Source organism: Streptomyces sp. NPDC091280 (assembly GCF_044768565.1).
In the GTDB taxonomy this organism is placed as follows: domain Bacteria; phylum Actinomycetota; class Actinomycetes; order Streptomycetales; family Streptomycetaceae; genus Streptomyces.
The window spans coordinates 511,816-568,554 of the sequence record NZ_JBIVUZ010000003.1 but is presented as its reverse complement, the minus strand read 5'-3'; the positions used below and the strand labels follow the sequence as shown (position 1 = coordinate 568,554).

Below are 56,739 nucleotides of genomic sequence, written 5' to 3'. Positions count from 1 at the left end.
CGAGCGCGGCGCGCAGGGAGCACGTCCTGACCACCGACTCGCAGGTCCCGGAGTCGGAGCAGATCTCGAAGAAGACGCCCGGCGGACTCCGCAAGGAATTCGACGAAGAGCGGTCGCGGATCTGGAAGAACAATCCTCCGAAAGTCTCCGACCCGCAGTACGCGGCAAAGAACGACTATTCGAAATTCGCACAGATCGTCACCGAACCGCCGGCCGTCACGGAAACCGGAATCGTCCTGCACTGTCAGATCCTGTGCAATCCGGAACACATGGCGAAACCACACGACCTCGTCCCGGTGACTCTGGAGATCCAGGACAACACGGTGCTCGACCGCATCGCGCTGCTCGAACCCGGAAAGGGCACCAACGGCAACGTCTGCGACTTCGAGGTGGCCTACACCTACGAGCAGTTGGCGCAGCTGCTGAAGGCGACCGTCCCGTCCGGCCTCACCGGCGGGGAGCTGCGGGACTGGTTCGTCAGGGAGTACCCGCAGCTCGGCGTGAAGGCGGAGTGGCTGACCGCGCAGACCGCGGGCGGCACCAACGCCCCGAACCACTTCAGCGGGGGCATCAAGGGCAAGGGCGGCTCCGGCAAGGTCAAGCTGCGTCCGCTGACCGAGGACGAGCTCAAGGCGGCCGAGCGGGTCCGGCTCAGTGACTGGAACGCCGGCGAACGGCTGCGCTCGGACCGCGCGGTCTATGTGAAGTACCGCGATGTCCTGCGGCCCGGCGAGGAGATGGCGACCGGCATCGAGGCGGAGGCCGAGTACGACGTCGGCAAGGACGCGCACGCCGCCGCCCTGGCCGCGATGGCCCGGCTGCTGGGCGACCAGGACGCCCGCGACGACATGGGCATCCTGGAGATGAAGCGGCTCGACGACAAGATCACCACCGACACCTACTACGACACCGCGGCCAAGGACCTGCTGAGCCGGGGCATCGGGCTGCGCCGCCGGCACTGCGAGGGCGACGCGGAGGGCACGTTCCTGTTCTCGGTGAAGGGTCGCAGCACGGAGCACGAGCACGAGCGGTTCCGGCTGGCGGCGCAGACCCAGCTGCTGCTGGACCCGGTGTCCCCGGTGCAGGGGCCCAGGGTGTGGGAGCTGTGCCGGGACACCATGACGGACAATCCGTTCGCCCGCGTGGTGGACGACGCGCTGACGCGCTCGACGCGGCCGACCTCGTGGCGCGAGAACTGGCGGCTGGAGGTGGCGCTGGTCGTCAGCTCCACCCGGATCAAGTACAGCGTCGAGCTGCGCAACGGCACGACGGTCGAGTTCAGCGCCGACACCGCCACCGCGACCTGGGGGCAGCGCTCCAGCACGCGCTACTGCGTCGAACTCGGCGTCGGCCACCCGGGACTGGTCGCCGCGGACTCGGCCGGCAGCGGCTCGTCGACCGGCACCATGATGCGCTACACCCGTCCGTACCACGTGCCCGAGGACCTGGACAATCCCGCCTTCGTCCGCAAGTCCGACTTCGTGCAGTTCGCCACGCTGCGCGGTCTGCTGGTGCCGTATCTCTTCGGCCGCAAGCCGGACGAACTGACGCTGGGCGGCAACAAGGCGATCACCCTCGCCAAGGATCTCGGGCTGCTGACCTGAGACGTCCCGCGCACACCACGTACGACGGGCGGGGTGCCGTGCCGCGGCACCCCGCCCGCTCCTGTGTACGACCGCCCGGTCAGAGCCGGGTGACGTCCAGGTCGCCGTCGGCGTAGCGCCTGCGCAGGACCTTCTTGTCGAACTTGCCGACGCTCGTCTTCGGGACCGATTCGACGATCGTCCAGCGTTCGGGGAGCTGCCACTTGGCGATCTTCCCCGCGTCGGCGAGGAACGCGCGCAGCGACTCGAAGTCGGCGGTGGAGCCCTCCCGCAGGACGACGGTCGCCAGCGGACGCTCCCCCCACTTCTCGTCCGGTACGGCGACCACGGCGGCCTCGGTGACGTCCGGGTGGGACATCAGGGCGTTCTCCAGGTCGACGGAGGAGATCCACTCGCCGCCGGACTTGATGACGTCCTTGGCGCGGTCGGTGAGGGTGAGGAAGCCGTCGGGGGAGATGGTGCCGACATCGCCGGTCTTGAGCCAGCCGTCCTCGCTGAACTTGTCGGCGGGGCGCAGGGGTTCGGCGTCGGGTCCGTTGTAGTAGGCGCCGGCGACCCAGGGGCCGCGTACCTCCAGCTCGCCCGCGGACTCGCCGTCGAAGGGCAGCCGCTCGCCGCCGGGTCCGGTGAGGCGGGCCTCGACGCTGGCCGGGAAACGGCCCTGGGTCAGCCGGTACGCGAACTCGCGCTCGGTGCCGACCGCCTCGGCCGGTGGGCGCGAGACGGTGCCCAGCGGGGACGTCTCCGTCATGCCCCAGGCGTGGCAGACCCGCATGCCGAGCCGGTCGAACGCCTCCATCAGCGCGGGCGGGCAGGCCGAGCCGCCGATGGTGACCTGGGTGAGGGAGGAGACATCGCGCGGCCTGGCGGTCAGTTCGGCGAGCAGGCCCTGCCAGATGGTGGGCACGGCCGCCGCGTGCGTGGGGCGTAGGCTCTCGATCATCTCGGCGAGCGGGGCGGGCTGGAGGAAGCGGTCCGGCATCAGCATGTTCACGCCGGTCATGAAGGTGGCGTGCGGCAGACCCCAGGCGTTGACATGGAACTGGGGCACGACGACCAGGGAGGTGTCCTGGTCGGTGAGGCCCATCGACTGGGTCATGTTGACCTGCATGGAGTGCAGGTAGATCGAACGGTGGCTGAACACCACGCCCTTGGGGTCGCCCGTGGTCCCGGAGGTGTAGCACATGGCGGCGGCCTGGCGTTCGTCCAGCTCGGGCCAGTCGTACGTGGTCGGCTTGCCGGCGATCAGGTCCTCGTACTCGTGCACGCGTACGTGGGTGCCGTCGAGGGGGGTGCGGTCGCCGGGTCCGGAGACGACGATGTGCTCGACCGTCGGCAGCTTGGGCAGCAGCGGGGCGAGCAGCGGGATCAGCGAACCGTTGACGATCACGACCCGGTCGGCCGCGTGGTTGACGATCCACGCCAACTGGTCGGCGGGAAGACGGAGGTTGAGGGTGTGGAGCACCGCGCCCATGGCGGGGATCGCGAAGTACGCCTCGACATGGACGGCGTTGTTCCACATGAAGGTGGCGGTCCGCTCCCCGTCCACCACCCCCAGGTCCTCGTGCAGGGCGTGTGCCAACTGGGCCGCGCGGGCACCGATCTCCGCGAAGGAACGGCGTTCCGGCTCCCCCTCACCGGTCCAGCTGATCACCTGCGATGTTCCGTGGACCGTCGACCCGTGGGTCAGGATCCTGGAGATCAACAGCGGTACGTCCTGCATGGTGCTCAGCACGGCGTCCTCCCGGGGCGACATTGCCTACGCGGTAGTAAGGGTTGCGCTGATTCTGCGCACATACCGCACGGTATGTCACTAGGACCGGGTGATCGATCACGTCACGTTGCCACGGACTACCGGACCAGGACCAGTTCCGGGTCCTCCCGCAGCTTGCCCAGCGCCCGCGACACCGCCGACTTCACCGTGCCCACCGACACCCCGAGCACCTCGGCGGTCTGGACCTCGCTGAGATCCTCGTAGTACCTGAGGACGACCATCGCCCGCTGCCGGTCCGGCAGCTTCGCGATCGCCCGCCACATCGCGTCGTGCAACGCCTGCTGCTCGGCCGGGTCCTGCGCGCCACCGCACGGCTCCGGCTCGGGCAGCTCGTCGCACGCGAACTCGTCGACCTTGCGCTTGCGCCACTGCGAGGTCCGGGTGTTCAGCAGCGCCCGGCGCACATAGCCGTCCAGCGCCCGGTGGTCCTCGATCCGCTCCCAGGCGACGTACGTCTTCGTCAGCGCGGTCTGCAACAGGTCCTCGGCGTCGGACGGATTCGAGGTCAGCGACCGCGCGGTCCGCAGCAGCACCGGCTGCCGGGCCCTCATGTACGACGATAACGAGGGGTACGTGAGCGTGGCGGCGCGGGATGCGGCGCGGGCGGCGGGATGTACGGCGGGGCGGCTGCCGGGCCGGGTCGTGGTCCGAGCGTCGGCCCGTTCGGCGGCCTGTGCGACGGCGTTCGAAGCGCTGGTGCAGACGGCTGTGGTCATGGCTCCACGCTATGAGCGAGGGCCGCTCCGGCGGATCGGCCGCAGGTCCCGAAGGGGACTCCGCCTCAGGTTGTAGTGGTGGGGCTGTCTCCACCTCCTGAAGGTGGACGAGGGGCCGGGACGTACTGCGGGTTTACCCCTGGGGGCTCATCCCCGCGCGCCGGGAGCGGTGAGCACCAGCCCCGAGGTCGGCACCCCGGTCCCCGCCGTCACCAGCACCCGTCCCGCGTCCGTTATCTGGTTCACCGCCGTGCCGCGCAGCTGCCTGACCCCTTCCGCGATCCCGTTCATCCCGTGCAGATACGCCTCCCCGAGCTGACCCCCGTGCGTGTTCAGGGGCAGCCGCCCCTCGGCCACCAGGTCCCCCGCCTGCCCCCTTGCGCAGAACCCGAACTCCTCCAGCTGCATCAGCACGAACGGCGTGAAGTGGTCGTACAGGATCGCCACGTCCATGTCGTCCGGGCCGAGCCCCGCCGTCCGCCACAGCTGCCGCGCGACCACGCCCATCTCGGGGAGGCCGGTCAGGTCGTCGCGGTAGAAGCTGGTCATCTGCTCCTGCGCCCGCCCGGCGCCCTGGGCCGCCGCCGCGACGACCGCCGGCGGACGCGGCAGGTCACGGGCCCGCTCCACCGAGGTGACGACGATCGCCTGCGCGCCGTCCGTCTCCTGGCAGCAGTCCAGCAGCCGCAGCGGCTCCACTATCCAGCGCGAGGCCGCGTGCTCGGCGAGGGTGATCGGTCTGCCGTGGAAGTACGCGGCCGGGTTCGTCGCCGCGTACGCCCGGTCCACGACCGCGACCCGGCCGAACACCTCCGGCTCAAGCCCGTACGTGTGCAGATACCGCTGCGCCGCCATCGCCACCCACGACGCCGGTGTGAGCAGCCCGAACGGCAGCGACCAGCCGAGCGCCGCGCCCTCCGCCGAGGGCTCGCGATGGGTCACGCCGGAGCCGAACCTGCGGCCCGAACGCTCGTTGAAGGCGCGGTAGCAGACCACCACCTCGGCGACCCCCGCCGCGACCGCCAGCGCCGCCTGCTGGACGGTCGCGCAGGCCGCCCCGCCGCCGTAGTGGACCCGGGAGAAGAAGGACAGCTCACCGATCCCGCAGGCCTGGGCGACGGTGATCTCCGGGTTGGTGTCCATCGTGAACGTCACCATCCCGTCCACGTCCGCCGGCGTCAGCCCCGCGTCGTCCAGCGCCGCCCGCACCGCCTCCACGGCCAGCCGCAGCTCGCTGCGCCCCGAGTCCTTGGAGAACTCCGTCGCCCCGATACCGACGATCGCGGCCCGTCCGCCGAGCGAGTCGCGGCTGCGGGCGCTCATGCCCCGGCCTCCGTCGTCCCCGGTACGGCGACCGAGACCACGACCGTGCCGGTGACATGCCGGCCGATGCCGTTCGTCCCGAGCACCCGCACCGTCGCGGTGCCGCCGTCCGCCTCCTCGATCCGCCCCGTCAACACCATGGTGTCGCCCGGGTAGTTGGGGGCGCCCAGCCGTATGGCGACCTTGCGCAGGACGGCCCGCGGCCCGAAGTGGTCGGTGATGTAGCGGCCCACCAGGCCGTTCGTCGTCAGGATGTTCATGAAGATGTCGGGGGAACCCTTCAACCGCGCCAGCTCCGCGTCGTGGTGCACGTCCTGGTAGTCGCGGGAGGCGACGGCCCCGGCGACGATCAGCGTGCGGGTGATCTCGATCTCCAGCGGCGGCAACTCCTCACCCGCCCTCATGGCCGCACCTCCTCCTCACTCACGATCAACTCCCCCAGTTCCTGGAGCACTTCGGCCCCGCAGCCGAGATACGCGTCCAGCTGCCGGCCCCACAGGAAGTGCCGGTGGACCGGATGGTCGAGGTCGGCGCCCGCGCCGCCGTGCAGATGCTGGCCGGTGTCGACGACCCGCCGGCCCGCCTCGGACGCCCACCAGGCCGCGGTCAACGCGTGCGTGCCGTACGGCAGTCCCGCGTCGCGCCGCCAGGCCGCCTCGTACGCCGTCACACGGATCGCCTCGATGTCCATGTACGCGTCGGCGGCCCGGAGTTGGACCGCCTGCCGGGTGGCCAGCGGACGCCCGAACTGCTCCCGGGTGCCGGTGTGCGCCACGGCCCGCGCGAGCGAACCCGCGGCGACTCCGGCCTGGAGACCGGCGAAGGCGGTCCGGGCGGTGGCCAGGACGTCGGCATGGGCCTCCGGCCCGCCGAGCCGCTCCGCCGCCGCGCCGTCGAGGGTCAGACGCCCCGCCGCCCAGGGCGCCGTGAGCTCGACCGCCTCGATGTGCGGGGCATCGGCGACCGCCGTGAGCCACAACTCGCCCTGCCGGTCGGCGACAAGGACATGCGTGGCGTCGCGCAACCAGGGCACGACCGGGACCACACCGGTCAACTCGCCCTGCGCAGAGGCCCGTACGGCCCGCACATCGCGCGTTTTTCCTACGGCCCGCACACCCCCCTGCGCCGGAAGCGCCCCGCACACCACCACCGAACCGTCCCCGATGCCCGGCAGCAAGCGCTCCCGCTGCTCGGGCGTACCGTGCGCCGCCACCGCCAGCAGCCCGTACACGCACGTCGACGCGAAGGGCACCTGGGCCGTCGTCCGCCCCTGCTCCTCCAGGAGGAGGACGAGCCCGAGCAGCCCCAACTCCTCCACGGCGCCCACCAGTCCGGCGCCGCACAGGGCCTTCCAGAGCTCGGGGTCACTGCCCGTGCCGGCCGCGGTGAGCCGCTCGGGCGTCGCGAGGTCCCCGAAGATCCGGGCGGCCAGATCACGGGCCGCCGCCTGTTCCTCGGTCGGGGTGAAGTCCATGTCAGCCCACCCCGCCCTCTCGGCCTTCCAGCACCCGGAAGACGGGAAGCACCAGCGGATCGTCCCCTTCGTCGTCGTAGCGCCGGAACTCCAGCCGCACCGGCAGCCCGACGCGCACCTTGTCGTAGGGCACCCCGACCACATTGCTCACGATCCTTACGCCTTCGGCGAGTTCGATCAGACCGACCGCGTAGGGAGGGTCGAAGGCGGGGAAGGGCGGGTGGTGCATGACGACGTACGAGTAGACGGTCCCCTCGCCGCTCGCCTCGACGGTGTCCCAGTCCAGGCCTCCGCAGGCGTTGCAGCCGGGCAGCCAGGGGTGGCGCGGTGTCCCGCAGTCCGTGCAGCGCTGGATGAGGAGCTGGTGCCGCGCCACGCCTTCCCAGAAGCCGGCGTTGTCGCGGTTGACGACGGGACGGGGGCGTCGGGCGCGAGCCGTCCCCTCCCCTGATCGCCTGTTCTGCCTCTGTCGCGCGGGCGCGTACTTGAGGATGCGGAAACGATGGGTGCCGACGAGGTCCCGGCCCACCCGCACGTCCATCCGTGTGGTGACGAAGTACCCCGTGCCCAGCTTGGTCGTCTTGCGGTCGGAGACCGACTCGATCACCGCGTCGAACGTGACCTCGTCCCCCGGCCGCAGCGGCCGTAGGTACTCCTGCTCGCAGTCGGTGGCGACCACCGAGGTGCAGCCCGCCTCGTCGAGCAGGTCGAACAGTTCGTCGTAGGCCCCCGTACGGCCCGAGTGCCCGGAGAGGCCGCCCATCGTCCAGGCCTGGAGCATGGTGGGCGGGGCGACGGCGTCCGGGCCCGTGTACGCCGGATTCGTGTCCCCCATCGCCTCGCACCAGTGCCGGATCATCGGCTCGTTGACGGGGTCCTTGCCGGTGCCCGCGACAGCCGCGGGACGCCCTTCGTACGCCTTGAGCCGCGCGCCCAGCTCGTCGACCACCGCACTCGCCACCGCGCTCACTCCCGACTCGTCGGTCACCGCCGCCCCCTGGTCATCCCGAGCCGCATCGTGGCGACGATCTCCCGCTGCACCTCGCTCACCCCGCCCCCGAACGTGTTGATCTGCGCGGCCCGGTTCAACCGCTCCAGCTCACCGTCCCCGAACACCCCCGGCGAACCCGAACGCACCAGCCCTGCCAGGCCTGTTGATCCGTTCGGTCCTGCCGTGCCGGCCGCTCCGGCGATGTGCTGGCACATGCGGTACACGGCCACCGTCGACTCGGTGCCCATCACCTTCACACCGCTCGCGTCGCCGGGCGCCAGCCGGCCCGCGCCCACGTCGCCCACCAGACGCCAGTTGAGCAGGCGCGTCGCCGCCAGCCGGGCGTGCGCCTCGGCCAACTCCGCGCGCACCCACGGCTCGTCGGCCGCTCGCCGTCCCGTCACGGGGTCGGGTGTGCGGGCGGCGGTCAGCGCGGCCGTGTAGAAGTCCTCGGCCTGCATGCCGGTCGCGGCGAGGGCGACCCGCTCGTGGTTGAGCTGGTTGGTGATGAGCGACCAGCCCTCGTTCTCCGCGCCGACCAGGTTGGCCGCCGGGACGCGCACGCCGTCGTAGTACGTGGCCGTCGTCCGCTGCCCGCCCACCGTGTCGATCGGGGTCCAGGAGAAGCCGGGCGCGTCGGTCGGGACGAGGACGATCGAGATGCCGCGGTGCTTGGGGGCCTCGGGGTCGGTGCGGCAGGCGAGCCAGATCCAGTCGGCGTTGTGGGCGTTGGAGGTGAAGATCTTCTGCCCGTCGATCAGCCAGTCCTGGCCGTCCCGTACGGCCCTGGTCCGCAGGGAGGCGAGATCCGTGCCGGCCGACGGTTCGCTGTAGCCGATGGCGAAGACGAGGTCGCCGCGCAGAATGCCCGGCAGCAGATCGGCCTTCTGCCGCTCGCTGCCGTACTTCATCAGCGTCGGCCCCACGGTGTTCAGGGTGACCATCGACACGGGCGCGTTCGCCCGGTAGGCCTCGTCGAAGAACACGAACTGCTCGTCCGCGCCCCGCCCTTGGCCGCCGTACTCGACCGGCCAGCCGAGCCCGAGCCAGCCGTCCGCGCCGATCCGGCGCAGGAGCGCCCGCTGACCCCGAGGGTCGTCGGCACCTGGTGGCCCGTCCGGCATCAACGCGGCGAAGTAGGAACGGAGTTCGGCGCGCAGTCGCAGCTGGCGGGGGGTGGGGGCGAGGTGCACGGCGGCGGACCTCCGTGTCGTCGTACGGACGATGGTTTCTGACTGTCCGTCAGATGCCGTGGACTGTCAAGGTCGTTACCGAACGGGCGGCGGACGGGCGGGCGGACGGCAGACGAGCACGGCGGGCGCGGTGGGTGTGGCGGGCGGGCGCGGTGGGTGAAAAAACGTCTGCGCGGCGGCACCGAAGCACCACCGCGCAGACGCGTCACGACCCCACAGAGCACACCTCACACAACTTCACACACCCTCGGGCGCCCCCCGCGCATCCCCGCGCGGGAGGCGCCGGGCGCGGCTACCAGAAGTTGGCGAAGTTGACGGCGACGTTCGAGTTCCCCTGGTTGATGGCGGTGAACGCGGACCCGTTGACCTGGGCGGTGTTGCTCTGGTTCGAGGCCCCCGAACCCACCGCCTGCTGCTGTGTGGTGGACGAGTTGCCCTTGTTGTCGTGTCCGACCCCGCTGCCGCTGACGGTCGCCACTCCCGCGTTCGATCCGTTGCCCGCGATGGCGCCGTCGCCGTTGTCCGCCGCCGCGACGCCGGTGAAGAGGACGGCTGCCAGCGGGAGGGCGGAGAAGGCGGCGATGACGCGAGCGGTACGGATGCTTGCCATGTTGTTCCTCCAGAACAGGGTGCGTAGCGGCTTCCGGGCCGAACGCACATGAAGTACGGCTTCAAGTACGGCTTCTACCAGGGCAGTTGGCCGACCGCCCCGGTGTGGTGCACGACGTCGCGAGACCAGAGTTGCCCACCGAATCCCCGGCGAACCAGGCCGGAAGCGTTTATTCCCCCTGAAGCGTGATGACAAGTCGATAAACCCCTTTGACCGCCGGGAAGCCGCAGTTGAGGGCACTAAGGACACCCGCCCCCGGGCCGCACAAGAGGCGAAGCGTTCCGGCACATTCGTGGCCGACCACCCCATCCCGGGCGCGCCGCCGTCACCCCCTCTTCCCTTTTTCGAACACTAGTACGACCATAGAGTCATGGCCACCATCGACCGGCAGGCCACCACGCTGGCCCTCGCACACGCCCTGTCAGCCGCCGAACGCGGACTGGCCGTGATCCCCCTGTCCAGAACCAAACTCCCGGCCCTGCGCTCCCCCCACCGCGCCGCCACCGACCCGGCGGGCGCGGCCTGCCACGGCGAATGCGGACTCCTCGGACACGGGGTCTACGACGCCTCCACCGACCCGGCGCGCATCCGCGAACTCTTCGCCGCCGCACCCTGGGCCACCGGCTACGGCATCGCGTGCGGACTCCCGCCGTACCACCTGATCGGCATCGACCTGGACACCAAGTCCGGTACGGACTCGTCCTCCGCCCTGCGCGAACTGGCCCTCCGTCACCTGTTCACGATCCCCGAGACCGTGGTCGTCCTGACCCCCAGCGGCGGCCGTCACCTCTGGCTCACCGGCCCGCCCGACGTCGTCGTCCCCAACTCCGCGAGCCGGCTCGCCCCCGGCATCGACATCCGGGGCGCCGGCGGCTACCTCGTCGGCCCCGGCTCCCGCACGGAACACGGCTTCTACGGCGCGGCCCCCGCCACCGCCCACCTGGCACCGGCCCCGTGCCCGCCCTCGCTCCTGCGCCTGCTCCTTCCCCCACCGCGCACCAACCACCCGACCCCCACCTCGACCGGCCAACACGGCCAGGGCCTGGTCCAGTTCGTCCTGGCGGCCCACGAGGGCCAACGCAACACCCGCCTCTTCTGGGCAGCCTGCCGCGCCTACGAGAACGACATCGGCCCGACACTCGTAGCCCCCCTGATAGAAGCGGCCCTGACCACAGGCCTCACAGAACGCGAGGCCCGAGCGACGATCGCCTCGGCGGCCCGGATGACGGGGCGGAGGCCGTAGGGGGGAGGCCGTAGAGGGGGAGGGGCACGGGGTGCAGGCCGTAGGGCCGGGCGCAGGCCACGCGAATCGGCACGCGTAAGGGGCGCCCTCAATTGAGGACGCCCCTTACCAACTCCGCGGTGGGTGTGGGATTTGAACCCACGGTGACATCGCTGCCACGACGGTTTTCAAGACCGTTCCCTTAGGCCGCTCGGGCAACCCACCTGTTGCCCCGTCCACCAGGGGTGGAGCGGGTACAGCGTACCGGCATCGTGGGGGCGTGGGTGGCGTGGTTCCGGTCGGTGTGCGGGGGGTGCCGGGTCAGTTGTCGCCGACTCGGGATCCCAGGGTCAGTTCGGTGGTGTGCTCCGTGCTGCCGCGCTTGTAGGTGATCGTGACCTTGTCGCCCGGCTTGTGGGTCCAGATCTCGCCGATCAGGGTGGGGCCGCTGTCGATGACCGAGTCGTCGAGCTTGGTGATGACGTCGCCGGCCTTGAGGCCCGCCTTGGCCGCAGGGCCGCCCGCCTCGACCGCGGAGGAGCCCGTGGTGATCGTCGCGCCCGCGGTGCTGTCCTCCAGGGAGACGGAGGCGCCGATCTTGGCGTACACCGGCTTGCCGGTCTTGATCAGCTGCTGGGCGACGTACTTCGCCTGGTTGATCGGGATGGCGAAGCCCAGGCCGATCGAGCCGGACTGGCTGCCGCCGCTGAGGCCGCCGCTGCTGGTCGACTGGATCGCGGAGTTGATGCCGATGACCGCGCCCTGGGCGTCTAGCAGCGGGCCGCCCGAGTTGCCGGGGTTGATGGACGCGTCGGTCTGAAGCGCGCTCATGTAGGACGCCTTGCTGGTGGAGCTGCCGTCGCTGGAGGCCACCGGGCGGTTCTTGGCGCTGATGATGCCCGTGGTCACCGTGTTCGACAGGCCGAAGGGGGCGCCGATGGCGATCGTCTCGTCGCCCACGGCCACCTTGTCCGAGTCGCCGAGGGTGAGCGGCTTCAGGTCGCTGGGGGCGTTCTTGAGCTTGATGACGGCGACGTCGTAGCCCTGGGCGTGGCCGACGATCTCGGCGTCGTACTTCTTGCCGTTCGGGAAGGTGGCCGTGAGCTTGCCGCCGTCGACCGCGTCGGCGACGACGTGGTTGTTGGTGACGATGTGGCCCTGGGTGTCGAAGACGAAGCCCGTGCCGGTGCCGCCCTCGCCGCTGGTGCTCTCGGCCTCGATGGTGACCGTGCTGGGCAGGGACTTGGCGGCCACGCCGGCGATGGTGCCCGGGTCGCGCTTGACGGAGGCGCTGCTGCCGCTGTCGGCGGAGACGGTGGTGGAGTTGTTGTTGTCGTCGTTGTCCTTGGCCAGCGTGTAGCCGAGGCCGCCGCCCAGGCCGCCGGCGATCAGAGCGGCGATCAGGACGGCGGCGATGAGCCCGCCGCGCCCGCTGCCGGACTTCTTGGGCGCGGGCTGCTGCTGGTACGCGGCGCCCCAGCCGCCCGTGCCGTCACCGCCGTAGCCACCGGCGCCGGCCGCACCGTCGCCTCCGTAGCCGCCCACGCCCTCGCTGCCGTACGCGGCCGTGCCTCCGTCGCCGTACGCGCCCGTGGCCGCGCCCGCGTCGGCGTACGACGGGGTGGCGGGCGGGGGCGGCCAGGCGGCGTCGGGAGCGGATCCCGTGCCCTGGTGGGGGCCGGGGGCCTGCGGGCCCGGTGCCTGGGGCGGGGCGCCGTACGCGGGGGGCTGCGGGGCGCTCGGAGGCACCGGGGGGAGCTGCGTGGTGGGCGCGCCCCCCTCGGACGCAGCCGCCTGCGGGGAAGCTGCGGGAGATTCCACCGGCACAGGAGGTGCAGACGGGGCCGGGGGTACCTCAGTGCCCTCGTTCTCGGTGCTCACAGCTCTTCTCCTCGGTCCACGGCTGTTGTTCTCGGAAGCATGCGGTCACACTCGTTCACGCTTGTCGACGGTCCGGCGCGAAACAGCTGTGCTGGTGCTTTTGTATGCCGTCAGCTTTTCCCACCGGACGTCAGGGCACCATAAGCGGTGCCTGTGGGTCCATGGCGATCCTTTATAAGCGGTCATCACCACCGAAAAGCCGCATACATACGCCTTTTCGGTTCCACGTGTACCCCTTTGCGGTGGCACCATGACGCGGTGACCCACGCACGGCAGCACCGGATCCAAGTCGTCGCCCACCGCGGAGCCTCCGAAGAGGCCCCCGAACACACCCTCGCCGCCTACAAGAAGGCCATCGAGGACGGCGCGGACGCGCTTGAGTGCGATGTACGACTGACCGCCGACGGCCATCTCGTCTGCGTCCACGACCGACGCGTCAACCGTACGTCGAACGGACGCGGAGCGGTCTCGGCGCTGGAACTCGCCGATCTGGCCGCCCTGGACTTCGGCTCCTGGAAGGGCCGCGACCTGTCCCGCGACTCCTGGCGGACGCGGGACGAGGAACCGGACTGGGAGCACCTCCCCGAGGACCGCGCGGACACCTCCGTGCTCACCCTGGAGCGGCTGCTCGAACTCGTCGCGGACGCGGGCCGGCGGGTGGAACTGGCCATCGAGACGAAGCACCCGACACGCTGGGCGGGACAGGTCGAGGAACGGCTGCTGCTGCTCCTGAAGCGCTTCGGGCTGGACGCCCCGGCCAGCGCCGCCGACTCCCCGGTACGGGTCATGAGTTTCTCGGCGCGATCTTTGCACCGGGTGCGGGCCGCGTCCCCGACGCTGCCCACGGTCTACCTGTTGCAGTTCCTCTCGCCGCGTCTCCGGGACGGTCGACTTCCGGCCGGTGTCCGGATCGCAGGCCCCTCGATCAGGATCGTGCGCAATCACCCTGCGTACATCGAGCGGCTGAAAAACGCCGGTCATCAGGTACATGTGTGGACGGTCAACGAGCCCGAGGACGTCGATCTCTGCGTTGACCTGGGCATTGACGCCATCATCACCAACCGGCCGCGGGCCGTTCTGAGCCAGCTCGGCAGGGAACATTAAAGAACCTCATAAAGACCGCCAAACACCCCTTGACCCGGGCACCTCACCTGCACCATCCTCCGAACTCGGCCACACCATCGAAAACAAGCCACCCGATTACGGGGAGTGCTCCGGCGCGTTCGGTCCGTGTTCGATCGTTGCGAATGCGTCACTGAACGTGGATTGGCCGGTTTCCGGTACAGGCCAAGGGGGCATCCACACCGTGGCGTGGGGCGAAGGAGGTCTCGGGGGTGGCGTTGGTGGTGGCACAGGAGGTGCCCACGTCGTCGAGCATGGCCGTGACCCATGGCCCTGCGGGCGTGGGGCAGGCAAGACATCGCATGCGCGATCAGTTGCGCACGGGCGGTGTGTCGGAATCGGTCATCGACGATGCCGTACTGATCCTTTCCGAACTTCTGAGCAATGCGTGCAAGCACGGTCGGCCCCTGGGCGACGCCCTGGCCGGTGACGGTGACGTCCGCTGCGCCTGGCGCGTGGACACCGGCGGACGGCTCACGGTCGAGGTGACGGACGGCGGCGGCCCGACCCGCCCGGCTCCGGCCACCCCCTCCGTCACGGCGCACGGCGGCCGGGGCCTGAACATCATCACGGCACTGGCCGACGACTGGGGCGTCCGCGACGACACCCGGGGCGAGGTCACGGTGTGGGTCGTCGTCCACGAGGACGTCCACGACCCGGACACCGCGCACCGCCGCGAGGACTTCGCCACGCGCGTCACGGCCCCGACCGTCTCCACGGCTCCGGGACTGGGCTTCGCGGACGTCTACGACGACTTGGACTGACGTCCGCCACGGCTGCCCGGTCAGAGACGTCCGCCAAGACGGCGGTGGCCGGCGCGTCCTCCGGACCACCCGAGCCCGCGTCCCCCGGACCACCTGAGCCCGCCCGCCCTCCGGCCAACCCGAACCCGCCCGTCCCCCGGACCACCCGAACCCACGTGTCCGCCAAGGCGCGGTGGTCGGCCCGTCCCCCGGACCACCCGAGCCCGCGTCCCCCGGACCACCTGAGCCCGCCCGTCCCCCGGGCTACCCGAACCCACCCGCCCTTCGGGCAACCCGAACCCACCCGTCCCTCGGGGTCACCCGAACCCACGTGTCCGCCAGCCTTTCCACAGGCCACCCGTCGTCGGCCCGTGTCGCCGCGTTGTCCACAGGCTCCCGTCGGTCATGGCGTGAACGGCTAGGCTCCCGCCCGTACGAGACGAGCCGTAACCGGGAGACACCCACGATGGCCAAGAAGCGACCCCAGACCACGGCCAAGCGGCCTCAGCCCAGTGACGCGGAGGTCCCGGTGGTCGGTGCCCGCGAGCCCTGCCCCTGTGGCAGTGGCCGCCGCTACAAGGCGTGCCACGGCCGGGCCGCCGCGCACGCGGTGACCGAGCTGGTGCAGCGGCCCTTCGAGGGGCTGCCCGGCGAGGGCGACTGGGTCGCGCTGCGCGAGCTGGTGCCCGCCGCCACCGTGGCGCTGCCCCTGAAGGGCGGCCTCCCCGAAGGGGTTCCGTCGGTCACGCTCGCCACGGTGCTGCCGATGGCCTGGCCGGCGCTGCGCCGCGACGACGGCTCGGTGCTGCTCGGCCTGCAGAACGACACGGCGTCCGGCGACATCAGCCGCGACCTCGCCGACACCCTCCAGCGCGCCCTGGTCGCGGACCCGGGCACTCCGGTGCAGTCCCGCCGCGCCCCGGCCGACGGCCCGCGGTTGCAGGAACTGCTCGACCCGGAAGGCGCGTTCGAGCCAGTTGTGCACACGGGCTTCGAATTCTGGGTTCCGGAGGCGGAGAACGCCTCGCCCGAGGTGACCGCCTCCCTGGAGCGCGCGAACGCCGCCGCCATCCCGACCGTGAAACTCCAGGGCGTGGACGCCGCGTACTGGTGCGAGACGCCGGACAAGAACCACCTGCGCTGGGTCATGCCGTACCCGGAGGAGCAGCTTCTGGACGCGCTCGCCCGGCTGCACGCGGCCGGCCGCTCCGGTCTCGGCGAGGGCACCCGTCTCGTGGGGTCCTTCCGTGCTCACGGTCTCACCGTGCCGGTCTGGGACCTGCCGAGCGGCTTCGGCGCGGACGACGTGGAGAAGCCCGCCGCCGAGTTCGCGGAGCGGCTCACCGCGGCGCTGGCCGCGGACACCCCGCTCACCGCGGACGAGCGCCGCGCGCGCGGCGGCCTCACCAACCGGCAGGTCACGCTGAGTTGACACCCGGCGGGACCCGGGGGCGCGACCGACCGACCGGACAGTCGCGGCGGGCCCGTTCACTCCGGTGGCTCCTGTCACAACTCCCCGTTGTGAAAGGCCAGTCGGTGTCCGAATAGCCGAGATCGAATTTGCGAACCGCCGATCTCTTGTTACCGTTCGAGTAGCCCGGTTGCTGGTGCATCCCCCGTCGCCAGCAACCGGGTCTTTTCATGCCCGGCCCGCGTGTACGGAACGAGACCGTCCGTCAACTCGCCGTAGGCGCCGAGGAGTTGCTGCCGGAGCGCAGCAGCAGCGGTCCGCGTCCGCCCGGCCCGGCGAACTCCGCGACGGCCGTGTAGGCGTCCGGTCCGCCCCGTGTGTGCTCCCGGGGCGTCTCGCACAGCGAGGGCTCGTCCTCGGCGCTCACGTCGCAGTGCATCTGCACGGTGCGGTCCGCCGGCCCCATGAGGCTCAGCACCGCGTCCAGGTCCTCGCCGGTGGCGTTGCGGTAGTAGGTGCGCGCCCAGGTGTCCTCGCCCTGCGTCATCACACAGGTCTGCGCCTCGATGCCGTCGGGCGTGGAGAGTTCGGGTCCGCAGCGGGCCGCGGTGGCCAGCCCCAGGCCGAGGGCCAGCGGGGAGCGGGTGGGCGCGGGCGCCGAGGAGGGCGCGGCGGACGGCTCCTTCCGGTCGTCGTCGGAGGAGCTGAGCAGGGAACGCGCGACCGCGTGACCCTCGTCGCGTACGGGACCCGCGGACGCCACGGCCAGCGGCAGCGCGACCGCGCACACCGCGACGCCCGCGAGGGCGAGCAGACGAAGGTTCATAGAGCGGAAGATAACGACCGACCAGGGGCGTCACGGTCCACGCGCGCCCGACACCCCTACAACTCGGGGGCGCTCACACCCGTACGAGTGAGGGCCTCGACCACGGCGTCCACCACGGCCTCGACGTCGGGGACCCAGGGCGAGGAGGAGCCGGGCAGGGGTGCGCGCTCCCAGCGGATCCGGCCCTGGCCGGTCTCGGAGGGCGGCAGGGCGAGGTAGCCGCCCTCGCCGTGGAAGCGCAGCGAGCCCGGGACGTGGTCCTTGGCGTAGAGCAGCTCGCCCAACTGCTCCATGGAGTACGGCTTGACGAGCAGCGACCAGCGGGTGGGCGCGGCGACGACCGGGCCCAGGCGCATGCCCTGGAGGTCGAGCGCGGCCAGGGCCCGGGCCGCGGCGGGGGCGGGCAGGCTGACCGCGCAGGGGGCCTTGTCGCCGGTGGCGAGGACGATGGGCGCGGTCGGGCGGTTGCCCCACCACCAGCGCACCATGCGGGCGTCGGTGGTGGCCGCGAGGAGGCCGGGGTCGAAGGGGTGGGCGCCGGGAACCGTGCACTCAGGGTCCGGACAGCCGCAGCGGGCCCGGCCCTGGGGGTCCGGTGCCACGCCCGGGAGTACGGGCCACTGCCATTCCGTCGCGAAGGTCAGGGCCGCGCCGAGCATCTCAGACCTCCTGTTGTCTCGCCTGGACAGGAGCCTGCGTCGCTTTCCGAGGATCTCGCGCATGAGCGCTCGTTCCTTTCCGTTGCACCGCTGGCAACACCGAGGACCACATCACACCATGTGTCGATCACTTCACTGTGCGTACCTGTTGGCGCATCACACCCCTGCGTCGAGCAAGGGGAACCCGTGCGTGCTTGAAAAGCATGGGCATGGCGTGGGGGTGGCGAAGTCTGGCGTTTGCCGTCCCGCGTATTTCTCTCCGCCTCCGCCACGGGAGGATGGGGCACGATCGTCGGTGGTTAAGACGCCCGGGTCCCTCACCAGGTTCCGGGCGGCTCACGCCACCCCTGGTCTTCTCCGAGTACGTACCCATCACGACCGCTGTGACGCTCCGTCGAGCAAGGCCAGTCGACCGCAATAGACCGTCCCCTGATGCAGTTTTAAGCCAACTTTGCCAATCCGCAAGGGGAGAGCGAAATGCCCCCGCGAAACCCATGGACACCAGGAATCCCAGCAGGACAATGCTGGACATCCCCTCACGAGTGCGTGTACATGTGGAGACACTGCCAGCAGCGCAGAATGACATGGGGGTTTGCGATGCTTTTGAGCAATACGCACCGGTCGGAAAGCCGGACGCCATGAACGCCCCGCACCCTCCGAAAGTGGCTGGAATCGATTCAACGGTTCCATCGCCCGCACACACTGTCGCGCCCGCGCCTGCCGCCACCGGTACCCCGCCGGCCCCGTCCCCGAACGTCCAGAATCCGCCGGAAACCCATCCGAACGCGCCAAGTGCCCTGCTCCAGGACCGCCTCGCCGGCTGGGTCTCCGATCTCACGACCCTCCACGAACTCACGGAACGCCTGGCACGCACGGACGCACTCGACGACGGGCTCCGTGAACTGCTGAGCGCCGGAGCCGCCCTCGTCGGCGCCCGGCGCGGACTCGTCGTCCTGGAACCCGGCGACGGCCTGGGCCCCGACACCACCGTCGGCCTGGGCCTGGACCGCTCCGATCTCGGCCACATCGAGACCGTCCCGCGCGGGGCGATGTCCTACGGCCCGCTCCTGGACGACGCTCCGGGCGGCGAGGCCGGCCAGGACCTCGGGGGCGACGGGATCGTCCACCCCGACCTCTTCGCCGAGGACGGCCTCGACCCGCGCCACCGCGAGGTCGCCGTACGCCTCGGCTACGCGGCCAGTTACGCGCTGCCCCTGGCCACCGACGCGGCCGGGCGGCTGGGCGCCGCCGTATGGCTGTACGACGAGCCCGCCGAACCGGTCGAGCGGCAGCGCCATCTCGCCGGCCTGTACGCCCGCTACGCCACCGAGCACGTGGCGCGGCTCCTGGAGGTCGAGCGCACGCGCGCGTGCGTGGCGACCATCGCCGAGGAGCTGCTGCCGTCCCGGCTCCCGCGCGTGGCCGGTGTGCAGCTCGCCGCGCTGCACCGCACGGGTCCGCGCGGCGGCGGCGACTGGTACGACGCGCTGCCGCTGCCGGACGCGGCGCTCGGTCTCGCCGTCGGCTCGGTGACCGGCTCCGGGCCGAGCGCGGTCGCCGCGATGGGCCGGCTGCGGGCCTCCCTGCGGGCGTACGCGGTGATGGAGGGCGAGGACCCGGTCGCGGTCCTGTCCGACCTCGAACTGCTCCTCAGGCTCACCGAGCCCGCCCGCTCGGCCACCGCCCTGTTCGCCTACTGCGAGCCCGCGCTGCGCAAGATCACCCTGGCGGGCGCCGGACACAGCCCGCCCCTCCTGGTCGGCGAGCGGCGCACCGAGTTCGTCGAGACCTCCGTGTCCGCGCCGCTGGGCATGCTGGCCTGCTGGGAGGCGCCGAGCGTGGAGCTGGAGGCGGAGCCCGGCGAGACGGTGCTGCTCTACACGGACGGGCTGCTGCACCGTACCGGCGACCCCATGGACCGCGCCTTCGCCCGGCTGCACTCGGCGGCGGCGAGCGTCCCCAAGGCGCTGCGCGCCGACCCGGCCGCCATCGCCGACCACGTGCTGCGGACCGTCCTGCCGGACGGCCTCGACACGGCCGACAGCGACGAGGACGTCGTCCTCCTGGCGGCCCGTTTCGAGTAGTGGACCGTAGTCGCCCGGACGCCGGGTGTAACAGGCCATACGGCCCTGGGCCCCCTTCCGTACGACCGTACGATGGAGGGGGTCCAGTGCCGTAACTAGGAGGATGACCGTGGCCGACGAGCTCAACCCGGAGACCCCGGAGACTGAGTCTGAGGAGCCCATCAAGAAGCGGAAGAACGGCCTGTACCCGGGCGTGTCCGACGAGTTGGCCGAGAGCATGAAGTCCGGCTGGGCCGACACCGAGCTGCACGACCTGCGGCCCGTCGAGCAGGCCGGGCACACCGCCCGCCGCCGCGCCGCGCTCTCCGCGCGGTTCCCGGGCGAGCGCCTGGTGATCCCCGCGGGCAACCTGAAGACCCGCTCGAACGACACCGAGTACCCCTTCCGGGCGTCGGTCGAGTACGCGTACCTCACCGGCAGCCTCACCGAGGACGGCGTCCTCGTCCTGGAGCCCGCCGCCGAGGGCCACAAGGCGACGATCTACCTCCTGCCGCGCTCCGACCGCGAGAACGGCGAGTTCTGGCTCTCCGGCCAGGGCGAGCTGTGGGTCGGCCGCCGCCACTCCCTCACCGAGTCCGAGGCGCTCTACGGCATCCCCGCCTCCGACGTCCGCGAACTGCCCGAGGCACTGCGCGAGGCCACCGGCCCGGTCCGGGTCGTCCGCGGCTACGACGCCGGCGTCGAGGCCGCGCTGACCGACAAGGTCACCGCCGAGCGCGACGAGGAGCTGCGGATCTTCCTGTCCGAAGCCCGCCTGGTCAAGGACGAGTTCGAGATCGCCGAACTCCAGAAGGCCGTCGACTCGACGGTCCGAGGCTTCGAGGACGTCGTGAAGGTCCTCGACCGGGCCGAGGCGACCAGCGAGCGCTACATCGAGGGCACGTTCTTCCTCCGCGCCCGCGTCGAGGGCAACGACGTCGGCTACGGCTCGATCTGCGCCGCCGGCCCGCACGCCACCACCCTGCACTGGGTGCGCAACGACGGCCCGGTCCGCTCCGGCGACCTCCTCCTCCTGGACGCGGGCGTCGAGACGCACACCCTGTACACCGCCGACGTCACCCGCACCCTGCCGATCGACGGCCGCTACACCGAGATCCAGAAGAGGATCTACGACGCCGTGTACGAGGCCCAGGAGGCCGGTATCGCGGCGGTGCAGCCGGGCGGCAAGTACCGCGACTTCCACGACGCGGCACAGCGTGTGCTGGCCGAGAAGGTCGTCGAGTGGGGCCTGGTCGAGGGCCCGGTCGAGCGCGTCCTGGAGCTGGGCCTCCAGCGCCGCTGGACGCTGCACGGCACCGGTCACATGCTCGGCATGGACGTCCACGACTGCGCCGCCGCGCGGACCGAGACGTACGTCGAGGGCACCCTGGAGCCCGGCATGGTCCTCACGGTGGAGCCCGGCCTGTACTTCCAGGCCGACGACCTGACCGTCCCCGAGGAGTACCGGGGCATCGGCGTCCGCATCGAGGACGACATCCTGGTCACCGAGGACGGCAACCGGAACCTCTCCGCCGGTCTGCCCCGCTCCTCGGCCGAGGTAGAGAGCTGGATGACGTCCCTCAAGGACTGACGGAGCCGACAGCTGATACAAGACTGATGGCCGGGCACGCCCACCGTGCCCGGCCGTTCGTGTGCCTAGGGGGAGGGCTTTTCCGTGAACGACTTCTGGTCCGGTGTCGGGGTCGACCTGCATCTGGAACCCGACCCGGAGGGCGGGCGGCGCGTCGGTCTGGAACGCGCGCTCCGGGACGCCGTACGCGACGGCCGGCTGGCCCCCGGCACCCGCCTCCCGGCCACCAGACGCCTCGCGACCGAACTCGGCGTCTCCAGGAACACCGCGAAAGCGGCCTACGACCAGCTCGTCGCCGAGGGGTATCTGACCGCCCGCCAGGGCTCCGGCACCGAGGTCGCACGGCTGCCCTCCGTCGACACGGAGCCACCGGGGGCGGCGGCACACGCGCGTGCGCCCAGTTTCGACCTGCGGCCCGGCAGCCCGGACGTCGGCGCGTTCCCGGCCGCGGCCTGGCTGCGCGCGCTGCGTCGCGCCATCGCGACGGCGCCCTCCCTGGCGTACGACTACGGCGACCCGCGCGGTCGCCTCGAACTGCGCACCGCGCTCTCGGGCTACCTGGGGCGGGCCCGCGGGGTGATCGCGCCCCCGGAGCGGATCGTGATCACCTCGGGGTACGTCCAGGGGCTCGCGCTTCTCACACGGGTGCTCGACGGCTCCCCGGTCGCCATGGAGGATCCCGGACTGCCCTTCCACAGGGAGGTGGTCCGGCACAACGGCGGCCGGGTGCTCCCCGTAGGGGTCGACGATCGGGGCGTCCGCGCCGAGGAGCTGGGGAAGGCGGCGGCCGTGGTGGTGACCCCGGCCCACCAGTACCCGACCGGCGTGACCCTGCACCCGGAGCGCAGACGGGCCCTGACCGACTGGGCACGCGCGCGGGGAGGACTGATCGTCGAGGACGACTACGACGGGGAGTTCCGCTACGACCGCCAGCCCGTGGGCGCGCTCCAGGGGATGGCACCGGGACAGGTCGCCTACCTGGGCACCGCGTCCAAGACGCTCGGGCCCGCGCTGCGGCTCGGCTGGATGGTGCTGCCGCCCCACCTCGTCGACCCGGTCGCCGACGCCAAGCTGCACAGCGACCACCACACCGAGACCATCGGCCAGCTGGCGCTCGCCGAACTGATCGACAGCCATGCCTACGACCGCCATGTGCGCGCGTGCCGGCTGCGCTACCGGCGCCGCCGCGACCAGCTCCTCGACCGGCTGGGGGCGCGCAACAGCGTGCGCGGGATCGCGGCCGGGCTGCACGCGCTGGTGGCGGTCGACGACGAGGAGGCGGTGGTGGCGCGAGCCGCGCAGGAGGGGCTCGCGGTGGGGCGGCTCGGCGAGCACTGGCACGCGGCGGACGGGGGCGGGGGGCGGCCCCAGGGCCTGGTGGTGGGGTACGGGACGCCTCGGGAGCGGGTGTACCCGGAGGCGCTGGAGGCGTTGGGTCGGGTGCTGGAAGCGTTCTGAACCGGACCCAAGGGTTATGAATTGGGCCTATGAATGAAACACCCATTGGATCTCACCAGGGATCCATTCGGCTTCTAACGTCAGAGGTATGACGAACTCGCTCGTCCCGCCCGCGGGCCCGCAACGCACGCTCGCGCTGGCCCAGTTGACCAACTCCGTCGGCGACGGCGCGTACTACGTGACCTCGGCGCTGTACTTCACCCGTGTGGTCGGGCTGGCCCCCGCGCGCGTGGGCCTCGGGCTCACCCTCGCGTGGGCCGTGGGCTCGTTGGTGGGCGTCCCGCTGGGGCGGCTGGCCGACCGGCGGGGGCCGCGCGGTACGGCGGTGCTGCTGGCGCTGGCGACCGGGCTCGCGGTGGCGTCCTTCCTGGTCGTGCGGGGATTCGTGCCGTTCGTGGTCGCCGCGTGCGCCTACGCCTCCGCGCAGTCGGGGCTGGCCGCGGCCCGGCAGGCGCTGCTCGCGGGACTGGTGTCGGCCGGGGAGCGGACCGGGCTGCTGGCCCATCTCCAGTCGACGCTGAACGCCGGGCTCGCGGTGGGCGCGGGCCTCGGCGGGCTCGCGCTGCGGGCGGGGACTCGGTCGGCCTACCTCGGGGTGTTCGCGCTGGACGCGATCGGTTTCGTGGTGTGCGCGGGACTGCTGCTGCGGCTGCCGCCGGTGCGGGTGGGCGCGGTGCGGCGGACCGGTGGTCTCGGGGTCCTGCGCGACCGCCCGTACGTCGTCGTCACGCTCCTCAACACCGTGCTGCTGCTGCGGATGCCGCTGCTCAGCCTCGGGCTGCCGCTGTGGATCGCCGAGCGGACGGAGGCGCCGACCTGGCTGGTGTCGGCGCTGTTCGTGCTCAACACCGGTGCGGTGATGGTGTTCCAGGTCCGGACGGCACGCGGGGTCACGGGGCTCGCGTCGGCCACGCGCGCGGTGCGCCGGTCGGGATGGGTGATGCTGGCGGCCTGCGCCGCGTTCGCGCTGTCGGCGGGCGCGTCGCCGTGGGTGGCGGCCGGGGCGCTGGTGATCGGGGCGGTGCTCCAGGTGGCCGCCGAGATGGGCCAGTCGGCGGGTTCCTGGCAACTGTCCTTCACACTGGCACCCGTCGACCGGGTGGGCGAGTACCAGGGCTTCTTCGGCACGGGCGTCACGGTGGCCAGGACACTGGGGCCCCTGGTGCTGACGTCCCTCCTCCTGGAGTGGGGCACCCCCGGCTGGCTGCTGCTGGGCGGGGCGACGGTGGCGGCGTCGTACGCGATGGGACCGGCGACGCGTCGGGCGGCGGGGAGCGGTGAAGTGGCGCTCAGGGAGCCTGTGTCGACGAACTGACCGGGAGCGAGTCCAGGAACAGGGCGCCCGCCAGGAGTCCCGCGCTGCCGCGTGGGCTCCACGCGCGCGTGCGCAGGTCGGTGTCGAAGGCGGCGAGCGCCTCCGCGCCGGCCTCCGTGGCCGTGCCGCCCGCCTCCAGGACGGCGCGGGCGCCCGCCTGGACGTGGCGCAGGCCCAACGGACCGGCGGTGTGCAGGAGTTCGGTGTCCTGGAGGGTGGACATCACGGTGAGCAGCGCGTCGAGGCGGGCCTGCGTCTCCGTGGCACCGGACGCGCGGGCCGTGGCCAGGGTGTCCAACGCCCGCCGCACATGCGGGAATCCGGCCTTCGCCTCGCCCCGCGCGCCCGGCGCACCGTACTTCGCCGAGACCGACGAACCGCGCGAGGGCCTGCGCGGGGCGCGGCGGTCGGGGTGGGCGGCGATGCGCTTCGCGGTCGCGGCGACGTCCTGGGCACCGGCACGCGGGTCCAGGGCAGCCGCCGCGACCAGGAGGCCGAGCGCCCACAGGGAACCCCGGTGGCCGCCGCCCGCGAGCGCCACGGAGTGTTCCGTGCAGCGGCCGATCGCGCCCAGTTCGGCGCGGAGTTGGGCCGTGGGCTCGCCGGTGCGCCGGGCGGACGCGGCCATCGCCGCGAGGCCGGGGGCCAGCGCCCTGGCCGACCAGCGCAGGGCGCGGTGGTCGACCCGGGTGGTACGGGCGGCCAGGTCGCGCGGGTCGGGCAGGCCCGGCTTGGGAGCCAGTTCCAGTTGCCCGGTGAGCGCGGCCACCGCGGCCCGCGCGAGCGCCTCGTCCTCGCGGCTCTGCATCGTCGTACCTTACGAGGAAGCCGAGGCGGAGGGGGAGGCGCTGTCGGACGGCGGGGTGCCCGTGGGGGCGTCGCTCGGGGGTGTGCCGCCGCCGCCGCTGCCCGCGCCCGTGCTCTCCGCGTCCGGGTCCACGCCGAGGGTCAGGGAGCCCTTGTAGCCCTTGGAGGGGTCCTTCTTGTGGACGGCCTTGAGGGTGAGCAGACCGCTGGTGGCGCCGCCGCCGTCGTAGACCATGTCGTCGGCGAGGACGGTGTACGAGCCGGTGTGCTTGGAGTACGGGTCGAGGGTGAAGATCTCCTCGGCGATGTCGTCGGCGAAGAACAGCTGGCCGGTGTAGTTGACCTTGCCGCCCTCGTAGGTGCCGTCCTCCTTCTCGCCGCCGGTGTGCACCTTCACGTGGATGTGGCAGGTGCGCGGGGTGTACCAGCCCGGGAAGATCGTCTCGAACTTGACGACCCCGTTGGCGTTGGCGATCTGGTAACCGCGCAGGTAGGTCTGGTCGTTGGCGCTGTCGCCCTCCTCGCTCTCGGCGGGGGCGGAGCCGCCGGGGTTGGCGGTGGTGTAGCCGGAGTAGTAGCCCCAGGCGTCGCAGTGCCAGATCTCCACGGCCGCGCCCTTGACCGGGGTGCAGCCGTCGGTGGCGTCGACGACGGTCAGGCGCAGGGTGAGCGGGACGCCTGCCTTGCCCTCGGTGATGTCCTTGCGCACCAGGGCACCGTCGAGGTAGTAGGGGCCCTCCGTGACGCTCGTCATCAGCGTCATGCACTCGCTGCCGGTGGAGGTCGCCGTGGCCGTGGCGTCCGCGTCGGCGGCGGCGTCCGCGGTGTCGGCGAACGCGGACTGGAATCCGGCCACCGCCAGTCCGCCGGCCGCGACCGTTCCGCCGGTCACCGCGAGGGCGCGGCGCCGGCTGATGGTTTTGTCTTTGTGGTTTCCCGTCATGATCACGAAGCTAGGAACGGCCCCCGTCAAGGACGTGAGCGTGCGCTGTGCGCGAGGTAAGAATCCTCAGAAAGCTGAACGGTCACCGCCGTGCCGACAGGGTGGAGTGGAACTCGACGCCGACCCGGCACGGCACCGGGATCGGCGAGGTGACGGCCGGGCGCGGACGGCGGGCGTCCTCCTCGAACAGCACGGTGGCGTGCTCGGCGGCGAGGGCGAACTCGATGCGGTCGCACTCCTCGGGCCGGTCGGCCGGTCCCACGAGGAGATGGAACGCCAGACTGCCGTCGGCCCCCCGGTTGGTGGTGACCCAGGCATCCACGACACCGGAGATCTCGTGCGGGGTCAGGGTCTGGGACTGCGCCTTCATGACATTCACGGTGTTCCTCCTGGATGCTCGACGAACTCGTACGGAACGCTTCTCAGAGCGCGGGTGCCGCGTCCAGCGGGCGGTGGCCCCGGCGTTCGGCGAGGGCTGTCTCCAGCGCGGCACCGAGCCGGTACAGACGGTCGTCCGCCATGGCCGGAGCGATGATCTGCAGTCCCACGGGAAGGCCGTCCTCCGGGGACGGCCCGCAGGGCAGTGGCATGGCGGCGTTGCCCGCGAGGTTGACGGGGATCGTGCACAGGTCCGCGCGGTACATCGCCACGGGGTCGTCGACCCGTTCACCGAGAGGGAAGGCCGTGGTCGGCATGGTCGGCGAGACCAGGACGTCCACCTGCGCGAAGGCCCGCGCGAAGTCCTGGATGATCAGCGTGCGGACCCGCTGGGCGCTGCCGTAGTAGGCGTCGAAGTAGCCGGAGCTGAGGGCGTAGGTGCCGAGGATGATGCGGCGCTTCACCTCGGGGCCGAACCCGACCGCCCGGCTGAGCGCGCCCACCCGCTCCGCGGACCTGGTGCCGTCGTCGCCGGTACGGAGCCCGTAGCGGATCGCGTCGAAGCGGGCCAGGTTGCTGGAGCACTCGGAGGGCGCGATCAGGTAGTACGCGGGCAGCGCGTAGGTGAAGGACGGACAGGACACCTCGACGACCTCGGCGCCGAGCTCCCCCAACAGGTCCACCGCCTCCTCGAACCGCCGCATGACCCCGGCCTGATAGCCCTCGCCCGCGAACTCCCGCACCACGCCGACGCGCATCCCGGCGGCCGACGCGTTACGGGCCGCCGCCACGACCGGGGGCACCGGCGCGTCGATGGAGGTCGAGTCCATGGGGTCGTGTCCCGCGATGACCTCGTGCAGCAGGGCCGTGTCCGCGACCGTGCGGGCGCAGGGGCCGCCCTGGTCCAGGGAGGAGGAGTAGGCGACGAGGCCGTAGCGGGAGACCGAGCCGTAGGTGGGCTTGACCCCGACCGTTCCGGTGAGAGCGGCCGGCTGGCGGATCGAGCCGCCCGTGTCGGTGCCGATGGCGAGCGGCGCCTCGTACGCGGCCAGCGCCGCGGCCGAGCCGCCGCCCGAGCCGCCGGGGACCCGCGTCAGGTCCCAGGGGTTGCGCGTGGGTCCGTACGCGCTGTTCTCGGTGGAGGAGCCCATGGCGAACTCGTCCATGTTGGTCTTCCCCAGGATGACCGTCCCGGCGTCCTTGAGTCTCCTGGTGAGCGTCGCGTCGTACGGCGGGATCCAGCCCTCAAGGATGCGGGAGCCGCAGGTGGTGGGCACGCCCCGGGTGGCGAAGGCGTCCTTGAGAGCCAGCGGGACGCCGGCCAGCGGGCCCGGCCGCTCGCCCCGCGCGATCCGGGCGTCCACGGCACGGGCCTGCACGAGGGCCCCCTCGTGATCGACGTGGAGGAAGGCATGGACCTTCTCGTCCACCGCCTCGATGCGGGCGAGGTGGGCCTCGGTGACCTCCAGGGCGCTGACCTCGCCGGCGGCGATCAGCCCGGCGATCTCCGTCGCCGTGAGCTTGATGATGTCGCTGTCCGTCATAGCGGACCCCTCCCGTGTGGTGCGATGCGGCGTACGGCCTCTTCGATGATCTCGGGAGGCTGGGTGTGGGGAAGCCGCAGGAAACCGTCGAGGCGGGTGTCCTGGCCGAAGCGGCTCCCCGCGGCCAGACGCACGCCGTGGCGCTGTGCGACGGCGGCGAGTTCGTGGCCGGACCGGCCGCCCGCGTGGGCCCACAGCGCGAGCCCGCCGTCCGGTGTCCGGAAGGTCCACCCGGGCAGTTCCCGGCGCAGGGCCGCGACCAGGACGTCCCGCCGGGCCCGGCCCCGCTCGCGCTGGAGGGCGAGGACGTCCGCGAACGTGCCCGCGTCGCCGAGGAGCCGGTGGGCCACGAGCTGTTCGAGCACGGGCGGGGCGAGATCGGCTCCGGTGCGTCGCGCGACCAGGGCGCGGACGAGCCAGGGCGTGGCGCGGATCCAGCCCACCCGCAGTCCGGCCCAGAGGGACTTGGCCACGGATCCGACGGTCACGACGGTGCCGCCCGGGTCGAAGGCGGCGCACGGCAGCGGGACCCGGCCCGGGCGGGTGAGCGAGAGTTCGGCCAGCGTCTCGTCGACGAGCAGCGTCGTGCCGGTCGCCGCGGCGAGCGCGACCAGGGCACGGCGGGACTCCTCCGCCATGAGCAGCCCGGTCGGCTGCTGGAAGTCCGCGGTCACACAGGCCAGCCGGGGAGCCGTCTCGCGCAGCGCCCGGGCCCAGGCCGCCAGGTCCCACCCCGCGTCCCCGAGCGGTACGGGAACGGGGCGGGCCCCGGCCGCCTCCACGGCGCGCAGGAGATGGGGGTGGCCGGGTGACTCGACGAGCACCCGGTCGTGCGGTGCGACCAACTCCCGCAGCAGCAGGGCGAAAGCACCGGTCGCTCCGCTGGTGACGAGGATCTGCCCGGCGTCCGTGGGCACACCGCGCCGGGTGTGGTGGCCGGCCACGGTCTTCCTGAAGTCCGCCAGCCCGGCGGGAAAGCACCCGTGCGTCGGCGCGTACGACGCCATGTCGTGCGCGGCTTCGGTCAGCGCCCGGGAGAACCACGGTTCCGGTGCGGGCAGGGCCGCCGTCGTCAGGTCGATGACGGCGGCGTCCGGCACGCGCTCCCGCGCCGGCCCCGGCTGCGGGAGCAGGGTGTACGTACCGGAGCCGCCGAGACTTCTCGCGTGACCGGTGGCGCGCAGGAGCCCGTAGGCCGCGGTGACCGTGGTGCGGCTGACGGCGAGAGCGGCTGCCAGTTCCCGCTCGGGCGGCAGCCTGGCGTCGGCCGGCAGCCGGCCGTCGCCGATGAGCGCGCGAAGGGACTCGGCCAGCCTGCCGTAGGCGCTGCCGGCTCCGCCCCGCCAGTCGGCGAGTGACCGTGCGAGGTGGTGCGCGCCGATCGCCCGGGGCCTACGGCCCGTGCCGTTGCCACCCATTCCTCGTCCCCCCCTTCCCGTCCGTTCCACCCGTTCCGCCGGTTCCGCCGGTTCCGTCCGCTCCATTCGCTCCGTCTCCGTGTGCCGAGGGCGTTCAGGCGCCCACGGAGGTCACCTGCCCGTCGTCGGCCGCACCGGCCGGTCCGTTCTCCAGGTCGTCGGCGAGCATCTGCCACAGCCCCGCGTATCCATGGGCGAGCTGTGCCAGAGAGCCTTTGCAGTGCGCCGGAACCGAGTCGGCGATGCCCCGGCGGTCGCGGGCCACCTGGGCGCAGGCTTCGAGCACCCGCAGCACGCTGCGGCCCGATTCGCTGAACCGCAGGGAGGGGTCGCGTCGCAGCGAGTCGACGATGCGGAGGACTTCCACGGGTGACACGGCCCGCCGGGGCCGGTGTCCGGCCGTGCCCGGCTCGTGCGGGACGGTGGCGGCGCCCCCGTTCCCGCGCGCCGGGTCGGCATGGTTCTTCCGGACCGGAACGGGGCTCTCGCCACGCCGGATGCGGGCCCGTACGTCCGCCACCGTGGCCGGCGCGAGGCCGGTCCGGGCGGCGATCTGCCGCAGGGAGGCGTTCGGGTCGTCCCTGATGAGCCGGCCGGCCAGTTCGCGGCTGTGGGAGGAGTCGAGCGGCCGGGAGCGGCCGTCCCGGCCGATCCGGCGGGCCCCGGGCTCCTCGGGGCCGCCCCCGCGCAGCTGGGCGACCTTCTTCGCGGACAGGCCGGTGACGGATCCGACCGCCCGGTCCGACCAGTGCGGATGGGAGGCGAAGACGCGTCGGGCGGCGGCGGCCCTGTCCTCGTTCGACAGCGGGCGTCCGTGCACGATGTTGGTCGCCACGGCGAGCAGCCGGGCGTCCGTCAGGTTCCCCTCGAAGAACCGTGCGGCGATACGGTCGGTGCCCCGCAGCCGGGCCGCTCTCAGCCGGTGCGCGCCGTCGACGACGGTCATGGTGGGGCGGTGCACCAGGATGGGCGGCAGTTCCACCGCCGCGTCGGCCAGTTGCTGTGCGTAGTCCTCGTCCTCGCCGTCGAGCCGGGGCGAGAAGTCGACGCTCAGCCGCTCGACCGCGACGAGCTCGACGGGCTGGTCCAGGAGTCCCTGGTCCCGCAGTCTGATCAGATGGTCCGCGTTGTCCGGCGCCTTGTGTTCCGCCTGGGCCGCCTGTTCCGCCCGGGCACTTCGGCTGTCTCGGTGATCCTGCTCGTCGTGGTTCACGACAGCGTCTCCTTCACGACAGTTCCCCCTTGGAAGTCCCGTTGCCCGGACGCCGGTTCACGGCGCCGCGCCGACACTCACTGCCAGCCGAGGTCGTCCTCGCCGGCCGCGTACCCGGAGGCCAGCGCCGAGACATGGGCGGAGGCCTGGGTGGGGGCGTCGGCGTGGGCGACTCCCGCACCGGCGGCCACGAGGACCGAACCGGTCACGAGCACACCGCGCATGAACCGGTGGGACAGCTTGACGATGCTCTGACGCGACATCACTTATGCCTTTCTGTCGACCTGATGGTGCGGCGGCAGGCAGAAGTCTTGCGGCTGCTCAAGGGGTGGGAACAGCGCTTCGCGAGGGGGCAAACCGGCCTTGGCCTACTGTGTCCAGCAGAGATCAAGGAAAGTCCGGACTATCACCATGAAAACCTTTTGGGACAGTCAATGAAGGGTCAAGTGGCGGCGGAATGTTAAATTCCGAACTTCACGCGTCCGGTTCCGTCCTCATCAACGGAACTTCGGCCCGGCAGAATTTCCATTCGCACAGCCAGGGATGCGCGACACAGGTGCGCCACCAGAGCGACTCGGCCCTGGACTCGGCCACTTCGAGAGAGGCCGCGCGCAGATAGACCCCGACAACGGGGGCCGGACGTGCGTGTCGATGCACGCTCACATGCTCAAATCCCTCGATCTCCGATCCGCAGCCGGCAATGGCCGATGCGGTCGAGGGGGGAAGGGTGCGGCCACCGGGGTGGGGGCACAGGTGCACATGGACCAGATACATGGCATTACCTCAGGTGAAGACCGCAGGGTCCCCCGTGAACACATCTCGGCAACATAAGGATTTTCTCCGCCAAACCTCCCATTGTCGACACCTTCTTGCGTGTGACGATCCTGCAACGTAATGTCAACTCACCCTCCAGCGCTCATCACTGGCTGTAGTGACCGAATCGGATCCTGGATATCTGCCGGAGCTGCTGACCGATGCTTGACGTTCTTGGCCTTGACGATGTCGCGGAGTCGGTCTACAAAGCCATCCTCGCGCACCCCCAGAGCGGGGTCACGGAGTTGTGCGCACATCTGGGCCGCTGCGAACAGGAAGTGCGAACCGCACTCGACCGGCTCAGCGAAATGGCTCTGGTCCGTGTCTCGACCGAGGATTCGACCCAGTTGCACGTGGTCAGCCCTCATGTGGCCATGGAGTACCTCCTGGCCCGGCAACAGGCGGAAATCGCCGAGCACCAGAAACGCCTTGAGGCCAGCCGGGCCGCGGCCGCGAAACTCATTATCGAATTCGACGGCCGAAGAAGAACCGATCCTTCCGCCTCCGGTGTTCAGTATCTGGAGGGACTGGACGCCATTCGCGATCACCTTTCGGCCCTGCACAACAGAGTCGCCGACGAACTCCTGGCCTTCGCCCCCGGCGGCCCGCAGACCCCCGCGAACATGCGCGCCTCGCGCCCGCTCAACCAGCAGCTGCTGGAGCGCGGGGTCCGCATGCGCACGATCTACCTCGAGTCCATCAGGTCCTGCCCCGACACCATGGAGTACGCGAACTGGCTCGCCCAGCAGGGCTGCCAGGTGCGGACCATCCCCTCGCTGCCCAACCGGATGATCATCTACGACCGGAAGGCCGCGATCCTCGCCACGGACACCGACAACACCGCCGCGGGTGCCGTGGAGGTGACGTCCCAGGGAATGATCGCCTCGCTGCACGCCCTGTTCGAGAGCGTGTGGCAGTCCGCCGACCCCCTGGAGACCAAGCCCAAGCCGGATCCCGGCTCGCTCACCCGGCAGCAGTCCGAGGCGTTGCGGCTGCTGGCACAGGGGTCCACGGACGAGGCCATCGCCAAGCGCCTCGGCGTCTCGCCCCGCACCGCCCGCCGGATCGCCAACGGCCTGATGACCCAGCTGGACGCCCGCAGCCGCTTCCAGGCCGGGGTGCTCGCCGTCCAGCGAGGCCATCTGCCCGCGTCTCCCGAGTAGCCGCGACCGCATGGCGGGCCGTGGCCCCCTCAAGCGGGGACCGGCAGGGCCCGGACGGGGAAACCCAGCAGATCCAGTGCCTGCCCGGAGGTCTCCGCGACCTGGATCAGCTGCCGTTCGTCCGCGCTGAGGAAGCCTTCCGCCACCAGGTGGTCCAGCATGCGCAGCATCGGGGTGAAGAAGCCGCCGTGGTTGACGACCACGATCGGTTTCTCCATCAGGGACAACTGGTTCCAGGTCAGCACCTCCATCAGCTCGTCCAGCGTGCCGATGCCCCCGGGCAGCACCGCGAAGGCCGACGACAGGCGGTACATCAGCGCCTTGCGCTCGTGCATGGAGCGGACCACGAAGATCTCTCCGCGCGCCTTGTCGGCGCGCTCCCGCTCGTGCAGGCTGCGGGGGATCACGCCGGTGACCGTCCCGCCGCCGCCGAGCACCCCGTCGGCGACGGCCCCCATCACCCCGACGCCGCCGGCGCCGTAGACCAGGTCGAGCCCGCGGCGGGCGAGCGAGTGGCCGAACCGCCGGGCGAGATCGAGGTATTCGGCCTGTACTCCTGGCCGGGCGCCGCAGAACACCGCGACGCGTTCACTCTTGTCGGGCCTCTTGTGCATGGCTTCCCACCTCCGGGGCTAGTGCTGCTCGTGGACGGACCGTGCGGTCGTCGCCCGTGCGGGCCGCACGGTGTGGCCGGCGACCCGCGAAGCGGTGCGCAGCAGGACCCGCGCGCCCGCGACCAGGTCCTCGGGCGCGGTGTCCTCTTCCGGTACATGGCTGATGCCGCCGATGCTGGGCACGAAGATCATTCCGATGGGCGCGATGTCGGCGATCATCTGCGCGTCGTGCCCGGCGCCACTGGGCAGCGTCCGGTGGGCGAGCCCGAGTTCGTCGGCACCGCACTCGACGGCCGCGCGCAGCACGGGGTCGGTGGAGGTCGGGTCGGAGCGGGTCTCGGCGACCACCTCGATCTCGGTGCCCGTGGCCGCGGCGATCGCGCGCAGTGCCCGACGCACGGCCTCCTCCGCCGCCGCGGCCCGCCACACGTCGGTGTCCCGGAGATCCACCGTCAACCGCACCGACCCGGCGATGGTGTTGGGCGTGTTGGGGTGCGGGTCGAGCCACCCCACCGTGGCGACCCGGCACAACTCGCGGTCCCGCGCGACGTGTTCCACCGCCAGCACCACCCGCGCGGCGGCGGTGAGCGCGTCCCGGCGCCCTTGCATGGGACTGGTGCCGGAGTGTCCGGCCGCGCCGCGCACCTCCAGCGTCAGCACGGTCCGGCCCGTGATCGCCTCGACCACGCCGATCCGGCTGCCGGCGCGCTCCAGCACCGGGCCCTGCTCCACATGCAGTTCGAGGTACGCGGCCACCGAGCCGTGCTGCCAGGCGGCGCTGCCCAACGCGTCCAGGTCGCCCCCCGCCAACCGCAGGGCCTCACGGAGCGGACGCCCGGAGTGGTCGCACGGCTCACGGGGCAGACCCGCCAGCCGTCCGGCGATGGCCATGGAACCCCAGAAGGGCTGCGGGAAGAGAGCGCCCTCCTCGTTGGCGAAGGCGACCGCGACCGGCTCGTACGGCAGGTCGGCGCCGTGCTCCTCGAAGACCTGGAGCACCTCCAGGGCGGCCACCACCCCGTAAGTACCGTCCAGACGGCCGCCGTTGACGACGGTGTCCAGGTGCGAGCCCATCATCAGGGCCTGCCGCTCCCCCGGACGTCCGTCGCAGCGGGGTCGCACGATGATGTTTCCGGCCGCGTCGACGGCGGGGACGAGTCCCGCGCCGCGCGCCTCGTCCATCAGATAGGCGCGGGCCTCGCGGTCGGCGGGGCTGAAGCCCTCGCGGGTGATCCCGCCCGTCCGCCCGTCGCGGCCGACGCGGCCCAGTTCGGCGAGCCGCCGCAGCAGCCGGCCCTCGTCGATGTCCAGGGCCGACCGGCCCCCGGTCCCGCGGACCCGGGAACCGCCGGCCGGCACGTCCTCCCGGGCCGGCCGCAGGTCGGCCAGCCGCGCCACGTCCGCCAGGCCGCTCACAGGTGCCGCCCCCACCACTCCAGCACGGCCTCGAAACGCGCCAGCCGGTGACTGGGCAGGCCGGAACGGGACATGTCGTGCCCCTCGCCGGGGAACAGCAGCAGCTCGGCGGTGACGCCCCGCAGCTTCAGCTCCGTGAACAGCCGTTGAGCCTGCTCCGGAGGGCAGTGCCGGTCCTCCTCCGACTGGATGATCAGCATCGGCGAGGTCATCCGGTCCACGTACGTCAGCGGGCTCTGCTGCGCCCAGCGGTCCCGGTCCGCGCCGTACAGCGCGACCGCGAGGTCGACGCCGTCGTCGCTGGTGGCCGCGTAGCTGTCGATGGCGTACAGCCCGCGCTCACCGATCATGGCGCGGAAGCGTTCGCCGTGATGGGCGTTGAACCAGGCGGCCATGTAGCCGCCGAACGAGCCGCCCATCACCCCGACCCGCCCGCCGTCCAGGTCGGGTGACTCCAGTGCCGTGTCCAGCAGGGCGAGCAGGTCGACCGCCGACCTGCCCGGCAGATCGTCCCTGACGTACGCGCCGTGCGCCTGCCCGTAGCCGGAGCAGCCCCGGGGGTTGCCGAGGACGACCGCGTAGCCGGCGCTCGCGTACACCTGCGCCTCGTCGAAGGCGGCCGGGCCGTTCAGGGTGTAGCCCCACTGCGTGTACGGGCCGCCCTTGACCTGGAAGATCACCGGGTGCGGGCCGGGTCCCTGCGGCCTCACCACCCAGCCGTGCAGGGGGTGGCCGTCGGGGGCGTACGCGGTGAACTCCTCCATCGGCAGCAGCGCGCCGCGCTCCGCGAGCCGGGCGCCGTAGCGGGTGAGGACCTGTTCGGTGCCGTCGCGCAGCACCAGGAGGTCGCCGGCGCTGCGGTCGCTGGAGACGACGGCGGCGACGGTGACGCCCTGGGCGGTCTCGGCGACCGCGTACCCGTTGACCTGGCGCCGGCCGGTGAGGACGGGGGTCGGCTCGCCGCCGTCGTAGGGGACGAGGACGAGGTTGACCTCGCCCCGGTGGTCGCCGGCGAAGTACACCCCGTCGGCGGCGGGCCAGATCATCTGGCTGGCGAAGCTGAGGTGGTGGGCGTCACCTGTGAGCCGACGCGGGGCGGCCGGGCCGTCGGCGGGCGGAACCTCTTGGCCGGCCGGCCGTACCGGGACCGACCAGAGGCCGTAACTCGCCGTCGCGCACGAGTGGTTGTTCTTGTCGAGTTCGGCGCCGCAGAAGACGACCGAGCCGCCGTCGGCGGAGAAGCGCGGCGTGAACAGGTACATCCCGCCGTGGGTGAGGGGCCGCAGGCCGGTGCCGTCGGGCGCCACCGCCCAGATGTCGTTGCGCGAGTCGTCGCCGCGCTCCGCGTGCCGGGCCGTCACGAAGGCCAGCAGTCCGCCGTCGGGACTCCACGCCAGGTCGCCGTGGTCGTGGTCGCCGCTGGTGAGTTGCAGCGCCGGGGTCCCGGGGTCCAGGGGAGCGGTGACGAAGACCTGCCGGGGCCGGTCGTAGGTGTAGCCGAAGCCGTCCAGCTGGTAGACGAGCGTGGTGACGCGGCGGGGGCGCTCCTGCTCGGGCGGTCCCTGGTAGCGGCCCGGCGCGGGCACCCGGCCGGTGAACGCGATCCGGGTCGAGTCCGGGCTCCACACCGGCTGGCCCGCCCCCATCGGATGGTCCGTGACGGGGAACGCCTCGCCGCCGCCCTCCATGGGCAGCAGATGGATCTGCGCGCGGCCGTGCGCGCCGGGCCGCAGGAAGGCGAGGAAACGGCCGTCGGGCGAGAACGCGGGCGCACCGTCGTAGGGGCCCTGGGTGACGCGGCGCGGCGGGGTCGTGCCCGTCGTGTCCGCGATCAGCAGTTCGGTGACGTAGTCGTCGCCCGCCACGTCGGCGTGGGTGACCTCCACGACGGCGTACCGGCCGTCCGGCGAGATCGTGGGGCGCCCCAGGACGGGGAGCAGGTCGATGTCGGTGGGAAGCATGTCATGGCCTCACAGACTCACAGAAGAGAGAAACGTGATGCGGGGTCGATGAAGAGGGCGTCGCCGGGCCGCACGCCGAAGGCGTCGCAGAACGCGCCGACGTGTCCGAGCACGCCGTTGCAGCGGAACTCGGCGGGCGGGTGGCGGTCCGAAGCGAGCCGTTCGGCCATCCGGGCGGCCGTGGTCCGGGCGCGCCACATGGTCGCCCAGTGGACGAAGAACCGGCGCGTGTCCCCGGCGCCGGCGGCGGCTCCGGTCGTCCGCCCGGTGTGCGTGGCGAAGGCGGTGTGCGCGGCGGTGACTCCGGCGATGTCCGCCATGTTCTCGCCGACCGTGCGGGCCCCGTCGACCCGTCGGCCCGGGAAGCCCGCGGGCTCGTACCCGTCGTACTGCGTGACGAGCAGTTGGGTGCGGCGGCCGAACTCGGCGCGGTCCTCGGGTGTCCACCAGTCCCGGAGCCGGCCCCGGCCGTCGTAGCGGGAGCCGCGGCTGTCGAAGGCGTGCGCCATCTCGTGGCCCACGATCGCGCCCAGCACCGCGAAGTTCCGCGCGGGGTCGCCCGCGGGGTCGAAGACGGGGGGCTGGAGCAGTCCCGCGGGGATGACGACCTGGTTGAGGCCGTGCCGGTAGTAGGCGGTCACCTGGTGCGGGTGGATCTTCCACTCGCCGCGGTCGACGGGAGTGCCCAGGCGCGCGAGCTCGCGCGCGATGTGCCGGGCCCGGCCCCGCTTCACATTGCCGAGGAGGTCCGCGGGGTCCACCCACGGGTCGTCGTGATCGCTTCCCGGGGCACCCGCGCCGTGCGGATGGCCGATCTCGAAGACCATGTCGTCGAGCTTGCGCAGCGCGGCGTCCCGGGTGCTGGGCGCCATCCAGTGGGCCCCCTGCATGCCCGTCCGGTAGGCGTCCACGAGGGCCGCGACCAGCTCGCGTGCGGCCTCGACGGTGCCGGGCTCCAGGTTCTCGGCGAGATAGCGCTCGGCGACGGCGTCCCCGAGGAAGGTCTCCACGAAGGAGAGGGCCCGCAGGGGGCGGGGTCGCGGCTCGGTGAAGCCGTTGAGGGTACGGCCGTAGAAGGCGAAGTTGTCCGCGAAGACCGCGCGGGGTCCGAACGGCACCATCTCGTGGACGTACCGCCAGGACAGCCAGAGCTTCAGCTCGTCCAGGCTCCGGGACCGCCACCACTCGTCGAGAGAGTCCGCGAAGGCCGGCTGCCGCAGCCGTACGGTCGCGTCGGCGGGCGGGTCGCCCAGTCCGCGCAGCCAGCTCGCCCACGGGAAACCCCCCTCGCGGGCGGCGAGTCGGGCCACCGTGCAGGTCAGCGGGCGGACCGGGGTGCCGGGTTGTGGGACGGTGTGCCGGGCGGCCAGCTCGGTCTCCAGCCGGACGACCTCCGCGGCCGCCGCCCCGGCACCGTCCACCGCCGCGTGGGCGAGCATCACGGCGATGTGCCCGGTGTACTGCTCCAGCAGCCGTTCCCCGCCCTCCCGCCGGTAGGCGGCGGCACCGGGCAGGCCGATTCCGGCCTGGGAGAGCAGGAGGACGTACTGGTCGGCGCGGGCGGTGTCGACGGCGACCGAGAAGTCCAGGGCGCCCCCCACGCCCTGGGCCTGGAACCGGCCCATCAGCCGGGCGAGCGCGCCGCGGTCGGCGGCCGAGCGGACGGCGTCCAGATCGGCCGCGAAGGCCCGCGCCGCCCCCTGCTCCTCGATCCGCTCCTCGTCCATGAAGCTCGCGTGGAGGTCGGCGATACGGCGGCTGGTACCGCTCTCCCGCGGATGCTCCACGGCTCGGCGGACGACCCGCTCGACGTCGTCCTGCACCTTGTCGGCGAGCAGCGTCAGCGTGGTGGCCTCGGCCTGGTGGGCCGGCAGCACGTGGCCGTCCGTCCAACGCCCGTTGACGAAGCGGTAGAAGTCGTCCTGCGGTCTGACCGAGGGATCGACGTCCACGTCGTACGGCAGTCCCGTGGGAACGGCCACCGGGTCCGAGGCCACCGTCATCGCGCGGCCTCGCTCAGCTGTCCGGAGGACGCCTGGGCGTCCGAGTTCCTCAGCACGCCCCTCGCGAAGACGGCCAGCGCGATCATGGCGAAGGCACCGGCGGCGAGGAAGCCGTGGCGCGCCGTCGTGAAGCTGAGGATCGCCCCGCCGATCAGGTAGCCGATGGCCGGGCCGGTGTTGGAGACCGCGCCGAGCGCGGCGAAGGCACGGCCGCGGTGGCTCTCGGGCACCCGGATGTTGAGCAGGATGTGGGTGACCGTGGCCTGCGCGCCGTTGCCGATGCCGCCCAGGACGTAGAAGGGCAGGATCCACCAGACTCCCGGGGCCAGCCCGGTGCCGAGGATGGCCACGCCGATGCAGAGGAACGTGCCGATCAGGATCGCCTCGTGACTGAACCGCTTCACCCGGCGCACCAGCATCCCGCCGGGAATGAGGCCGAGCATCCACGCCGACATGATCAGGCCGAACGTCTCCTCGGAGGCCCCGAAGGTCTCACGGACGTAGAAGACGATCAGGACGTTGATGATGCTCGCGGCGGCCATGACCGCGCCGCTGAGGATGAGCACGGCGGTGAGGAACCTGTCGCCGGTGACCTTGTACGGAGCCGGCCGGTCGGTGTCCGTGCCGTCCGTGCTGTCCGTGCTGTCTGCGGTCGCGGCCTCGGCGCCGCGGCCCTTGTGCAGCCGGGTGCGGATGAGCAGGCCGCCCGCGACGACGGCGGCGAAGCTGAGCGCGTCGATGAGCAGCGGCACGGTCACCCCGAACCGGCCGATGAGGAAGCCGGCGACACCGGGCGCGGCGACCATGCCGGCCATCGCCCAGGTCTGGGAGATGGAGGAGGCCCGCGGCACGTTGTCCTTGCCGACGATGGCGCTCGGCAGGGCCCCGAACACCGGGTGCGTGAAGGCGAGTCCGGCGGACAGCACGGCGGAGAGGGCGATGAGGACGGCCGGTGAGGTCCAGATCGTCATCGCCACGCAGATCAGGGCCTGCAACGACCCGACGGTGACCATGAGGGTACGGCTGTCGAAGCGGTCCGCGACCCGGCCCGTCAGCGGCGACAGCACCACCGGCGGCACGGTCGCGGCCAGCAGCAGCGCCATGACGGCGTACGAACCGGCGCCCTTGGACTGGAGCTGGAGCGCGATGGCGGTCTCGGCGGCGATGTCGCCCGCGAAGGACAGGCCTCGCATCCCGGCGAGGAGGTAGACGTCCCGCCAGGCGGCCCGGGTTTCCGGTGGGGCGCCGGTGGCGGCGGTCGGTGCGGTGGTCGGTGCGGTGGTGTCGGTGGCCATCTCGTGGGTCACTTCCTCTTCTCGTCGGCGACGGGTACGGCGTCGGGGGATGCGCCGGCCGGCGGGCCGGCGACGGCTTCGAGGACGCCGATCCGGGCCAGACCCCGGACAGCGCTCAGGGACCGGGCCTCGGGGACCCCGGGGAAGAACTCGGCGGCGCTCACGGTCCGGCCGGAGTCGAGCGCGCGCAGCGCGCCCGCGACGGCGTCCGGTACGGCCAATTGCCGGCCGCCCGCCCGCAGCGCGGTCCGGCCGGCCTCGCTGTCGCCGATCTCCACGGGTACGGCACCGCGCCGCACCCGGGTGGCGGGGGCGAGGGTGTCGACGGCCGCGAGCCGGGCGAACTCCCGTGTCCGGTCGGCCCCGTTGCGGGCCCGGCCCACGGCGACGAGCCGCTTGGCCTCGGAGGCCACGTCCAGCCGGGCCAGCCGCTCGCGCAGCAGTTCCAGCTTCTCGGTGAGCGCCGCCACGGCAGCGGTGTCCTCGCCCTCGGCCAGGTGCGGAAAGCCGTGGAAGGCGTCGTCCTCGACCAGGGCGGTGACGGTGTCCTGGAGCAGATGGCGCCACCGGCGCGGCTCCACCCCGACGGACAGGTGCAGCGACAGCTCGCTGTTGGCGGCGGCGGCGTGCGGGGTGCCGTGCGGCACGTACAGCACGTCACCGGGGCGCAGCGTCACCTCGACGACGGGGTCGCCGAGTTCCTCGGGTGTGTACGAGCCCTCGTCCCCGCGGCGGTGCTCCGGGGTGGCCCATACCCGCCAGGTCTTGGTGCCGTCGACCTGGACGACGAAGACGTCGATGGAGTCGCGGTGCGGGGAGAAGCCGTCGGTGCGGGCGGGGGTGACGAAGAGGACCACCTCCGCGTCGCAGGCGAGCGCTTCGGCGAAGGGGTCCCGCAGACGGCGGGCCGACGGCAGGACGTGCTGGAGGGAGTTCCAGGTGACGGTGCCCCCGGAGCGGAACAGCTCGTACACCTTCTCCGCGTTGACGGCCTCGGCGAGCGCCGCGCCGCGTGCGACGGTGCGCGTGTAGGCGCCGGAGGGCACACCCTTGCCGCCCTTGGTCACCCGCAGATAGGACGGCGGCGTGGTTTCCAGGGCGAGGATGTCGTCGAGCTGTCGCACCGAGGGCAGGCCGTCGAGGCGGCCCGCCAGCGCTCCCGTGCGCAACAGCGGCTGCTTGTCGAAGTACTCGGCGAAGAAGACGTCCGGGTCACCGACGAAGTCCTCGAAGGAGTAGGGGTCCACGTTGTTGCCTCCTACTGGCGATTCGGTGCGGGTCGGCCGGACGTCCGGCGTTCCGCCGCGGTCCCGGCACAGGTCCGGGACCGCGGCGGATCGCGACGGGTACCGGCAGCTCTTCAGCCGGCCGGGACCAGCTCGAACACACCCAGCCGGGTGAGTCCTTGAGCGGCCTTGGCCGAACGGAGCTCGTCCACACCGGGGAACACGTGGGACGCCGTGATCGACGCGTCCGGGCCGAGCGCGGCCAGGGTCTCGGCGATCGGTGTGGGTACCGCGATCTTGTGACCGTTGACGGTCAGTTGGGTGCGGCCGTTGTCGTCCTCGCCGAAGGCCAGGGGAGCCTTTCCGCGGCGCAGTCGCGACGCGGGTCCCATGTCGTCCATGTCGGCGATCGCCTGGAAGGTGTTGCCCTTGGAACTGCCGGGCAGGTGCCGGCCGAGGTCGGCGAGCCTGTCGAGCTCCGCCGAGGTGTCCACGGACTCCAGCCGGGCGACGAGTTCGTGGATCTTCTCCTTGAACACCGCCTCCACGTCGGCGGCCCGCGCCTCGCCGATGTGCGGGTACTCGTTGAAGACGTCGGCGCCGACCAGATCGTCGAGCGTCTCCCGCAGCAGGTCCCGCCACATGCGCGGACGCATCATGATCGACAGGTGCAGCGAGCCGCTGCCCTCGGCGGTCGCGGCGTGCGGGGTGCCGTAGGGGAGGTAGAGGACGTCTCCGGGCTGGAGCGAGACCTCGATCTCCGGCTCGCCGAGACCCTCCAGGGTGTACTGGGCGTTGTTGCCCAGGCGCGGGGTCGGAGGGTTCCACAGCTTCCAGTGCTTGCTGCCCTCCAACTGCACGATGAACAGGTCGACCGGGTCGTGGTGCGGCGGGTAGCCCTTCTTGGCGGAGGGCGTGAGGAAGGCGACCGTGTCGGTGCGCACCGCCATCTTCTCGCTGATGACGCGGGTGAAGTCGCGCATCTCCGGGACGATGTGATTCAGCGAGCACCAGGTGACGGTGGCGCCGGCCCGGTAGAGCTCGTAGATCTTCTCCGGGTCGACCGTGTCGGTGATGGTCTGGCCCTGTACGACGACGTTGCGGCTGTAGCCCTGCTCGGGCACGCCGTCGCCCTTGAGGTTGACCTTGATGTAGGGCGGCCGGATCACCTCAAGGTTGACCAGCTGGTCCAGCTTGCGGAGCGAGAGTATGTCGCGCGGGTCCCCCGGCACGGCGTTCTTCCGCAGCATGGGCTTCTTGTTGAAGTACTCGGTGAAGAAGACCTGCTCGTCTCCCACCAGGTCCGCGAATGCGTGGTTCGCCATGCCTGCCTCTCAATGAATCGAATGTCTTGTGGGACTGGGAAGCCAGGTGGCCCGCTGTTCTCTCGTGGCGAGGGGCGACGCCCGAAGGCGCCGCCCTTCACCACAGGGCTACTTCAAGAACAATTACTGGATGTTCTTGTAGTAGGAGGTGGCGAGCAGCTCCTCGGCCGTCTCGATGAACTCGATGTCGTCGAACTCGACGTTCTCCATCGCGATTCACTTCCCTTCGCCTTTTCCCCGGGCTGTTCCCGGCGACTGAGAAAATCATCGCCGGATTCAGGGGTCGGCGTCAATCGGTTCAACTTCGGCCCGGCTACACGGGAGCACACACAGAAGAAAGCGGCCCGGACGCCGCAGTAATGGCGTCCGGGCCGCTTCTGACGAGACCTTCGAATGAGGTCTTCAATGGTGCACGCGGAGAAATTCCCGAGTAATTCCTATTCGGATTCCGCGATCAGGTCGCCGGCGTAGTTGGCAAGGGAGCGGTTGTATCTGGGGAGGTGCTTGGCGAGCGCGACGAGCGTGTACGACAGCGCCTCGCGCTCCCGCCCGACGTCCGCGAGCGCGAGCGCCAGGAAGCCGGCGACGGCGTCGTCGAGCTCGTCGGACCCGGCATCGCGCTCCGCCTCCAGCAGGGCGACGCTCTGGTCCACTTGTCCCACGTTCCGCAGCGAGCTGGCGAGCTGGATCACCGCGCGGCGGCGGCGGATCCCGGTCAGGCCGGACGCGAGCGCCTCCCGGTAGAGCGGCACCGCGCGATCGGAATGCCCGGTGGAGTCATGGGCGCACGCCAGCTCGAAAGGCGCCCTCGCGTCGCCCGGCGGGAGCTCCTGGGTGAGTTTCTGGATCAGCCCGAGAAATTCGTCCTCGGCATGGTCGTCAAGAGCGGCCCAGAGGGAGGCGACACGCTCCTCCCAATCATTTCCCGATGTCGTCACTACGACAGCCTTCCGTATCTGCGCTCTGCTCGGCGAGTCGTCCTGAAAAGGGGCGAGGGGCGACGCCCGAAGGCGCCGCCCTTCACCACAGGGCTACTTCAAGAACAATTACTGGATGTTCTTGTAGTAGGAGGTGGCGAGCAGCTCCTCGGCCGTCTCGATGAACTCGATGTCGTCGAACTCGACGTTCTCCATCGCGATTCACTTCCCTTCGCCTTTTCCCCGGGTTGTTCCCGGCGACTGAGAAGATCCTCGCCGGATCCGAAGGGTTACGTCAACCGACGGAAATTGACCGGGGAACTGTTCAACCGCTGCCCGGCAGCAGTTGAACGGAGCCGGGAGCGTGCGCGGCGCCGGCCCTCGGAACAGCCCTACACCGCCATCAGCGGTGCGTCCTTCCGCCACTTGAGGATCTTGTCGAAGCTCACCACGGCGCCGCCGACACCGGGCTTGTTGCCGATGTGGACGTGGTCGGCGAGTTCCTGGATGAGACACAGGCCCCGGCCGTTCTCCGCCTCGCCCGGGGCGGGCCGGACGGCCTGGGCGCGCGCGAACCCGGGGCCCGAGTCGGCCACCTCGATACGGCACTTCTCGCCGTCGAGGTACGCGGTCACGCGGTACGCCTCCGAGTACGCGCCGGGCTCGGTGTCGCCGCCGTGCTCCACCGCGTTGGCACAGGCCTCGCTGAGGGCGACCGAGAGGTCGTAGGAGATGTCCGGGTCGACGCCCGCGGTCTCCATCGTGCCGAGGAACAGCCGCCGGGCCAGCGGCACGCTCGCGGCTTCGCGCCTCAGATGGAGTGACCACCAGATGCTCATGCTCCAGCCTCCCGGCCGCGGCTCGACATACCGATACCTATTGCCGCCAGTGCCCCTGTGTAAGCACGGAGTTGACGTGATGCCGCCCATATGGGCGATGCGTCCCAAACGTAATTGGTGTATCCGGAGGTAGCTCACGTCGGAGAGTGACCTTTGTGATCTATGACACATTATCGTCCCGGTGTGGCGGACCTGCCGTACGGCGGCGACAGGGCCGGTGCGATGATGAGCCCGCCATGACTGCCCCCCACCCACGTACGGCGCGCCCCGGAGGTGAACTCCGGGTCCTGCGGGCCGCGGTGTTCGCCGCGGTCTGTGTCGTGCTGGCCGCGGCCGGTCATGCCATCGCCTCCTGCGCCACCGTGCCCCTGTGGACACTCGGCGCGGGCTTCCTCGCGACCGTCCTGCTCGTCGCGCCGCTCGCCGGGCGCGAGCGTTCGCTGCCGGGCATCGCGGCCCTGCTCGCGGTCGGACAGACCGTGCTGCACACGCTGTTCGGGCTCGGCCAGACGGCCGTCGGCGCGTCGACCGGCGGGAGCCTGTCCGCGTCCGACGCCACGCTCGTGGCGCGGGCCGCGCATCTGCTGTGCGGGACCACCGCGGCGGCGATCAGCCCGGCGCAGGCCCACCAGATGCTCACCGCCGCACGGCTGCTGCCGGCCTCGGACTCGTCGGGTTCGTCGGGTTCGACGGGGTCCATGAGTTCCGTGGGATCCATGAGTTCCATGGGGTCGATGCACCACGCGACGGACGCCATGTCCGCCTCCGCCGCCTCCTCGATGTCGCTGTTCCCGTCCCTGCCCATGCTGCTCGGCCACCTCCTCGCGGCACTCGCCGCCGGCTGGCTGCTGCGGCACGGGGACCTGGCGCTGCGGCGCCTGCTGGAACTGTCGGCGCACGGAGTCGCGGAAGGGGCGCTCGTACGGTCCCTGCGCGGGGCGCTCGCCCTGGTGCGCGCCCTGCGGGCGGGGCTGCCGGGGGCGCCCGGAACGGGCCCGCGGCTGCGGCGCACCGCCTTCTCCGCGCCGCCCGCACCGCACACCGCGGCACTCCAGCACTCGGTGATCCGGCGTGGTCCGCCCGCCGCGGTGGCCCACGTTCTCGCCGCCTGACGCGACGCGACCCACCGCCATTTCCGTCGAGCACAGCTCTCCGGGAGAGGACGGCCGCCGTCGTGCGGCGCACGCGCGTCCCACGCGCCCCCTCTTCACCACCCGGAACTCACTCGAACTCGAAGTGGAGTGCTCCCTTCCATGAAGGCTTCTCGTATCGCCGCCGCCGCTGCCGTCGCTGGCTCGGCCGTTGTCGTCCTGTCCTCCCCCGCCTTCGCGCACGTCTCCGTGCAGCCGGAGGGCGCGGCCGTCAAGGGCGGCTACGCGGTCGTCGACTTCAAGGTCCCCAACGAGCGCGACGACGCCTCGACCACCAAGCTCGAAGTCACCTTCCCGACCGACCACCCGCTGGCCTCCGTGATGCCGGAGCCGATCAGCGGCTGGACCGTCAAGGTCACCAAGTCGAAGCTGGCCAAGCCGGCCGAGATGCACGGCGAGACGATCACCGAGGCCGTCACCAAGGTCACCTGGACCGCGACCGGCAAGGGCGTCGAGCCCGGCTACTTCCAGAAGTTCCCGGTGTCCGTCGGCATGCTGCCCACGGACACCGACCAGCTCGTCTTCAAGGCGCTCCAGACCTACTCCGACAACGAGGTCGTGCGCTGGATCGAAGTGCAGAAGGACGGCGCGGAGGAGCCCGACAACCCGGCTCCGACGCTTCAGCTGACCACTGCCGCCGCCTCGGGCGCGACCGCCGAGGACGCCTCCGAGAAGACCGAGAACACCGCCGCCGACACCACGTCCACCGCCGCCTCCTCCGACACCACCGCCCGCGTCCTGGGCGTGGTCGGCATCGCCGTCGGCGCGGCGGGCGTGGCGTACGGCGTTCTCGCCGGTCGTCGGCGTACGACCGTCTGAGGCCCGTCCGCTCATGGCGCGCACAGGGGTCCGTGCGACTCTTGCGTACGACCCCGGTGCGCGCCGGAGCTCTCACAACTGGGACATTTTTCCTATGCGCAAGAAGACGTTCGCGGCGGCAGCGCTGCTCGCCGCCGCCACCCTGACGCTCTCCGCCTGCGGCAGCGGCGACTCCGGCAACAGCCCCGTCGCCGTGGTCTCCGAGGACACCGCGACCCAGGCCGCCACCGTGCTCGACACCCCGTTCGAGAAGCCGGACCTGGTCCTCACCGACACGCACGGCAAGAAGTACGACTTCCGGGCGGAGACCAAGAACCGCCCGACGCTGATCTACTTCGGCTACACCCACTGCCCCGACATCTGCCCGCTGACGATGAACAACATCGCCGTCGCCAAGAAGTCGCTGCCCAAGGCCGAGCAGGACAAGCTGCTGGTCGTGTTCGTCACCACCGACCCCGCCCGCGACACCGCGTCGGAGCTCGGCAAGTGGCTCAAGGGCATCGACACCCAGTTCGTCGGCCTGACCGGCGACTTCGCCACCATCCAGGCCGGCGCCCGCACCCTGGGCATCTCCATCGAGCCGACCTCCAAGGACAAGAACGGCAAGCTGGTCTCGGTCCACGGCACCCAGGTCGTCGCCTTCTCCCCGAAGACCAACGGCGGTTACCTGCTCTACGGCCAGGACACCACCGTCGACGACTACACCAAGGACCTCCCCAAGATCATCAAGGGGGAGACACCGTGAGGCGGTTCGCCGTGCCCGTCACGGTGCTGAGCGGTGCCCTGGTCCTCGCCGGCTGCGGCGGCTCCGACGACACGAAGGCACAGCTCTCCGTGAGCTCCGCCTACATGCCCCAGCCGGTCTCGGACATGGCGGCCGGCTTCCTGGACATCGCCAACAAGGGCGGCGCGAAGGACGAGTTGACCTCCGTCACCAGCGACGCCGGCCCGGTCTCGGTGCACCGGACGGTCGGCCAGGCGATGGAGGAGGTGCAGTCCCTCGCCGTGCCCGCACACGGTCAACTCGTGTTCAAGAGCGGGGGCAACCACCTGATGTTCGACAAGCTGAGGCACACGCTGAAGCAGGGCGACCGCGTGACCGTGAAGCTGCACTTTGCCAAGTCCGGCCCTCTCACGGTTGAGATGCCCGTGAAGTCGGCGACGTACAACCCCACGACCGGGCACTGAGGGAGGGAACCCCACCTTGAAGACGACCATCACCCCCCGAGTCCGCACGCTGGTGCTGCTGTTCCTGGCCGTCGTCGGCATGCTGTTCGCGGGTGCCGGGACGGCCTCCGCGCACGCCGCCCTGACCGGCAGCGACCCCTCTTCGGGGGTGGTGGTCAACAAGGCCCCGACGCAGGTCTCGCTCACCTTCTCCGAGAAGGTCGCGACGAACGACAACTCGCTGCGCGTGCTCGACCCGAAGGGCAAACGCGTCGACGTCGGCAAACCCTCCAACATCAGCGGCACGACGTACGCCACCCAGATCCGCAGCGGACTCCCGGACGGCACCTACACGGTGGCCTGGCAGGTCGTGTCGGCGGACAGCCACCCCGTGGGCGGCGCCTTCACCTTCTCCATCGGCTCCCCCTCGAAGACCACGGTCTCCGCGTCGGCCGAACAGGACGTCGGCGGCGGGCTCGTCGGCGGGCTGTACGGCTTCGGGCGCTACATGTCGTACGCCGGCTTCATCGTCATGGTCGGCGGCGCCGCCTTCGTCCTGGCCTGCTGGCAGCGGGGCGCCGGAGTGCGCGCCCTCCAGCGGCTGGTCGTCTCCGGCTGGGTCTCGCTGACCGCGGCCACGCTCTGGCTGCTGCTGCTGCGCGGCTCGTACACGACCTCCGGGAAGGTCGGCGACATCTTCGACCTGAACCTCCTCGGCCAGGTCCTCCAGACCAAGACGGGCGCCTCCCTCGTCTCCCGGCTGCTGCTGCTCGCCGCCGCCGCGCTGTTCATCGCGGTGCTCTTCGGCGCGTACGACAAGCGGGAGGACGAGGAGAAGCGGGACCTGACCTTCGGGCTCGCGATCGGCGGCGGTGTGGTGGCCGCCGGGCTCGCGGCGAGCTGGGCGCTGTCCGAGCACGCCTCGACCGGGCTCCAGCCCGGCATCGCGATGCCCGTGGACGTCGTCCACCTGCTGGCCGTCGCGGCCTGGCTCGGCGGCCTGGCCGCCCTCCTCGTCTCGCTGTACCGGGCGCCCGCCGACAACCCCGTCGGACGGGACGCCGTGCGGCGCTTCTCGCGCCTCGCCTTCGGCAGTGTCGTCGCGCTGGTCGCGACCGGTGTCTACCAGTCCTGGCGCCAGCTCGGCTCCTGGTCGGCGTTCACCGACACCGGGTACGGGCAGCTGCTGCTCGTCAAGATCGGGCTCGTGGCGCTGCTCGTCGGGATCGCGTCGATCTCCCGCCGCTGGACCCGCCGACTGGCGGACCCGGCCGGGACGTCCGCGGCCGAGGCCTCCGTGGCGGAGACTTCCGTGACCGAGACCTCCGCTGCGGCAGCGGAAGACACGGAAGCCGAGGTGCGCGAGCCGGAGAAGGAGCATGTGACGGCGTCCGCCTCTACATCCGCCTCTGCGTCTACGTCCGCTTCCGCGTCCAACGGGTCCGGTGACTCCAAGCGCGCCACCCAACTCGCGCGCCAGCAGGCCGCCGTGGACAGCACCCGGCAGAAGCGGCTGCGGGACGCCGACCCGAACCTCTTCGGACTGCGCCGCTCGGTGCTCGCCGAGGCCGCCGTCGCGGTCGTCGTCCTCGCCGTCACCACGGCCCTGACGACCACCGAACCGGGCCGCACCGAGGAGGACGCCAAGGCGGCCAAGGCTTCCTCCTCGTCCTCTTCCTCGTCGTCCTCCGGCGCGCTGACCCTGGACATGTCCTTCGACACCGGAGGCACGGACGGCAAAGGCGTCATCCGGGTCGACATCGACCCCGCGCGGGTGGGCGGCAACGAGATGCACGTCTACGTGCAGCGCCCCAACGGCCGGGCCTTCGACGTGCCCGAGGTGAAGGTCGCCTTCACGCTCGCCGCGAAGAACATCGGTCCGCTGCCCGTGACGCCCGACCGGATCGCCACCGGGCACTGGGCGGCGAACGGAATCCAGATCCCCATGGCGGGCGACTGGAAGGTCTCCGTGACCGTGCGGACCTCCGACATCGACCAGACGACCGTCGACAAGAACGCGCAGATCGGCTGAACCACCCCATGCCTGACCAGTCCATTCCCGAAGCCCGCAGCGTAAAAGCACCTCCTGGGGAGACCGTTTCCGAAAACGCCTCCCCAGGGGAGGGTGTTTCCCGCCGACGCCTCCTCGGTACGGCCGGTGCCACCGGGCTCGTGCTCGGCGCGGCGGGCGCGGGCGTGGGCTACGTGGCTGCCCCCGCCGGGGCCACTCCGCTCACCTCGCTCGGCGCGGACAGGGCGATGTTTCACGGGAAACATCAGCCCGGCATCACCGAGGGCCTCCAGGCGCGCGGCCACCTCGTCGCCTTCGACCTGGCGGCGGGCGCGGGCCGCAAGGAGGCGGCGGCCCTGCTGCGCCGCTGGTCGACGACCGCGCAGCGGCTGATGGCGGGTGAGCCGACGGCCCAGGACGACACGGATGTCGCCCGGGACGCGGGACCCTCCTCGCTGACGGTCACCTTCGGCTTCGGCAACAGCTTCTTCTCCCGCACGGGGCTGGAGAAGCAGCGCCCCGGCTCCCTGGACCCGCTCCCCGACTTCTCCTCCGACCAGCTCGACAAGTCGCGCAGCAACGGCGACCTGTGGGTGCAGATCGGCGCCGACGACGCCCTGGTCGCCTTCCACGCGCTGCGCGCGATCCAGAAGGACGCGGGCGGCGCGGCCAAGGTGCGCTGGCAGATGAACGGCTTCAACCGGACGCCGGGCGCCACGGCCCACAAGATGACGGCCCGCAATCTGATGGGCCAGCTCGACGGCACCCGCAACCCCAAGCCGACCGAGTCCACCTTCGACCGGCGGATCTTCGTGCCGGCGTCCGGTTCGGCCGACCCGTCCTGGATGGCGAACGGCTCCTACGCCGTCGTACGCCGCATCCGCATGCTCCTCGACGACTGGGAGAAGCTCTCGACCGGCGCCCAGGAGAACGTCGTCGGGCGCCGCAAGTCCAATGGGGCGCCGCTCTCCGGGGGCGGTGAGACGACCGCGATGGATCTGGAGAAGACCGACGCGAAGGGCGCCCTGGTCGTCCCCATCAACGCGCACGCCCGGATCGCCCGCCCCGACCAGAACGGCGGCGCGGCGATGCTCCGGCGGCCCTTCTCGTACCACGACGGCATCACGGCCGACGGCACCCCGGACGCCGGGCTCCTCTTCGTCTGCTGGCAGGCCGACCCGCTGCGCGGCTTCGTCACCGTGCAGCGCAAGCTCGACCGCGGCGACGCCCTGTCGACGTACATCCGGCACGAGGCGAGCGGTCTGTTCGCGGTGCCGGGCGGGGCGGCGGAGGGCGAGTACGTGGGGCAGCGGTTGCTGGAGGGGTGAGTCGTCGCCCTATGGGGTGGCCGGGTCGGGAAGCGTGCTCCGGGTTCGGCAAGGGCCATTAGGGTGAGGTCATGCCAGCCAGCTACGCGTATCTCGGTCCCGAGGGCACCTTCACCGAAGTCGCCCTGCGCACGCTTCCCGAGGCGGCCACCCGGGAGCTGATCCCGTACGTGTCGGTGCAGTCCGCCCTGGACGCGGTACGCACCGGCGAGGCCGAGGCCGCGTTCGTGCCGATCGAGAACTCCGTCGAGGGTGGTATCACCACCACCCTGGACGAACTGGTCGCGGGCGCCCCGCTGATGATCTACCGCGAGGTGCTGCTGTCGATCACCTTCGCGCTGCTGGTCAGGCCCGGCACGAAGATCTCCGACGTCAAGACGGTCTCCGCGCACCCGGCGGCCCAGCCGCAGGTCCGCAACTGGATGAAGGCGCACCTCCCGGACGCCCTGTGGGAGTCGGCCGCCTCGAACGCGGACGCCGCCCGGCTGGTGCAGGAGGGCCGCTACGACGCCGCCTTCGCCGGTGAGTTCGCCGCCGCCCGGTACGGCCTTGAGGCCCTGGAGACGGGGATCCACGACGCGGAGAACGCGCAGACGCGGTTCGTGCTGGTGGGCAGGCCGGCCCGCCCGGCGGCGCCGACCGGCGCGGACAAGACGTCCGTCGTGATCTGGCAGCGCGACGACCACCCCGGCGGACTGCGCGACCTGCTCGGCGAGTTCGCCACCCGGGGCATCAACCTCATGCTGCTCCAGTCCCGCCCGACCGGCGCCGGCATCGGCAACTACTGCTTCTGCGTCGACGCCGAGGGGCACATCTCCGACCGCCGGGTCGCCGAGGCCCTGACGGGGCTCAAGCGGATCTGCCTACAGGTGCGTTTCCTCGGTTCGTACCCGCGCGCGGACGTCGGTGTCGACGGCGTACGGCCGCTGTTCCCGGGGACCTCGGACGAGGAGTTCCTCTCGGCGGCGGACTGGGTCGCGCACTGCCAGGACGGCCGTTTCTGACCGGTGGAGCACCGATCGAGCACCGCCGGTGCACGGATCGGGGCCCGGTAGTACCTGCGTATCTTCGTTATCCACAGAAGTTATCCACAGGCCCACTTCTCGACCTGGGGACAAGTCGACACCGACACACGATGCAGTCGACAAATCGCCCTACGGACCCCTGGCGCGCACACCGGCGCGCAAGTCACTCTTCGTCCACCCGTTTCCTTCGGGCAATCCTATGGAGCGACGCAATTCCACCCGAAAGTGGGTGTGCGGGACGTTTGGGTCGGGAATTCCATGATCCGGAGACCCCTTTAGGAATGATCACTTCCGGCATCCACAGATCTTCCACACAGCCTGTGGATAACTCTTCCGGGATGTGGATTCCTGTGGACAACCGCATCCTCAAGTCCCGTTTCCCACAAGGGATTCGAGTCAACAGGCCGCCTCACGCCTGCCCCGTTCAAGGGAGCGGAGCGCTCTTTTATTGACTCGCGTCCACCGGCATGAACACTCTCCGCAATTAGCCCATAACTGGATGTAAGCCGCGGTTCGGAATACCAAGTCGTGAGCCCGAACCCCGCACCGGTAGCCTGGTCCGCGTGATTGACCTTCGCCTGCTCCGTGAGGACCCCGACCGTGTGCGCGCCTCCCAGCGCGCCCGTGGAGAGGACGTCGCGCTCGTCGACGCTCTCCTGTCCGCCGACGAGCGGCGCAGGTCGTCCGGCGTCCGCTTCGACGAGCTGCGTTCCGAGCAGAAGGCGCTCGGCAAGCTCATCCCCAAGGCCGCCGGCGACGAGAAGGCCGAGCTGCTCAAGAGGACCGGCCAGCTCGCCGCCGACGTCAAGGCGGCCGACGCCGAGCAGCACGAGGCGGACGAGGAGACCAAGCGCCTCGCACTCCAGCTCGGCAACCTCGTGCACCCGGACGTGCCGGTGGGCGGCGAGGAGGACTTCGTCGTCCTGGAGACGCACGGCACGATCCGCGACTTCGCCGCCGAGGGCTTCGAGCCCAAGGACCACCTGGAGCTCGGCGAGGCGCTGGGCGCCATCGACGTCGAGCGCGGCGCCAAGGTCTCCGGCTCGCGCTTCTACTACCTCACCGGCGTCGGCGCCCTCCTGGAGCTGGCGCTCGTCAACGCGGCCATCGCGCAGGCCACGGCGGCCGGGTTCATCCCGATGCTCACCCCGGCGCTGGTCCGCCCGCGCGCCATGGAGGGCACCGGCTTCCTCGGCCAGGCCGCGGAGAACGTGTACCACCTGGAGAAGGACGACTATTACCTGGTCGGAACCTCCGAGGTCCCGCTCGCCGCCTACCACATGGACGAGATCCTCGAAGCCGACAAGCTCCCGCTGCGCTACGCGGGCTTCTCCCCGTGCTTCCGCCGCGAGGCCGGCACCTACGGCAAGGACACGCGGGGCATCTTCCGCGTGCACCAGTTCGACAAGGTCGAGATGTTCTCGTACGTCCTCCCCGAGGACGCGGAGAACGAGCACCGACGCCTCCTGGACTGGGAGAAGCAGTGGCTGGACGGCCTCGAACTGCCCTACCAGGTCATCGACGTGGCCTCGGGCGACCTCGGCGCGTCGGCCTCCCGCAAGTTCGACTGCGAGGCGTGGATCCCGACCCAGGGCAAGTACCGCGAGCTGACCTCGGCCTCCAACTGCGACAGCTTCCAGGCCCGCCGGCTCTCCGTACGGCTGCGCGACGGCAAGAAGGTGCAGCCGCTGGCCACGCTCAACGGCACGCTGTGCGCCGTACCGCGCACGATCGTGGCGATCCTGGAGAACCACCAGCTGCCCGACGGTTCGGTGCGCGTGCCCGAGGTGCTGCGTCCCTACCTGGGCGGCCGTGAGGTCCTCGAACCGGTCGCCAAGTGAGCACCGGCTTCCCCTACCGACTGATCGCGACCGACCTCGACGGAACGCTCCTGCGCTCCGACGAGTCGATCTCGCCGCGCACCCGTGCCGCCCTCGCGGCGGCCACGGAGGCCGGTGCCGCGCACATCGTGGTGACCGGCCGCGCGGCCCCCTGGACCCGGCACATCCTCGACGACCTCGGCTACGAGGGCCTCGCGGTGTGCGCCCAGGGCGCGCAGGTCTACGACGCCGGGGAGCACCGTCTGCTGACCTCGGTCACCCTGGACCGGCAACTGGCCGCCGTGGCGCTCGCCAAGATCGAGGCGCAGGTCGGCCCGCTGTATCTGGCGGCGAGCCAGGACGGCCTGGACGGTGATGTGCTGGTCGGCGACGGGTACGCGGTGAAGGGCTCGCTGCCCTCCACCCCGCTCACGGACGTGTCCGAGCTGTGGGCGGCACCGCTGAACAAGATCTACATCCAGCACCCGACGCTCACGGACGACGAACTCGCCGAAGCCGCCCGCGAGGCGGCGGGCGGCTTCGTCTCGGTCGCGCTGGCCGGCGAGGGCATCGTCGAACTGCTTCCGCTGGGCCTGACCAAGGCGACCGGTCTGTCGCTGGCGGCCCGTCGGCTGGGCCTGAAGGCCGCCGACACGATCGCCTTCGGCGACATGCCCAACGACATACCGATGTTCGCGTGGGCGGCCCACAGCGTGGCGATGGCCAACGCCCACGAGGAACTCAAGGCGGTGGCCGACGAGGTGACGTCCTCGAACGAGGACGACGGCATCGCGGTCGTGCTGGAGCGGTTGCTCGCGTAGACGTGGGCAACCGCCCCAGCCCGTCACGCCCCCTGGGACGGGGGCGAAAGGGAGGGCGGCCCACGCGATAATGAGTCGCGTGCTCGAAGCGACCGCCCCGGGCAGCTCCCCGTAGTGGGCGGCTCGACGGAGGGGTAACTACTCCGGAGACCGCCGCGGGCTGCCCTGAAGGGAGTTGGACGTCCTGTCGTGCATCGACATCGTCCAGCTCCTCTCCCAGTAGGTGGCGCCGGCTGATCCGGCGTCGACAGAACAACTGTGCCTGTACGCCGAGTTGGACGCCACCGAATAAAAGAGCAGCCGCCTCATGAGCGGGCGGCGGCCTCGGGAGCGGCTAGCGCAGACGCCACTTGCGGCGGCGCGCCTTGCTGAAGAACCAGCCCGCGGGCGGTTCGTCGGAGCGCCAGGGCTGCGGCTCGGGCGACTCGTTGCGCCAGCGCGCCGCGAGCATCCGGGCGCGGGCGGACGGCTCGGCCGTCTCGGCGGACCGTATGAAGTCGTCGTCCAGGACCAACTTGTCCCAGCCGTCCCCCGATTCGGCCTGTCCGCCGCCGTACGGTGCCTGTCCAGCCATCCCCGTCCTCCTAGCCGTGCGTCCCCGTTTGTCCAGTGTGCCCGGACAGAGATGAAGTCCCCGTCAAGATCAGGACCTGTCATTTCTCGCCAGGACCGTCGTCCCCGGTCCGGACTGTCACTCCTCGCCGGCGAGGGTCAGCGAGCGCAGCTTCTGCCCGGCGTACCAGGTCGCTCCCACGGTGACCACGATCAGGAACACCGTGGCCGTGGTCAGCCCGACGTCCGAGGTCACCAGTTCGCCGCCGGACACCTTGTGGGCGACGGCCAGGGACCACTGCTGGACGCTCAGCGTGCGCGCCCCGGGCACCAGGGAGCCGAACAGGGCCTCCCAGACGAGGGCGTAGACGAGCCCGAAGACCACCGCGTGCCGCGAGACCGTGCCGAGCAGCAGGAAGAGCGCCGCGTAGGCGATGGAGGCGACCAGGGCGGCCACCGTGTAGGCGACGGCGATCTGCTGGCCGTTGCCGTTCAGGATGAGCCCGGAGACGAGCACGGGCACCGCCGAGAACACCATGGTGACGGCGACGGCCACGATCAGCTTGGTGAAGATGATGGTGGGCCGCTTCAGCGGCTTGGACAGCAGGTACACCACGGAGCCGTCGTCGATCTCCGGTCCGATGGCGCCCGTGCCCGCGATGACGCCGATGATCGGCACCATCGTGGCGAGGCCGAGGCCGCCCAGGACGTCGACGGCGGTCTGGTCGTCGGCGCCGGCGAGGGCGCGGACCACCACGGAGATCACGATCAGCAGCAGGGGCAGCGCGCCCAGGATGAGGGCCCGGCGGCGGCCGAGCAGGGCCCGGTAGGTGAGCCGGGCGACTGTGGGGTCGTACATCTCTTGGCCTCCTACGCCGCGACGAGATACGAGAAGACGGATTCGAGCGACTCGTCGGACGGCGAGACGGTGAGCAGCCGGATGCCGTGGTCCCTGGCCACCCGGGGCAGCAGGGCGGTGAAGCGGCCGAAGTCGACGGCCTGGATGCGCAGCGCGCCCTCGGCCAGGTCGACCTCGATGCCGGAGGTCGACGGGTCCGCGATCAGGGCGGCGGCCAGGGCGCGGTCGTCGCTGGAGCGGACCAGGTAGCGGTGCGGGCGGTCGGTCATCAGGCGGCGGATCTTGCGGAAGTCGCCGCTGGCCGCGTGCCGTCCGGCGACCACGACCTCGATGTGCCAGGCGAGTTGTTCGACCTCTTCGAGGATGTGGGACGAGAAGAGCACCGTGCGGCCCTCGTCGCCCATCCGCCGCAGCAGGTCCATGAGCTGCATGCGCTGGCGCGGGTCCATGCCGTTGAAGGGTTCGTCGAGCAGGAGCAGCGAGGGGTCGTGGACCAGGGCGGACGCCATCTTCACGCGCTGGCGCATGCCCTTGGAGTACGTCGAGATCTTGCGGTCCTGCGCGTACTCCATCTCGACCGTGGCCAGCGCCTTCTGCGCGGCCTTGGCGCCGAGGCCGTGCAACTCGGCGTTGGCGACGACGAATTCACGTCCCGTGAGGAAGTCGTACATCGCCTCCCTCTCGGGGACGATCCCGATGTGCTTGTAGATCTGTTCGTTGCGCCACACCTGCTGGCCGTCGAGGGTGACGGTGCCGGTGGAGGGGGCGAGGAAGCCGCCCATCATGTTGATGAGGGTGGACTTCCCGGCGCCGTTGGGGCCGAGGAGTCCGGTGACTCCGGGGCCGACGTTCATGGTGATGTCGTTGACGGCGACCACGTTGCCGAACCAGCGGGAGACGTGGTCGATGGAGAGCGTGGTCACAGGCCCACCTTCCGGTAGCGGCGGATCAGGAGGCCGTAGGTCGCGGCGATGAGGCCCAGGACGGCGAGGACGTAGACGGCGCCTTCCGCGTGGGTGGGTCCGACGCCTCCGGGGAAGGCCGAACTCGCGCCCAGGAACGCCGACTGGAGGCCGTCGATCAGGGTGACCGGCGAGAAGAGGCCGATCCAGGGGATGGCGCTCCTGGCGTTCTGCGCGTCGGCGATGGCCTGGAGGGTGGAGACGGCGCCGTAGGAGATGGTCAGTACGGCGATGACGGCCGCGATGCCGAAGCCGCGGCGCGGGGTGACCGCGGCGATCACCAGGCCGATGCCGGCGAACAGCAGCGAGAGCAGGGTCACGGAGACGAGCCCCTGGCCGAAGCCCTTGGTCTGGTCGGCGAAGTCCAGCTTGG

General features: G+C 71.4%; 50 protein-coding genes and 1 tRNA gene (2 of these 51 cut by a window edge). 19 read left to right on the top strand and 32 right to left on the bottom strand.

Annotation, left to right across the window (positions count from 1 at the left end):
- Positions 1 to 1,604, top strand: partial view of a hypothetical protein gene (locus tag ACIQPR_RS12610; RefSeq protein ID WP_403646070.1) — the 3' portion only. 181 nt of this gene lie to the left of the window's left edge; only the last 1,604 of its 1,785 coding nucleotides appear in the window; its start codon lies beyond the left edge, outside the window; it ends in the stop codon at positions 1,602 to 1,604.
- A 79-nt stretch (positions 1,605 to 1,683) separates the two neighbouring features.
- Here ACIQPR_RS12610 and ACIQPR_RS12605 read toward each other — a convergent pair whose 3' ends face one another.
- The 8 genes from ACIQPR_RS12605 to ACIQPR_RS12570 form a co-directional block, all read right to left on the bottom strand.
- Positions 1,684 to 3,360 carry a long-chain fatty acid--CoA ligase gene (locus ACIQPR_RS12605; RefSeq protein ID WP_403646067.1) on the bottom strand — a complete coding sequence of 559 codons (1,677 nt, stop codon included), beginning with the start codon at positions 3,358 to 3,360 and terminating at the stop codon, positions 1,684 to 1,686.
- Positions 3,361 to 3,455: 95 nt separating this feature from the next.
- Positions 3,456 to 4,094, bottom strand: coding sequence for a SigE family RNA polymerase sigma factor (locus ACIQPR_RS12600; protein ID WP_403646064.1), 639 nt, complete (start codon positions 4,092 to 4,094; stop codon positions 3,456 to 3,458).
- Between the two features lie 147 nt (positions 4,095 to 4,241).
- A complete protein-coding gene (locus ACIQPR_RS12595; protein WP_403646061.1) occupies positions 4,242 to 5,417 on the bottom strand; it encodes a lipid-transfer protein in 1,176 nt (391 codons plus the stop codon).
- Positions 5,414 to 5,821 (bottom strand): MaoC family dehydratase, encoded by a 408-nt coding sequence (locus ACIQPR_RS12590; RefSeq protein WP_403646058.1) that lies wholly within the window; start codon positions 5,819 to 5,821, stop codon positions 5,414 to 5,416. Before ACIQPR_RS12590 ends, ACIQPR_RS12595 begins: the two co-directional genes overlap by 4 nt.
- Complete coding sequence (locus ACIQPR_RS12585) at positions 5,818 to 6,891, bottom strand: acyl-CoA dehydrogenase family protein (protein WP_403646056.1); 1,074 nt, start codon at positions 6,889 to 6,891, stop codon at positions 5,818 to 5,820. Before ACIQPR_RS12585 ends, ACIQPR_RS12590 begins: the two co-directional genes overlap by 4 nt.
- A 1-nt stretch (position 6,892) precedes the next feature.
- Entirely contained in the window at positions 6,893 to 7,879 is a 987-nt protein-coding gene (locus ACIQPR_RS12580) for a bifunctional MaoC family dehydratase N-terminal/OB-fold nucleic acid binding domain-containing protein (protein ID WP_403646053.1), read from the bottom strand.
- Positions 7,876 to 9,075, bottom strand: a complete 1,200-nt coding sequence (locus ACIQPR_RS12575) for an acyl-CoA dehydrogenase family protein (RefSeq protein WP_403646050.1) — start codon at positions 9,073 to 9,075, stop codon at positions 7,876 to 7,878. Before ACIQPR_RS12575 ends, ACIQPR_RS12580 begins: the two co-directional genes overlap by 4 nt.
- A 292-nt stretch (positions 9,076 to 9,367) precedes the next feature.
- Positions 9,368 to 9,685: a hypothetical protein gene (locus ACIQPR_RS12570; protein WP_403646047.1), complete on the bottom strand. Its 318-nt coding sequence runs from the start codon at positions 9,683 to 9,685 to the stop codon at positions 9,368 to 9,370.
- Between the two features lie 370 nt (positions 9,686 to 10,055).
- Between ACIQPR_RS12570 and ACIQPR_RS12565 the strand changes: the two genes are divergently transcribed.
- Positions 10,056 to 10,928 carry a bifunctional DNA primase/polymerase gene (locus ACIQPR_RS12565; protein WP_403646044.1) on the top strand — a complete coding sequence of 291 codons (873 nt, stop codon included), beginning with the start codon at positions 10,056 to 10,058 and terminating at the stop codon, positions 10,926 to 10,928.
- A gap of 117 nt (positions 10,929 to 11,045) precedes the next feature.
- Here ACIQPR_RS12565 and ACIQPR_RS12560 read toward each other — a convergent pair.
- Both ACIQPR_RS12560 and ACIQPR_RS12555 read right to left on the bottom strand, forming a co-directional pair.
- Positions 11,046 to 11,132, bottom strand: a tRNA-Ser gene (locus ACIQPR_RS12560).
- A gap of 96 nt (positions 11,133 to 11,228) precedes the next feature.
- Positions 11,229 to 12,788, bottom strand: a complete 1,560-nt coding sequence (locus ACIQPR_RS12555; protein ID WP_403646041.1) for a S1C family serine protease — start codon at positions 12,786 to 12,788, stop codon at positions 11,229 to 11,231.
- A 258-nt stretch (positions 12,789 to 13,046) separates the two neighbouring features.
- Between ACIQPR_RS12555 and ACIQPR_RS12550 the strand changes: the two genes are divergently transcribed.
- The 3 genes from ACIQPR_RS12550 to ACIQPR_RS12540 all read left to right on the top strand — a co-directional run bounded on the left by ACIQPR_RS12550 (position 13,047) and on the right by ACIQPR_RS12540 (position 16,085).
- Complete coding sequence (locus ACIQPR_RS12550) at positions 13,047 to 13,892, top strand: glycerophosphodiester phosphodiesterase (RefSeq protein ID WP_403646039.1); 846 nt, start codon at positions 13,047 to 13,049, stop codon at positions 13,890 to 13,892.
- Positions 13,893 to 14,122: 230 nt separating this feature from the next.
- Entirely contained in the window at positions 14,123 to 14,674 is a 552-nt protein-coding gene (locus ACIQPR_RS12545; RefSeq protein ID WP_403646037.1) for an ATP-binding protein, read from the top strand.
- A gap of 445 nt (positions 14,675 to 15,119) precedes the next feature.
- Entirely contained in the window at positions 15,120 to 16,085 is a 966-nt protein-coding gene (locus tag ACIQPR_RS12540) for a DUF5926 family protein (protein ID WP_403646034.1), read from the top strand.
- A gap of 244 nt (positions 16,086 to 16,329) precedes the next feature.
- On the opposite strand, the gene ACIQPR_RS12535 is transcribed toward ACIQPR_RS12540, so the two are convergent.
- Together ACIQPR_RS12535 and ACIQPR_RS12530 are read right to left on the bottom strand one after the other, a co-directional pair.
- The gene (locus ACIQPR_RS12535; RefSeq protein ID WP_403646031.1) at positions 16,330 to 16,890 is read right to left on the bottom strand and encodes a hypothetical protein; all 561 of its coding nucleotides are present in this window, start codon (positions 16,888 to 16,890) and stop codon (positions 16,330 to 16,332) included.
- A 56-nt stretch (positions 16,891 to 16,946) separates the two neighbouring features.
- Positions 16,947 to 17,612, bottom strand: a complete 666-nt coding sequence (locus ACIQPR_RS12530; RefSeq protein ID WP_403646029.1) for a bifunctional DNA primase/polymerase — start codon at positions 17,610 to 17,612, stop codon at positions 16,947 to 16,949.
- A gap of 458 nt (positions 17,613 to 18,070) precedes the next feature.
- Between ACIQPR_RS12530 and ACIQPR_RS12525 the strand changes: the two genes are divergently transcribed.
- The 4 genes from ACIQPR_RS12525 (at position 18,071) to ACIQPR_RS12510 (ending at position 23,976) form a co-directional block, all read left to right on the top strand.
- Positions 18,071 to 19,633 carry a SpoIIE family protein phosphatase gene (locus ACIQPR_RS12525; RefSeq protein ID WP_403646026.1) on the top strand — a complete coding sequence of 521 codons (1,563 nt, stop codon included), beginning with the start codon at positions 18,071 to 18,073 and terminating at the stop codon, positions 19,631 to 19,633.
- A gap of 103 nt (positions 19,634 to 19,736) precedes the next feature.
- Entirely contained in the window at positions 19,737 to 21,203 is a 1,467-nt protein-coding gene (locus tag ACIQPR_RS12520) for an aminopeptidase P family protein (protein WP_403646023.1), read from the top strand.
- An 84-nt stretch (positions 21,204 to 21,287) separates the two neighbouring features.
- A complete protein-coding gene (locus ACIQPR_RS12515; protein WP_403646020.1) occupies positions 21,288 to 22,661 on the top strand; it encodes a PLP-dependent aminotransferase family protein in 1,374 nt (457 codons plus the stop codon).
- 88 nt (positions 22,662 to 22,749) lie between these two features.
- Positions 22,750 to 23,976, top strand: a complete 1,227-nt coding sequence (locus ACIQPR_RS12510) for an MFS transporter (protein WP_403646018.1) — start codon at positions 22,750 to 22,752, stop codon at positions 23,974 to 23,976.
- Here ACIQPR_RS12510 and ACIQPR_RS12505 read toward each other — a convergent pair.
- The 7 genes from ACIQPR_RS12505 to ACIQPR_RS12475 form a co-directional block, all read right to left on the bottom strand.
- Complete coding sequence (locus tag ACIQPR_RS12505; RefSeq protein WP_403646015.1) at positions 23,951 to 24,784, bottom strand: triphosphoribosyl-dephospho-CoA synthase; 834 nt, start codon at positions 24,782 to 24,784, stop codon at positions 23,951 to 23,953. The two genes, ACIQPR_RS12510 and ACIQPR_RS12505, sit on opposite strands and share 26 nt — an antisense overlap.
- A gap of 9 nt (positions 24,785 to 24,793) precedes the next feature.
- Positions 24,794 to 25,726 (bottom strand): intradiol ring-cleavage dioxygenase, encoded by a 933-nt coding sequence (locus tag ACIQPR_RS12500; RefSeq protein ID WP_403646013.1) that lies wholly within the window; start codon positions 25,724 to 25,726, stop codon positions 24,794 to 24,796.
- A gap of 82 nt (positions 25,727 to 25,808) precedes the next feature.
- Complete coding sequence (locus ACIQPR_RS12495) at positions 25,809 to 26,096, bottom strand: hypothetical protein (RefSeq protein WP_403646010.1); 288 nt, start codon at positions 26,094 to 26,096, stop codon at positions 25,809 to 25,811.
- A 52-nt stretch (positions 26,097 to 26,148) separates the two neighbouring features.
- Entirely contained in the window at positions 26,149 to 27,648 is a 1,500-nt protein-coding gene (gatA, locus tag ACIQPR_RS12490) for an Asp-tRNA(Asn)/Glu-tRNA(Gln) amidotransferase subunit GatA (protein ID WP_403646007.1), read from the bottom strand.
- Positions 27,645 to 29,066 (bottom strand): PLP-dependent aminotransferase family protein, encoded by a 1,422-nt coding sequence (locus tag ACIQPR_RS12485; protein WP_403646005.1) that lies wholly within the window; start codon positions 29,064 to 29,066, stop codon positions 27,645 to 27,647. Before ACIQPR_RS12485 ends, gatA begins: the two co-directional genes overlap by 4 nt.
- A gap of 94 nt (positions 29,067 to 29,160) precedes the next feature.
- On the bottom strand, positions 29,161 to 30,279 hold the full coding sequence (locus tag ACIQPR_RS12480; RefSeq protein WP_403646002.1) for a transcriptional regulator: 1,119 nt from the start codon (positions 30,277 to 30,279) through the stop codon (positions 29,161 to 29,163).
- A gap of 77 nt (positions 30,280 to 30,356) precedes the next feature.
- The gene (locus ACIQPR_RS12475) at positions 30,357 to 30,542 is read right to left on the bottom strand and encodes a hypothetical protein (protein WP_403645999.1); all 186 of its coding nucleotides are present in this window, start codon (positions 30,540 to 30,542) and stop codon (positions 30,357 to 30,359) included.
- 711 nt (positions 30,543 to 31,253) lie between these two features.
- On the opposite strand from ACIQPR_RS12475, the gene ACIQPR_RS12470 reads away from it, so the two are divergent.
- A complete protein-coding gene (locus ACIQPR_RS12470; protein WP_403645996.1) occupies positions 31,254 to 32,255 on the top strand; it encodes a LuxR C-terminal-related transcriptional regulator in 1,002 nt (333 codons plus the stop codon).
- Positions 32,256 to 32,284: 29 nt separating this feature from the next.
- Here the strand turns inward: ACIQPR_RS12470 and ACIQPR_RS12465 are convergent, their stop codons facing one another.
- The 9 genes from ACIQPR_RS12465 to ACIQPR_RS12425 form a co-directional block, all read right to left on the bottom strand.
- Positions 32,285 to 32,869, bottom strand: a complete 585-nt coding sequence (locus ACIQPR_RS12465; protein WP_403645993.1) for a TIGR00730 family Rossman fold protein — start codon at positions 32,867 to 32,869, stop codon at positions 32,285 to 32,287.
- Positions 32,870 to 32,887: 18 nt separating this feature from the next.
- Positions 32,888 to 34,285 (bottom strand): Zn-dependent hydrolase, encoded by a 1,398-nt coding sequence (locus ACIQPR_RS12460; protein WP_403645990.1) that lies wholly within the window; start codon positions 34,283 to 34,285, stop codon positions 32,888 to 32,890.
- Positions 34,282 to 36,246 (bottom strand): S9 family peptidase, encoded by a 1,965-nt coding sequence (locus ACIQPR_RS12455; protein WP_403645987.1) that lies wholly within the window; start codon positions 36,244 to 36,246, stop codon positions 34,282 to 34,284. Before ACIQPR_RS12455 ends, ACIQPR_RS12460 begins: the two co-directional genes overlap by 4 nt.
- Before the next feature lie 17 nt (positions 36,247 to 36,263).
- Positions 36,264 to 38,249 carry a M13-type metalloendopeptidase gene (locus tag ACIQPR_RS12450; protein ID WP_403645985.1) on the bottom strand — a complete coding sequence of 662 codons (1,986 nt, stop codon included), beginning with the start codon at positions 38,247 to 38,249 and terminating at the stop codon, positions 36,264 to 36,266.
- Positions 38,246 to 39,556: an MFS transporter gene (locus ACIQPR_RS12445; protein ID WP_403645983.1), complete on the bottom strand. Its 1,311-nt coding sequence runs from the start codon at positions 39,554 to 39,556 to the stop codon at positions 38,246 to 38,248. Before ACIQPR_RS12445 ends, ACIQPR_RS12450 begins: the two co-directional genes overlap by 4 nt.
- Positions 39,553 to 40,791 carry a cupin domain-containing protein gene (locus ACIQPR_RS12440; protein WP_403645980.1) on the bottom strand — a complete coding sequence of 413 codons (1,239 nt, stop codon included), beginning with the start codon at positions 40,789 to 40,791 and terminating at the stop codon, positions 39,553 to 39,555. The genes ACIQPR_RS12445 and ACIQPR_RS12440 overlap by 4 nt, the downstream gene beginning before the upstream one ends.
- A 113-nt stretch (positions 40,792 to 40,904) precedes the next feature.
- Complete coding sequence (locus ACIQPR_RS12435; protein ID WP_403645977.1) at positions 40,905 to 42,095, bottom strand: cupin domain-containing protein; 1,191 nt, start codon at positions 42,093 to 42,095, stop codon at positions 40,905 to 40,907.
- 437 nt (positions 42,096 to 42,532) lie between these two features.
- The gene (locus ACIQPR_RS12430; RefSeq protein ID WP_403645974.1) at positions 42,533 to 43,033 is read right to left on the bottom strand and encodes a tetratricopeptide repeat protein; all 501 of its coding nucleotides are present in this window, start codon (positions 43,031 to 43,033) and stop codon (positions 42,533 to 42,535) included.
- Positions 43,034 to 43,404: 371 nt separating this feature from the next.
- Positions 43,405 to 43,851, bottom strand: a complete 447-nt coding sequence (locus ACIQPR_RS12425; protein WP_403645971.1) for an ATP-binding protein — start codon at positions 43,849 to 43,851, stop codon at positions 43,405 to 43,407.
- Positions 43,852 to 44,087: 236 nt separating this feature from the next.
- Between ACIQPR_RS12425 and ACIQPR_RS12420 the strand changes: the two genes are divergently transcribed.
- From ACIQPR_RS12420 to ACIQPR_RS12380, 9 genes are all read left to right on the top strand, one after another.
- Positions 44,088 to 44,963, top strand: coding sequence for a hypothetical protein (locus tag ACIQPR_RS12420; RefSeq protein ID WP_403645969.1), 876 nt, complete (start codon positions 44,088 to 44,090; stop codon positions 44,961 to 44,963).
- Between the two features lie 141 nt (positions 44,964 to 45,104).
- On the top strand, positions 45,105 to 45,821 hold the full coding sequence (locus tag ACIQPR_RS12415; RefSeq protein ID WP_403645966.1) for a YcnI family protein: 717 nt from the start codon (positions 45,105 to 45,107) through the stop codon (positions 45,819 to 45,821).
- A gap of 94 nt (positions 45,822 to 45,915) precedes the next feature.
- Complete coding sequence (locus ACIQPR_RS12410) at positions 45,916 to 46,566, top strand: SCO family protein (protein WP_403645963.1); 651 nt, start codon at positions 45,916 to 45,918, stop codon at positions 46,564 to 46,566.
- Complete coding sequence (locus ACIQPR_RS12405; protein ID WP_403645961.1) at positions 46,563 to 47,009, top strand: copper chaperone PCu(A)C; 447 nt, start codon at positions 46,563 to 46,565, stop codon at positions 47,007 to 47,009. Before ACIQPR_RS12410 ends, ACIQPR_RS12405 begins: the two co-directional genes overlap by 4 nt.
- A gap of 16 nt (positions 47,010 to 47,025) precedes the next feature.
- The gene (locus tag ACIQPR_RS12400) at positions 47,026 to 49,020 is read left to right on the top strand and encodes a copper resistance CopC/CopD family protein (protein WP_403645958.1); all 1,995 of its coding nucleotides are present in this window, start codon (positions 47,026 to 47,028) and stop codon (positions 49,018 to 49,020) included.
- 8 nt (positions 49,021 to 49,028) lie between these two features.
- A complete protein-coding gene (efeB, locus tag ACIQPR_RS12395; protein WP_403645955.1) occupies positions 49,029 to 50,327 on the top strand; it encodes an iron uptake transporter deferrochelatase/peroxidase subunit in 1,299 nt (432 codons plus the stop codon).
- A gap of 71 nt (positions 50,328 to 50,398) precedes the next feature.
- Entirely contained in the window at positions 50,399 to 51,331 is a 933-nt protein-coding gene (gene pheA / locus ACIQPR_RS12390; protein WP_403645952.1) for a prephenate dehydratase, read from the top strand.
- A gap of 584 nt (positions 51,332 to 51,915) precedes the next feature.
- Positions 51,916 to 53,193, top strand: coding sequence for a serine--tRNA ligase (serS, locus tag ACIQPR_RS12385; protein ID WP_403645950.1), 1,278 nt, complete (start codon positions 51,916 to 51,918; stop codon positions 53,191 to 53,193).
- On the top strand, positions 53,190 to 53,993 hold the full coding sequence (locus ACIQPR_RS12380; RefSeq protein WP_403645949.1) for an HAD family hydrolase: 804 nt from the start codon (positions 53,190 to 53,192) through the stop codon (positions 53,991 to 53,993). Before serS ends, ACIQPR_RS12380 begins: the two co-directional genes overlap by 4 nt.
- Before the next feature lie 334 nt (positions 53,994 to 54,327).
- Here ACIQPR_RS12380 and ACIQPR_RS12375 read toward each other — a convergent pair whose 3' ends face one another.
- The 4 genes from ACIQPR_RS12375 to ACIQPR_RS12360 all read right to left on the bottom strand — a co-directional run.
- Entirely contained in the window at positions 54,328 to 54,567 is a 240-nt protein-coding gene (locus tag ACIQPR_RS12375) for a hypothetical protein (protein WP_403645948.1), read from the bottom strand.
- Positions 54,568 to 54,684: 117 nt separating this feature from the next.
- On the bottom strand, positions 54,685 to 55,404 hold the full coding sequence (locus ACIQPR_RS12370; protein ID WP_403645945.1) for an ABC transporter permease subunit: 720 nt from the start codon (positions 55,402 to 55,404) through the stop codon (positions 54,685 to 54,687).
- An 11-nt stretch (positions 55,405 to 55,415) separates the two neighbouring features.
- Positions 55,416 to 56,327, bottom strand: a complete 912-nt coding sequence (locus tag ACIQPR_RS12365; RefSeq protein ID WP_019073425.1) for an ABC transporter ATP-binding protein — start codon at positions 56,325 to 56,327, stop codon at positions 55,416 to 55,418.
- A protein-coding gene (locus ACIQPR_RS12360) for an ABC transporter permease subunit (RefSeq protein ID WP_403645942.1) crosses the window boundary here: on the bottom strand, positions 56,324 to 56,739 show its final stretch. It continues 493 nt past the right edge of the window; the window shows 416 of its 909 coding nt (coding positions 494-909); the start codon falls outside the window, past its right edge; it ends in the stop codon at positions 56,324 to 56,326. Before ACIQPR_RS12360 ends, ACIQPR_RS12365 begins: the two co-directional genes overlap by 4 nt.

What these genes read in the sequence shown, in the direction of transcription:
- ACIQPR_RS12605 (WP_403646067.1), bottom strand. Translation starts at nt 3,360, where the DNA reads ATGTCGCCCCGGGAGGACGCCGTGCTGAGCACCATGCAGGACGTACCG.
- ACIQPR_RS12600 (WP_403646064.1), bottom strand. Translation starts at nt 4,094, where the DNA reads ATGACCACAGCCGTCTGCACCAGCGCTTCGAACGCCGTCGCACAGGCC.
- ACIQPR_RS12595 (WP_403646061.1), bottom strand. Translation starts at nt 5,417, where the DNA reads ATGAGCGCCCGCAGCCGCGACTCGCTCGGCGGACGGGCCGCGATCGTC.
- ACIQPR_RS12590 (WP_403646058.1), bottom strand. Translation starts at nt 5,821, where the DNA reads ATGAGGGCGGGTGAGGAGTTGCCGCCGCTGGAGATCGAGATCACCCGC.
- ACIQPR_RS12585 (WP_403646056.1), bottom strand. Translation starts at nt 6,891, where the DNA reads ATGGACTTCACCCCGACCGAGGAACAGGCGGCGGCCCGTGATCTGGCC.
- ACIQPR_RS12570 (WP_403646047.1), bottom strand. Translation starts at nt 9,685, where the DNA reads ATGGCAAGCATCCGTACCGCTCGCGTCATCGCCGCCTTCTCCGCCCTC.
- ACIQPR_RS12565 (WP_403646044.1), top strand. Translation starts at nt 10,056, where the DNA reads ATGGCCACCATCGACCGGCAGGCCACCACGCTGGCCCTCGCACACGCC.
- ACIQPR_RS12540 (WP_403646034.1), top strand. Translation starts at nt 15,120, where the DNA reads ATGGCCAAGAAGCGACCCCAGACCACGGCCAAGCGGCCTCAGCCCAGT.
- ACIQPR_RS12535 (WP_403646031.1), bottom strand. Translation starts at nt 16,890, where the DNA reads ATGAACCTTCGTCTGCTCGCCCTCGCGGGCGTCGCGGTGTGCGCGGTC.
- ACIQPR_RS12530 (WP_403646029.1), bottom strand. Translation starts at nt 17,612, where the DNA reads ATGCGCGAGATCCTCGGAAAGCGACGCAGGCTCCTGTCCAGGCGAGAC.
- ACIQPR_RS12525 (WP_403646026.1), top strand. Translation starts at nt 18,071, where the DNA reads ATGCTGGACATCCCCTCACGAGTGCGTGTACATGTGGAGACACTGCCA.
- ACIQPR_RS12520 (WP_403646023.1), top strand. Translation starts at nt 19,737, where the DNA reads ATGACCGTGGCCGACGAGCTCAACCCGGAGACCCCGGAGACTGAGTCT.
- ACIQPR_RS12510 (WP_403646018.1), top strand. Translation starts at nt 22,750, where the DNA reads ATGACGAACTCGCTCGTCCCGCCCGCGGGCCCGCAACGCACGCTCGCG.
- ACIQPR_RS12505 (WP_403646015.1), bottom strand. Translation starts at nt 24,784, where the DNA reads ATGCAGAGCCGCGAGGACGAGGCGCTCGCGCGGGCCGCGGTGGCCGCG.
- ACIQPR_RS12500 (WP_403646013.1), bottom strand. Translation starts at nt 25,726, where the DNA reads ATGACGGGAAACCACAAAGACAAAACCATCAGCCGGCGCCGCGCCCTC.
- ACIQPR_RS12495 (WP_403646010.1), bottom strand. Translation starts at nt 26,096, where the DNA reads ATGAAGGCGCAGTCCCAGACCCTGACCCCGCACGAGATCTCCGGTGTC.
- gatA (WP_403646007.1), bottom strand. Translation starts at nt 27,648, where the DNA reads ATGACGGACAGCGACATCATCAAGCTCACGGCGACGGAGATCGCCGGG.
- ACIQPR_RS12485 (WP_403646005.1), bottom strand. Translation starts at nt 29,066, where the DNA reads ATGGGTGGCAACGGCACGGGCCGTAGGCCCCGGGCGATCGGCGCGCAC.
- ACIQPR_RS12475 (WP_403645999.1), bottom strand. Translation starts at nt 30,542, where the DNA reads ATGTCGCGTCAGAGCATCGTCAAGCTGTCCCACCGGTTCATGCGCGGT.
- ACIQPR_RS12470 (WP_403645996.1), top strand. Translation starts at nt 31,254, where the DNA reads ATGCTTGACGTTCTTGGCCTTGACGATGTCGCGGAGTCGGTCTACAAA.
- ACIQPR_RS12465 (WP_403645993.1), bottom strand. Translation starts at nt 32,869, where the DNA reads ATGCACAAGAGGCCCGACAAGAGTGAACGCGTCGCGGTGTTCTGCGGC.
- ACIQPR_RS12455 (WP_403645987.1), bottom strand. Translation starts at nt 36,246, where the DNA reads ATGCTTCCCACCGACATCGACCTGCTCCCCGTCCTGGGGCGCCCCACG.
- ACIQPR_RS12450 (WP_403645985.1), bottom strand. Translation starts at nt 38,249, where the DNA reads ATGACGGTGGCCTCGGACCCGGTGGCCGTTCCCACGGGACTGCCGTAC.
- ACIQPR_RS12435 (WP_403645977.1), bottom strand. Translation starts at nt 42,095, where the DNA reads ATGGCGAACCACGCATTCGCGGACCTGGTGGGAGACGAGCAGGTCTTC.
- ACIQPR_RS12425 (WP_403645971.1), bottom strand. Translation starts at nt 43,851, where the DNA reads ATGAGCATCTGGTGGTCACTCCATCTGAGGCGCGAAGCCGCGAGCGTG.
- ACIQPR_RS12420 (WP_403645969.1), top strand. Translation starts at nt 44,088, where the DNA reads ATGACTGCCCCCCACCCACGTACGGCGCGCCCCGGAGGTGAACTCCGG.
- ACIQPR_RS12415 (WP_403645966.1), top strand. Translation starts at nt 45,105, where the DNA reads ATGAAGGCTTCTCGTATCGCCGCCGCCGCTGCCGTCGCTGGCTCGGCC.
- ACIQPR_RS12410 (WP_403645963.1), top strand. Translation starts at nt 45,916, where the DNA reads ATGCGCAAGAAGACGTTCGCGGCGGCAGCGCTGCTCGCCGCCGCCACC.
- efeB (WP_403645955.1), top strand. Translation starts at nt 49,029, where the DNA reads ATGCCTGACCAGTCCATTCCCGAAGCCCGCAGCGTAAAAGCACCTCCT.
- pheA (WP_403645952.1), top strand. Translation starts at nt 50,399, where the DNA reads ATGCCAGCCAGCTACGCGTATCTCGGTCCCGAGGGCACCTTCACCGAA.
- ACIQPR_RS12375 (WP_403645948.1), bottom strand. Translation starts at nt 54,567, where the DNA reads ATGGCTGGACAGGCACCGTACGGCGGCGGACAGGCCGAATCGGGGGAC.
- ACIQPR_RS12370 (WP_403645945.1), bottom strand. Translation starts at nt 55,404, where the DNA reads ATGTACGACCCCACAGTCGCCCGGCTCACCTACCGGGCCCTGCTCGGC.